General features: G+C 72.0%; 49 protein-coding genes and 1 pseudogene (2 of these 50 only partly in view). 26 read left to right on the plus strand and 24 right to left on the minus strand.

Features of this window, described 5'->3' with window-relative positions; translation table 11 throughout:
* The 6 genes in view from lhgD to FRAAL_RS13650 are tightly spaced (at most 8 nt apart) and all read right to left on the minus strand, a layout consistent with a single transcriptional unit that may run on beyond the window.
* A protein-coding gene (lhgD, locus tag FRAAL_RS13625) for an L-2-hydroxyglutarate dehydrogenase (protein ID WP_050997116.1) crosses the window boundary here: on the minus strand, positions 1 to 293 show its 5' portion. It extends 940 nt beyond the left edge of the window; 293 of the gene's 1,233 nt are visible here — the first part of the coding sequence; its start codon is at positions 291 to 293; its stop codon lies off the left edge, out of view.
* The gene (locus tag FRAAL_RS13630) at positions 290 to 1,042 is read right to left on the minus strand and encodes an SDR family NAD(P)-dependent oxidoreductase (RefSeq protein WP_041939286.1); all 753 of its coding nucleotides are present in this window, start codon (positions 1,040 to 1,042) and stop codon (positions 290 to 292) included. The genes lhgD and FRAAL_RS13630 overlap by 4 nt, the downstream gene beginning before the upstream one ends.
* A complete protein-coding gene (locus FRAAL_RS13635) occupies positions 1,039 to 2,499 on the minus strand; it encodes an aldehyde dehydrogenase family protein (protein WP_041939287.1) in 1,461 nt (486 codons plus the stop codon). Before FRAAL_RS13635 ends, FRAAL_RS13630 begins: the two co-directional genes overlap by 4 nt.
* Entirely contained in the window at positions 2,496 to 3,728 is a 1,233-nt protein-coding gene (locus FRAAL_RS13640) for an iron-containing alcohol dehydrogenase (RefSeq protein WP_011604271.1), read from the minus strand. The genes FRAAL_RS13635 and FRAAL_RS13640 overlap by 4 nt, the downstream gene beginning before the upstream one ends.
* Positions 3,719 to 4,657, minus strand: a complete 939-nt coding sequence (locus FRAAL_RS13645; RefSeq protein ID WP_231861637.1) for an LLM class F420-dependent oxidoreductase — start codon at positions 4,655 to 4,657, stop codon at positions 3,719 to 3,721. Before FRAAL_RS13645 ends, FRAAL_RS13640 begins: the two co-directional genes overlap by 10 nt.
* 8 nt (positions 4,658 to 4,665) lie before the next feature.
* Entirely contained in the window at positions 4,666 to 5,490 is an 825-nt protein-coding gene (locus tag FRAAL_RS13650; RefSeq protein ID WP_011604273.1) for a hypothetical protein, read from the minus strand.
* 595 nt (positions 5,491 to 6,085) lie between these two features.
* Here FRAAL_RS13650 and FRAAL_RS13655 point away from each other — a divergent pair.
* A complete protein-coding gene (locus FRAAL_RS13655) occupies positions 6,086 to 6,841 on the plus strand; it encodes a FadR/GntR family transcriptional regulator (RefSeq protein ID WP_011604275.1) in 756 nt (251 codons plus the stop codon).
* A 197-nt stretch (positions 6,842 to 7,038) separates the two neighbouring features.
* Here FRAAL_RS13655 and FRAAL_RS13660 read toward each other — a convergent pair whose 3' ends face one another.
* On the minus strand, positions 7,039 to 7,866 hold the full coding sequence (locus FRAAL_RS13660) for an ABC transporter ATP-binding protein (RefSeq protein WP_011604276.1): 828 nt from the start codon (positions 7,864 to 7,866) through the stop codon (positions 7,039 to 7,041).
* Complete coding sequence (locus FRAAL_RS13665) at positions 7,863 to 10,634, minus strand: branched-chain amino acid ABC transporter permease/ATP-binding protein (RefSeq protein WP_041939288.1); 2,772 nt, start codon at positions 10,632 to 10,634, stop codon at positions 7,863 to 7,865. The genes FRAAL_RS13660 and FRAAL_RS13665 overlap by 4 nt, the downstream gene beginning before the upstream one ends.
* A 650-nt stretch (positions 10,635 to 11,284) precedes the next feature.
* Between FRAAL_RS13665 and FRAAL_RS13670 the strand changes: the two genes are divergently transcribed.
* Together FRAAL_RS13670 and FRAAL_RS13675 are read left to right on the plus strand one after the other, a co-directional pair.
* Positions 11,285 to 12,496 carry a CaiB/BaiF CoA transferase family protein gene (locus FRAAL_RS13670; protein ID WP_011604278.1) on the plus strand — a complete coding sequence of 404 codons (1,212 nt, stop codon included), beginning with the start codon at positions 11,285 to 11,287 and terminating at the stop codon, positions 12,494 to 12,496.
* A gap of 36 nt (positions 12,497 to 12,532) precedes the next feature.
* Positions 12,533 to 13,306: an acetoacetate decarboxylase family protein gene (locus tag FRAAL_RS13675; protein WP_011604279.1), complete on the plus strand. Its 774-nt coding sequence runs from the start codon at positions 12,533 to 12,535 to the stop codon at positions 13,304 to 13,306.
* Between the two features lie 135 nt (positions 13,307 to 13,441).
* Here FRAAL_RS13675 and FRAAL_RS13680 read toward each other — a convergent pair whose 3' ends face one another.
* Entirely contained in the window at positions 13,442 to 14,614 is a 1,173-nt protein-coding gene (locus FRAAL_RS13680; protein WP_011604280.1) for an amidohydrolase family protein, read from the minus strand.
* A gap of 483 nt (positions 14,615 to 15,097) precedes the next feature.
* Between FRAAL_RS13680 and FRAAL_RS13685 the strand changes: the two genes are divergently transcribed.
* The 6 genes from FRAAL_RS13685 to FRAAL_RS13710 all read left to right on the plus strand — a co-directional run bounded on the left by FRAAL_RS13685 (position 15,098) and on the right by FRAAL_RS13710 (position 22,010).
* Positions 15,098 to 16,312 (plus strand): ABC transporter substrate-binding protein, encoded by a 1,215-nt coding sequence (locus FRAAL_RS13685; RefSeq protein ID WP_231861638.1) that lies wholly within the window; start codon positions 15,098 to 15,100, stop codon positions 16,310 to 16,312.
* Between the two features lie 239 nt (positions 16,313 to 16,551).
* On the plus strand, positions 16,552 to 17,721 hold the full coding sequence (locus FRAAL_RS13690) for an acyl-CoA dehydrogenase family protein (RefSeq protein ID WP_011604282.1): 1,170 nt from the start codon (positions 16,552 to 16,554) through the stop codon (positions 17,719 to 17,721).
* 21 nt (positions 17,722 to 17,742) lie between these two features.
* On the plus strand, positions 17,743 to 18,969 hold the full coding sequence (locus FRAAL_RS13695) for an acyl-CoA dehydrogenase family protein (protein ID WP_011604283.1): 1,227 nt from the start codon (positions 17,743 to 17,745) through the stop codon (positions 18,967 to 18,969).
* 130 nt (positions 18,970 to 19,099) lie between these two features.
* On the plus strand, positions 19,100 to 20,236 hold the full coding sequence (locus FRAAL_RS13700) for an ABC transporter substrate-binding protein (RefSeq protein WP_231861639.1): 1,137 nt from the start codon (positions 19,100 to 19,102) through the stop codon (positions 20,234 to 20,236).
* Between the two features lie 28 nt (positions 20,237 to 20,264).
* A complete protein-coding gene (locus tag FRAAL_RS13705) occupies positions 20,265 to 21,065 on the plus strand; it encodes an enoyl-CoA hydratase/isomerase family protein (protein ID WP_011604285.1) in 801 nt (266 codons plus the stop codon).
* Positions 21,066 to 21,161: 96 nt separating this feature from the next.
* The gene (locus FRAAL_RS13710; RefSeq protein WP_011604286.1) at positions 21,162 to 22,010 is read left to right on the plus strand and encodes an SDR family NAD(P)-dependent oxidoreductase; all 849 of its coding nucleotides are present in this window, start codon (positions 21,162 to 21,164) and stop codon (positions 22,008 to 22,010) included.
* A 510-nt stretch (positions 22,011 to 22,520) separates the two neighbouring features.
* On the opposite strand, the gene FRAAL_RS13715 is transcribed toward FRAAL_RS13710, so the two are convergent.
* Positions 22,521 to 23,252: a peptidase inhibitor family I36 protein gene (locus FRAAL_RS13715; RefSeq protein ID WP_041939289.1), complete on the minus strand. Its 732-nt coding sequence runs from the start codon at positions 23,250 to 23,252 to the stop codon at positions 22,521 to 22,523.
* Between the two features lie 974 nt (positions 23,253 to 24,226).
* Between FRAAL_RS13715 and FRAAL_RS13720 the strand changes: the two genes are divergently transcribed.
* Entirely contained in the window at positions 24,227 to 25,594 is a 1,368-nt protein-coding gene (locus FRAAL_RS13720; protein ID WP_231861640.1) for an HNH endonuclease signature motif containing protein, read from the plus strand.
* 43 nt (positions 25,595 to 25,637) lie between these two features.
* On the opposite strand, the gene FRAAL_RS13725 is transcribed toward FRAAL_RS13720, so the two are convergent.
* Entirely contained in the window at positions 25,638 to 26,285 is a 648-nt protein-coding gene (locus tag FRAAL_RS13725; protein ID WP_011604291.1) for a cysteine hydrolase family protein, read from the minus strand.
* A gap of 22 nt (positions 26,286 to 26,307) precedes the next feature.
* On the minus strand, positions 26,308 to 27,975 hold the full coding sequence (locus tag FRAAL_RS13730) for an AMP-binding protein (RefSeq protein WP_011604292.1): 1,668 nt from the start codon (positions 27,973 to 27,975) through the stop codon (positions 26,308 to 26,310).
* Positions 27,976 to 28,085: 110 nt separating this feature from the next.
* Between FRAAL_RS13730 and FRAAL_RS13735 the strand changes: the two genes are divergently transcribed.
* Entirely contained in the window at positions 28,086 to 29,231 is a 1,146-nt protein-coding gene (locus FRAAL_RS13735; RefSeq protein ID WP_041940517.1) for an acyl-CoA dehydrogenase family protein, read from the plus strand.
* Positions 29,232 to 29,293: 62 nt separating this feature from the next.
* Here the strand turns inward: FRAAL_RS13735 and FRAAL_RS13740 are convergent, their stop codons facing one another.
* Both FRAAL_RS13740 and FRAAL_RS13745 read right to left on the minus strand, forming a co-directional pair.
* The gene (locus FRAAL_RS13740; RefSeq protein ID WP_011604294.1) at positions 29,294 to 30,610 is read right to left on the minus strand and encodes an acyl-CoA dehydrogenase family protein; all 1,317 of its coding nucleotides are present in this window, start codon (positions 30,608 to 30,610) and stop codon (positions 29,294 to 29,296) included.
* A gap of 48 nt (positions 30,611 to 30,658) precedes the next feature.
* Positions 30,659 to 31,777 carry an acyl-CoA dehydrogenase family protein gene (locus FRAAL_RS13745; RefSeq protein ID WP_041939290.1) on the minus strand — a complete coding sequence of 373 codons (1,119 nt, stop codon included), beginning with the start codon at positions 31,775 to 31,777 and terminating at the stop codon, positions 30,659 to 30,661.
* A gap of 233 nt (positions 31,778 to 32,010) precedes the next feature.
* Here FRAAL_RS13745 and FRAAL_RS13750 point away from each other — a divergent pair, with 233 nt between their 5' ends.
* From FRAAL_RS13750 to FRAAL_RS13765, 4 genes are all read left to right on the plus strand, one after another.
* A complete protein-coding gene (locus tag FRAAL_RS13750) occupies positions 32,011 to 33,018 on the plus strand; it encodes an LLM class F420-dependent oxidoreductase (protein WP_041939291.1) in 1,008 nt (335 codons plus the stop codon).
* A 236-nt stretch (positions 33,019 to 33,254) separates the two neighbouring features.
* Complete coding sequence (locus FRAAL_RS13755) at positions 33,255 to 34,001, plus strand: CoA transferase subunit A (RefSeq protein WP_041940519.1); 747 nt, start codon at positions 33,255 to 33,257, stop codon at positions 33,999 to 34,001.
* A complete protein-coding gene (locus FRAAL_RS13760; protein ID WP_011604298.1) occupies positions 33,998 to 34,639 on the plus strand; it encodes a CoA transferase subunit B in 642 nt (213 codons plus the stop codon). Before FRAAL_RS13755 ends, FRAAL_RS13760 begins: the two co-directional genes overlap by 4 nt.
* A 115-nt stretch (positions 34,640 to 34,754) precedes the next feature.
* Entirely contained in the window at positions 34,755 to 35,747 is a 993-nt protein-coding gene (locus FRAAL_RS13765) for an SPFH domain-containing protein (RefSeq protein WP_041939292.1), read from the plus strand.
* 111 nt (positions 35,748 to 35,858) lie between these two features.
* On the opposite strand, the gene FRAAL_RS13770 is transcribed toward FRAAL_RS13765, so the two are convergent.
* Genes FRAAL_RS13770 through FRAAL_RS13775 form a run of 3 tightly spaced genes read right to left on the minus strand, consistent with a single transcriptional unit; the run spans position 35,859 to position 37,527 of the window.
* The gene (locus FRAAL_RS13770) at positions 35,859 to 36,767 is read right to left on the minus strand and encodes an NAD(P)-dependent oxidoreductase (RefSeq protein ID WP_011604300.1); all 909 of its coding nucleotides are present in this window, start codon (positions 36,765 to 36,767) and stop codon (positions 35,859 to 35,861) included.
* Positions 36,764 to 36,901, minus strand: coding sequence for an imine reductase family protein (locus FRAAL_RS36350; protein WP_231861641.1), 138 nt, complete (start codon positions 36,899 to 36,901; stop codon positions 36,764 to 36,766). The genes FRAAL_RS13770 and FRAAL_RS36350 overlap by 4 nt, the downstream gene beginning before the upstream one ends.
* Positions 36,898 to 37,527, minus strand: coding sequence for an NAD(P)-dependent oxidoreductase (locus FRAAL_RS13775; protein ID WP_231861642.1), 630 nt, complete (start codon positions 37,525 to 37,527; stop codon positions 36,898 to 36,900). Before FRAAL_RS13775 ends, FRAAL_RS36350 begins: the two co-directional genes overlap by 4 nt.
* Positions 37,528 to 37,758: 231 nt before the next feature.
* On the opposite strand from FRAAL_RS13775, the gene FRAAL_RS13780 reads away from it, so the two are divergent.
* Together FRAAL_RS13780 and FRAAL_RS13785 are read left to right on the plus strand one after the other, a co-directional pair.
* On the plus strand, positions 37,759 to 38,073 hold the full coding sequence (locus FRAAL_RS13780; protein WP_231861643.1) for a winged helix-turn-helix transcriptional regulator: 315 nt from the start codon (positions 37,759 to 37,761) through the stop codon (positions 38,071 to 38,073).
* 356 nt (positions 38,074 to 38,429) lie between these two features.
* Complete coding sequence (locus FRAAL_RS13785; protein WP_041939293.1) at positions 38,430 to 38,759, plus strand: hypothetical protein; 330 nt, start codon at positions 38,430 to 38,432, stop codon at positions 38,757 to 38,759.
* A 21-nt stretch (positions 38,760 to 38,780) separates the two neighbouring features.
* Here FRAAL_RS13785 and FRAAL_RS34915 read toward each other — a convergent pair whose 3' ends face one another.
* On the minus strand, positions 38,781 to 39,626 hold the full coding sequence (locus tag FRAAL_RS34915; protein ID WP_011604306.1) for an SACE_7040 family transcriptional regulator: 846 nt from the start codon (positions 39,624 to 39,626) through the stop codon (positions 38,781 to 38,783).
* Positions 39,627 to 39,762: 136 nt separating this feature from the next.
* On the opposite strand from FRAAL_RS34915, the gene FRAAL_RS13795 reads away from it, so the two are divergent.
* The 4 genes from FRAAL_RS13795 to FRAAL_RS13810 all read left to right on the plus strand — a co-directional run bounded on the left by FRAAL_RS13795 (position 39,763) and on the right by FRAAL_RS13810 (position 45,638).
* Entirely contained in the window at positions 39,763 to 41,445 is a 1,683-nt protein-coding gene (locus FRAAL_RS13795) for a carboxyl transferase domain-containing protein (RefSeq protein ID WP_011604307.1), read from the plus strand.
* A 47-nt stretch (positions 41,446 to 41,492) separates the two neighbouring features.
* On the plus strand, positions 41,493 to 43,538 hold the full coding sequence (locus tag FRAAL_RS13800; protein ID WP_041939294.1) for an acetyl/propionyl/methylcrotonyl-CoA carboxylase subunit alpha: 2,046 nt from the start codon (positions 41,493 to 41,495) through the stop codon (positions 43,536 to 43,538).
* A gap of 28 nt (positions 43,539 to 43,566) precedes the next feature.
* Complete coding sequence (locus FRAAL_RS13805; RefSeq protein WP_011604309.1) at positions 43,567 to 44,718, plus strand: acyl-CoA dehydrogenase family protein; 1,152 nt, start codon at positions 43,567 to 43,569, stop codon at positions 44,716 to 44,718.
* A 107-nt stretch (positions 44,719 to 44,825) separates the two neighbouring features.
* Positions 44,826 to 45,638, plus strand: a complete 813-nt coding sequence (locus tag FRAAL_RS13810; protein ID WP_050997117.1) for a COG4705 family protein — start codon at positions 44,826 to 44,828, stop codon at positions 45,636 to 45,638.
* Positions 45,639 to 45,683: 45 nt separating this feature from the next.
* Here FRAAL_RS13810 and FRAAL_RS13815 read toward each other — a convergent pair whose 3' ends face one another.
* Complete coding sequence (locus FRAAL_RS13815; protein WP_041939295.1) at positions 45,684 to 46,376, minus strand: response regulator transcription factor; 693 nt, start codon at positions 46,374 to 46,376, stop codon at positions 45,684 to 45,686.
* Positions 46,377 to 46,705: 329 nt separating this feature from the next.
* On the opposite strand from FRAAL_RS13815, the pseudogene FRAAL_RS36080 reads away from it, so the two are divergent.
* Both FRAAL_RS36080 and FRAAL_RS34195 read left to right on the plus strand, forming a co-directional pair.
* Positions 46,706 to 47,233 (plus strand): annotated as a pseudogene (locus FRAAL_RS36080) (AbrB family transcriptional regulator); the annotation flags it as partial.
* 97 nt (positions 47,234 to 47,330) lie between these two features.
* Positions 47,331 to 47,570 (plus strand): AbrB family transcriptional regulator, encoded by a 240-nt coding sequence (locus tag FRAAL_RS34195; RefSeq protein ID WP_011604313.1) that lies wholly within the window; start codon positions 47,331 to 47,333, stop codon positions 47,568 to 47,570.
* 32 nt (positions 47,571 to 47,602) lie between these two features.
* On the opposite strand, the gene FRAAL_RS13825 is transcribed toward FRAAL_RS34195, so the two are convergent.
* From FRAAL_RS13825 to FRAAL_RS13845, 5 genes are all read right to left on the minus strand, one after another.
* Positions 47,603 to 48,151, minus strand: a complete 549-nt coding sequence (locus FRAAL_RS13825; RefSeq protein WP_050997119.1) for a hypothetical protein — start codon at positions 48,149 to 48,151, stop codon at positions 47,603 to 47,605.
* A 104-nt stretch (positions 48,152 to 48,255) separates the two neighbouring features.
* Entirely contained in the window at positions 48,256 to 48,867 is a 612-nt protein-coding gene (locus FRAAL_RS13830; RefSeq protein ID WP_041940521.1) for a cysteine hydrolase family protein, read from the minus strand.
* Positions 48,868 to 48,921: 54 nt separating this feature from the next.
* The gene (locus FRAAL_RS13835) at positions 48,922 to 50,463 is read right to left on the minus strand and encodes a catalase (protein ID WP_011604316.1); all 1,542 of its coding nucleotides are present in this window, start codon (positions 50,461 to 50,463) and stop codon (positions 48,922 to 48,924) included.
* Between the two features lie 15 nt (positions 50,464 to 50,478).
* Complete coding sequence (locus tag FRAAL_RS13840; protein WP_011604317.1) at positions 50,479 to 50,925, minus strand: Fur family transcriptional regulator; 447 nt, start codon at positions 50,923 to 50,925, stop codon at positions 50,479 to 50,481.
* Positions 50,926 to 51,038: 113 nt separating this feature from the next.
* A complete protein-coding gene (locus FRAAL_RS13845; protein WP_157892091.1) occupies positions 51,039 to 52,193 on the minus strand; it encodes a phosphotransferase family protein in 1,155 nt (384 codons plus the stop codon).
* Between the two features lie 258 nt (positions 52,194 to 52,451).
* Here FRAAL_RS13845 and FRAAL_RS13850 point away from each other — a divergent pair, with 258 nt between their 5' ends.
* The 3 genes from FRAAL_RS13850 to FRAAL_RS13860 all read left to right on the plus strand — a co-directional run.
* Complete coding sequence (locus tag FRAAL_RS13850) at positions 52,452 to 53,660, plus strand: NAD(P)/FAD-dependent oxidoreductase (protein WP_041939296.1); 1,209 nt, start codon at positions 52,452 to 52,454, stop codon at positions 53,658 to 53,660.
* Between the two features lie 294 nt (positions 53,661 to 53,954).
* Positions 53,955 to 54,806, plus strand: coding sequence for an SAM-dependent methyltransferase (locus FRAAL_RS13855; protein WP_011604321.1), 852 nt, complete (start codon positions 53,955 to 53,957; stop codon positions 54,804 to 54,806).
* Positions 54,807 to 55,272: 466 nt separating this feature from the next.
* Positions 55,273 to 56,410 carry the 5' portion of a glycoside hydrolase family 26 protein gene (locus tag FRAAL_RS13860; RefSeq protein WP_011604323.1) on the plus strand. The gene runs 704 nt beyond the window's last position, so only the first 1,138 of its 1,842 coding nucleotides appear in the window; the start codon lies at positions 55,273 to 55,275; the stop codon falls past the right edge of the window.

Raw genomic sequence — 56,410 nt, forward strand, 5'->3', positions numbered from 1 at the left:
TTGCCGAGCTCCTGGAAGCCGATGCCGTGCTGCTGGCTGAACTCCCGCAGCAGCGCGCCGCCGCGCAGGCACAGCGTCGCCTTGAGGGAGCCGGGCTGGTAGTACAGCCCGGCGTGGATGACCCCGCTGTTGTGCCCGGTCTGGTGGGCCGCGAGGCGCGACTCCTTCTCGACGACGACGACCTCGGCGCCGGGGTGACGCAGCGCGAGCTCGCGGGCCACGGCCAGCCCGATGATGCCGCCCCCCACGACCCCGAACGTCGCCCGCCCGCCGCGATCCTCCGACACGCTCATCCGGCGAGCCACCCTCCGTCGACGTTGATCAGTTGTCCGGTGATGTACGCCGACGCCTCGGCGAGCAGGAACACGACGGCACCGGCGAGGTCCGCGGGTTCGCCGAGGCGGCCCATGGGGATGCGTCCGGCGACCCAGGCGGCGCGCTCGGCGTCGGCGAACAGGTCCTCGGTCAGCGCGGTGCGGATGTAGCCGGGGGCCACGCAGTTCACCCGGGCGCCGCTCGCCGCCCACTCCACCGCGAGCGTGCGCACGACGCCGAGGACGCCGGCCTTGCTGGCGGCGTAGGCGGCGACATTGCGCAGCCCGATCGAGCTCGCCAACGACCCGATGAACACGTGGCTGCCGGACTCGCCCCGGGCCGCCTGCGCCCGGTGCACCGCGGTGCTCAGGAAGAACGGTGCGCTCAGGTTGACCGTCAGGATGCGCGCCCAGGCGTCGGCGGGAAAGTCCGCCGCCGGCGCCCGGTGCTGGATCCCGGCGGCGTGCACGACGCCGTGCAGCGGTCCGGCCAGCCGTTGCGCGCCGGCGACGAGGTCGTCGGCGGTGTCGGGCGCGGCGAGGTCCCAGGGCAGCACGTGGACGCGGCCGGGCTCGGCCAACGCCGCCGTCTCGGCGAGTTCACCCGCCGTGCGGGCCACTGCGACGACCGTGGCACCGGCCTGCGCGACGCCCAGCGCCATGGCCCGCCCCAGGCCCCGCCCGGCGCCGGTGACCAGCACCGTGCGTCCCGCCAGCGCCCCCGTCACCGGAACCGGATGGCCGTGGTCTTGGCCCGGCGGTAGAAGTGCAGCGCCTCGAGGCCCTGCTCCTTGAACGGCGAGCCGGACTCGCGGAAGCCGCCGAAGGGATGGTGCACGTCCCAGCCGGAGGTGGGCAGGTTCACCGCGACCTGGCCGGCGTCGGCCCGGTCGAGGAACAGGTGGGCCGCGCCCAGGTCCCGGGTGAACAGCGACGCCGACAGGCCGTAGACCGAGTCGTTGACCGCGTCGACGGCCTCGTCGAAGCCGTCGACGGTGCGCACCGCGAGGACGGGGCCGAAGACCTCGTCGCGCCAGATCGACATCGCCGGCGTGACGTCGCCGAGGATCGTGGGTTCGACGAAGCAGCCGTGGCGCAGCCCGTCGTCCGCCGGGGTGCCGCCGCCGGCGAGCAGCGTCGCGCCCTCGGCGCGGGCCCGCGCGACGTGGTCGAGCACCGAGTCGCGCTGCGAGGTGTTCACCACCGGGCCCATGGTGGTGCCCGCGTCGAGGCCGGGGCCCAGCCGCAGCGCGGCGACGCGGCGGCCCAGCGCCGCTAGCAGGTCGTCGCGGACCGCGCCGTCGACGACGAGCCGGCTCGTCGCGGTGCAGCGCTGCCCGGCCTGGGCGAAGGCGGCGGCGGCGATCGTGTCGGCGGCGAGGTCGAGGTCGGCGTCGGCGAGCACCGCGGTGGCGTTCTTCCCGCCCATCTCGGTCTGGACCCGCAGGTTGCGCCCGGCGACGGTGCGCATGATGGCCAGCCCGACCTCGTTGCTGCCGGTGAAGGTGACCGCGGCGAGGCGGCGGTCGGCCAGCAGGGGGCCGGAGATGTCGCGGCCGCGGCCGGTCACCACGGACAGCACGTTCGCGGGCAGCCCGGCGTCGAGCAGCGCGTGGGCGAGGTGCAGGCTGACCAGCGGGGTGTCGGTGGCGGGCTTGAGCACCACCGCGTTGCCGGCGCCGAGCGCCGGGGCGAGCTTGCGGGCCGGGGTCAGCAGCGGGTCGTTCCACGGCGTGATGGCCAGCACGATCCCGACGGGTTCGTAGCGCACGGCGATGCTGGTGTTCGGCCGGCCGTCGGGCAACTCGTAGCCGTGGGGCGCGCGGGCCATACTGCCGTAGTACTCGAAGAAGTCGGCGGCCTTTCCCACCTCGCCGGTGGCCTCGGCGAGGGTCTTGCCCATCTCCAGGACGAGGTCGCGGGCGATGTCGGCGGCGCGTTCGCGCAGCAGGCCGGCGGCGCGCAGCAGCACCGCGCCGCGCTCGAGGGGCCCGGCGGCGCGCCAGGAGCGGGCGCCGGCCTCGGCGGCGTCGTAGGTGCGGGCGATGTCGGCGGCGTCCAGGGCGGGCACCCGGGCGACGACGCGGCGCAGGTCCGCGGGGTCGAGTACGGGGATCCAGGTGTCGTGCGCGCCGGCGTCCCAGGCGCCGGCGACGAGGACGGGACGATCGCTTGTGGTGGTCACGCGGCCACTCCATCCGAGGTGGGGTTCGGGTCCGGGTTCGGGGTGAGGTCGAGCTCCCACGCGTCGTCGACGCTGCCGCGGTGCATCGTGGTGAGCAGGCGGTGCACCGGCGCCGTCGCCATCGGGACCGGGTTCGTGGGGCGCGGGAAGTCGCGGACGGTCTCCGCGGCCATCTGGGCCAGCAGGTCGGCGGAGATGCCGACGGCGTCGAGCGAGCGGGGCAGGCCGAGCCGCTGGGCGAGGTCGTCGACCCGCTCCGCCGCCGCCCGCAGCCGCGTGCTCTCCCCGGCGGTGACGGTCCGCGCGATGTGCGCGGCCAGGGCCTCGGGCACGTCGCGGTCGTAGGCCAGGCAGTAGGGCAGGGCCAGCGCGCAGCTCGTCCCGTGCGGCATCGGCGCGTGCCGGGCGATGACGTAGGCCAGGCTGTGCCCGAGCACGACCCCCGCATTGAGCGCCAGCCCGGACAGGTGGGAGGCGTACAGCACGCGTCCCCGGGCGGCCCGGTCGCCGTCGAGGGCGGCCCGTTCGAGGCTGGCGGTGAGGATCGCCACCGCCTCGGTGGCCACCGCCAGGGTCAGCGCGGTGCGGGTGGTCGACAGCATCGACTCGACGCCGTGGGCGATCGCGTCCATGCCGGTCGAGGCCACCACGGCCGCGGGGAGGTCGGCCACCAGGTCGGCGTCGAGGACGGCGACGAGCGGGACGAACTGGGCGCAGCTCAGGATGCTCTTTGCGCCGCCGATCGTGATCATCGAGATGCGGGTCGCCTCGGAGCCGGTACCGGTGGTGGTCGGCACGAGCAGCAGCGGCGCGACCGGTACCGGCGGCTCGACCACGCCGACCCAGTCGGCGATCCCGCCGGTGTTCGTCGCGAGCAGGGCGACGGCCTTGGCGAGGTCGAGCGCGCTGCCGCCGCCGACGCCGGCGACGGCCGACACCGCGTGGGCGCGGGCGAGCTCGGCGGCCCGGGCGACCACGGTGTCGGTGGGCTCGCCGGCCACCTCGTCGAACACCGTCACCCCGAAGCCGGCGTCCGCCAGGCCGCCGACCACGGTGGCGAGCAGCCCCGCCTCGGACACCACCCGGTCGGCGACGACGAGCACCCGCCCCGGGGCCACCCCCCAGGAACGCAGGGCCGCCCCCGCCGTGGCGGCGGACCCCGCGCCGGTCAGCACCTGCCGGGGGGCGAGGAAGGCCGGCGCGCCGGTACCGGCGAGATCTAGCAGCACGTTGTCCTCCGATGGTCGTCAGATGGCGTCAGGGCGGGCACGACCTCGGCGCCGAAGCGGCGGACGCTGTCCATCGCGGCGGCGAACCCGCCGCCCGGCAGCACGACGCCGGCCCAGGTCACCCCGGCCTCGCGCAGGCGGGCCAGCTCGTCGAGGCGTTGCGCCGGCGACCACCCGTTCGCGAGCACGCCGGCGGGCGTGGGGGCGAGGACGTCGATCTCGGCCAGCGTGCGCCCGCGGGCGTGCAGGCGACGTTCGAGCTCCCGGATGCGGTCGGCGAGCTGCGCGGTGGAGGTGATCGACGTCGTGCGCGCGCTGCGGGCGAGCTGCGGGGAGCCGACGAGCGCGGCCCAGCCCTGGCCGAACCGGGCCACCCGGTCGAGTGCGAGCCCGCTGTTGCCGCCGAGCCACAGCGGGGGGTGCGGGCGCTGCACCGGTCGGGGCAGCATGGCCTGCCCGGTGGCGTGGAAGTGCCGGCCGGTGTGCTCGACGACGTCCTGCGTCCAGGCCTTGCGGATGACCTCCACGGCCTCGTCGAACAGCTCGTTGCGCTCGTGGGCGTCCACGCCGAGGGCGGCGAACTCGGAGCGCAGGTAGCCCGTGCCGAGCGCGAAGATCGCCCGCCCGCCGGAGAGCACGTCGACGGTGGTCATCGACCGGGCCTGGAGCAGGGGATTGCGGTACGGCACGACCGCCAGGTGCGTCATCAGCCGGATTCGCCGGGTGACGGCCGCGCAGTACGTGAGCGCCGCGAACGGGTCGAACGTCTCGTGTCCGCCCGCCGCCAGCCACTTCGCGCTGGGCGCCGGGTGGTCGGTGAACGCCAGCGCGCCGAAGCCGACCTCCTCCAGCGTCCGCGCGAAGGTGGCCACGTTGTCCGGGTCCAGCCAGCCGGCGTCCGGATCGCTGCGGACGTTGTACTCGGCCATGAAGCGCATCACGGCCGGCCCGCGGGCGTGGGCGTGGGTGCGGCGGGCTGGGCGGATGCGGTGGATGCGGCGGATTCGGCGGGCTCGCCCATGTCGAAGTCGTACTGGAGCGGGATGATCCGCTCGTAGGGCAGCAGCGCGAGCGTCTCGTGGGCGCCGCCGTGGGCGGGGAACCGGCCGGTGAGGCGTTGGCGGTTGCGGACGGCGGTGAGTCCGGCGAGGACCTCGGCCGCCGGCTGCGCGCACAGCAGGACGTGCAGCACCAGGTCCTGCTCGCCGGTCTCCACCGGTTCGAGCTGCAGGGTCCCCAGCAGGCCGGGCAGCTCGTACAGGTCGTCGCGCTGGGTACGCTCCCACCAGTCCAGCGCCGCCGGGCGTCCGCCGGGGCCGGCTCGGCCGATGCTGACGACGACCCCCTGGTGGGCCAGGTGAGGGACGGCGTCGGCCGAGACGTCGATCGACGGGCGGGTGTGCGCCGCCGTCAGCCGCCACCAGCTCGTGAAGACCGGCCGGCCCTGCCGCCAGAAGCGCCCCGCCCGGGTGATCGCGCGGTCGGTGTCGCGCCAGCCGGCGAACGCCTGCTCGGACATGAAGTCGAGCGGGCCGCCGAACAGGTACATGGTCGCGTAGGGCGGGTGGCCGCTGGTGAGCTCGCCCGCCAGTGTCCCGGGCGTGGCCCGGGTGGCCGGGGTCGCCACGTACCGCCGACCGGCGACGACGTCGGCCTTGGCCACGTGCTCGGGCAGGTGGTCGAGGTCGTACCAGCGGTTGTACTCCTGGGTGTACCGCGCCGGGATGTCCAGCAGCGCGAGTGCGAGACCCGTGATCTTCACATTGTCCCTCTGACCCGGCGTCCACCGGCTCGTTAAAGACCTACATCAGCTTACGGAGCACATTCATCTAACTTTATTGCTCCGATGCTGTCCACCGATGCCGCGCCGGTGGAGCCGCCGACGCGAGCGGGCCTGGCCGCGCGCCGCCGTCCCGCCGGGTGGCCCGCTGGTCCGCCCTGGCTCGGTCCTGTCCGGCTGGATCGACCGGACGGTGATGACGGAGAGTCGGCACGAGTACATAATTCTGTGATTCATATAACCGTTTGAGGGTGCTCCTCCGTCGCCGTCGGTCGGGCTGCAGGGCCTAGAATGGGCGGCGGATCGTGGGTCACCGGCGCGGCTCGGCAGACTGTGCGGCGCAGCGCGGGCCGTGGCCGTGGCCGTGGCCGTGCTGGGCTCGGGGCGGCCGGCCGTCGGGGGCCGGGAGTCGCAGCGCGGTGACGCGGGCCGGTGTGGGTGGTCGGCTGCGATCGGTGCTGACGTCAAAGATGTAGAGTCCACAATTCCGGTAGACAATTTCGGCCCAGGTCGGCTCTCGTACGCCGCGGCTCCGCCCCGTTTGCGGGCCCGCGCCGGGGAGCCGCAGAGACGAGGGATGACGGCTGTGACGACCGCCGGTATTCGGGTACCCAAGGCGGCTGAGCTCGTGGCCGCGACGATTCGTCGGCAGATCATCACCGGCGAGCTCCTCGAGGACCATCTCCTGCCCTCGGAGTCGGCCCTCATGGAGCAGTTCCACGTCAGCCGGCCGACGCTGCGCGAGGCGTTCCGCATCCTGGAGTCGGAGTCGCTGATCACCGTGCGGCGCGGCGTGCACGGCGGGGCCCGGGTGCAGATCCCCAACGGCGACGTCGCCGCCCGCTACGTCGGCTACGTGCTGGAATACCGCGGGACCACGATGGCCGACGTCTATCGGGCCCGGGCCGAGGTGGAGGCCCCGCTGGCGCGGCTGGTCGCGACCTCGGCGACGCCGGAGAACATCGCCCGGCTGGAGGAGTGCCTGGCCAGGGCCGAGGCGCACCTGGACGAGCCGTCGGCCTTCATCGTGCACGACGAGGAGTTCCATCGGCTGATGGCGGAGCTCGCCGACAACCAGACCCTCGCCGTGATGCTCGACATGATGTACCACATCGTCGGCACCGCCCGGCGGCGCTACGCGCTGAACGTCGACCAGGGGCAGACCCGCAAGGAGACCGTGGAGGTGCATCGCAGCCACGTGCGCCTGGTCGACCTGATCAAGCGGGGCCGCCCCGACCTCGTCCACCGGCTGTGGCTGCGCCACCTCGACGAGGCCACCCGCCACTACCTGGAAGGCCCGCTGGCCACCACCGTCGTCGAGATGATGAGCTGAGCGGCGCCGCCTCGGGGGCCACGCCCCGCGGCGGTCTAGGCTTCTTTGCGGCCGCGACCCTCTCTGCGGCCGGGCCCTCTCGGTGCCGGGACCTCTCTGCGGCCGGGACCTCTCTGCGGCCGGGCCCTCTCGGTGGCCGGGACCTCTCGGTGGCCGGGCCTGGTCCGCGTCCGGTGGCCCGGGCCCGGCCACCGAGGTCAGGCAGCCCCGGTGGCGGCGGACCCGGTGGCCGGTGAACCGGGTGCGGGGGCGGGTTCGACGGTGCCGAGGTAGGCGGCCTCGAGCTGCTGCGGGTCCCGGGCAAGTGCGGCCGCGTCGCCGCTGAGGGTGACGTCTCCGTGGACCAGCACGATCGCCCGGTCGGCGACCTCCAACGCCAGGTGCACGTGCTGCTCGACGAGCACGACGACGGCGCCGGTGTCGTCGGCGATGCGCCGCACGACCGGCAGCAGCTCCTCGACGATCACCGGCGCGAGGCCCATGCTCATCTCGTCGACGAGCAGAATGCGCGGGTTCTGCACCAGGGCGCGGGCCACGGCCAGCATCTGCTGCTCTCCGCCGGACAGGGCGCCGGCGTTGACCGACAGGCGCCGCTTCAGGGCCGGGAACACCTCCAGCGCCTCGCCGACGGTCGGGCCGCCCCGCCGGCGGGCGATCGTGAGGTTCTCCCGGACCGACAGCCCGGAGAACAGCGCCCGGTCGTCCGAGACCAGCACCATCCCCGCCCGGCTGGTCGCGGCCGGTCGGGCGTTGGGCAGCGGCTGCCCCTCGACGAGCACCTCGCCGCCCAGGCGCGGCAGCAGGCCGGCGAGGGTCGTCATCAGCGTCGTCTTGCCGGCCCCGTTCGGACCGAGGACGGCGAGCACCGAGCCCCGGTCGAGGTCGAGGTCGAGGCCGCGGACCACCGGTACCCGGCCGTGGCCGCACACCAGGTTGCGGGTGCGCAGGACCGCGGTCCCGGTGACCGCGCCAGGGCCGGCCGGATCGGGGCCGCCGGGACCGGGAGAGTCGAGAGTCGTCGTCATGCCGGCACCTCCGCCGCGTGGGTGCTGCCCAGGTAGGCCGCCGCGACGCGGCGGTCGGAGCGGATCTCCGCAGGTGGTCCCGACGCGATGACCGACCCGAAGTTGATCACCTCGATGTGGTCGCACAGACCGAGGACCAGGCTCATGTCGTGGTCGATGAGCAGGATGGTGACGCCGGAGTCGCGGATGTCGCGCAGCCGTTCGCCGAGCCACTGGCTCTCGGTCGTGTCCAGGCCGCCGGCGGGCTCGTCGAGCAGGAGGACCCGCGGGTTGCCGGCCAGGGCGCGCGCGATGGAGATGAGCTGGCGCTGCCCCTGGGACAGCTCGCCGGCGGGCCGGTCGCGCACCTCCGCCAGCCCCAGCAGCGCCAGGGTGGCCTCGACGTCGCGGTGCGCACCGTCGCGCCCGCCGCCGTCGCGCCCGCCGTCGCGCCCGCCACCGCCACGCCCGCGCAGCGCGGTGGTGCCGACGCTGACGTTCTCCGCGACGGACAGGTCCTCGTACAGCTCGATGGCCTGGAAGGTACGGCCGAGGCCGGCGCGGACGCGCTCGTGCGGGGCCAGGCGCTCGACGGGCGTCCCGGCCAGCTCCACCGTGCCGGCGCAGGAGACGAAGCCGCTGATCGCGTCCATCAGCGTGGTCTTGCCGGCGCCGTTCGGGCCGATCAGCCCGACGATCGCCCCCTCGGGCGCGGCGAACGAGACGTCGTCGACGGCGACCACGCCGCCGTAGCGGACGGTCAGCCCGCGCACGGTCAGCACGTCGGGCCCGAGGACCGGAGCCGGGCGCGTCTGCGCGGGCACCGGGGCGGCGTGCGAGCCCAGCACCGGCGCGCCGAGGCCGCGGCGCCGGCGGCGCTCGGCGTAGGAGTGCACCGGCCCGACGATGCCCTCCGGGTTGAGGACCACGGTGAGGACGACGCCGACCCCGCTGAGCACGTCGTACCACAGGCCGGTGGAGAAGATCTTGTCGATGATCAGGTAGGACAGGCCCTCGACGGCGAGGAAGCCCGCCAGCACGCCGCCGGACACCGACGTGATGCCCGCGATGTACACGGTGGTGAACAGGGCCAGGCCGGAGAACGCGCTGACCGGGTCGAAGGTGATGTTGCCCTGCTGGTAGCCGACCAGGCAGCCGCCGACGCCCGCGATGAACGAGGCGATCGCGAACGCGACGATCTTGATGTGGGTGACGTTGATGCCGGCCGCGGCGGCCGAGCGTTCGTTGGCCCGCACGGCGAGCATCTGCGAACCCAGCCGGCTGGTGCGCAGCCGGGCCACGGCGACCGCGGTCAGCGCGAGCACGACCAGGCAGAGCAGGCCGAAGCGCACCCGGGGATACGACGGCCCCGAGCCGATCCCCAGGTCCCAGCCGAACAGCGACGGGCTGGGCACGTCGACGCCGCTGCTCGGCACGATGTCGCTGTTGCGGAACCAGATCGCCTCCAGCGCGTAGGCGAGCGCGAACGTCACCACCGCGACCGTCAGGCCCCGCACCCGCAGCGCCGGCAGGCCGATGACCACGCCGAGCACCATCGCGAACAGGGCCGCGACCAGCGGCGCCACCGGGAACGGCAGGTGCCAGTCGTCGGTCAGCGGGCCGACGAGGAAGCCGGCGGCGCCGGCGAGGGGGAGCTGGGTGAGCGAGACCTGGCCGGCGTAGCCGGTGACCACGACCATGGACAGCGCGATCACCCCGAAGACCAGGCTGGTGATGAGCGCGGTCAGCCACTGCCCCTGCAGCACGAACAACCCGATGACGGCGAGGGCGCCGAAGACCAGCAGGTTCAGCCGGATGTGCGCGGGTCGAGGGGCGCGGCCGAGCGAACTGAGGATGACCGCCCCGCGTTCCGGCAGCGCGCGGGCCCGGACGACCAGCACGATCAGGATCAGCACGAGGGGGATCAGTTCGGGCAGCCCCGAGGAGGGCAGCCAGTGGTGCAGGCTCTCCAGGTGCTGCGTCTCGGACTGCAGCATGCCGATGGCCAGCCCGCCCACGACCGCCGGGACCAGGTACTGGAACCGGCCGAGGATGGCGGCGGCGAGCGCCGGCACGATGAACAGCGTGTAGGCCACCGGCACCAGCGGCACGATCGGGGCGATGAGGATGCCGGCGAGCCCGGCGACCAGCGCGCCGATGATCCAGTTCAGGGCGGCGATGCGGTCGGGGGAGATGCCGCTGAGGTAGGCGCCCTTCTCCGTCTCCGCCGCGGCGCGCGTCGCCAGGCCGAACCGGGTGAACCGGTACAGCGCGCCGAGCGCCAGCGCGACCGCCAGGATCGTCAGCGCGAAGTAGACGCGGTCGGAGGCGACCCGGAACGAGCCGTGCGTCCAGAGCCTGGACGGGTAGATGGGCTCCACGGACAGCGGGGTCGTGCCGAGCCGGGCGGCGGTGAGCCCGGTGAAGACCACCGACACGCCGATCGAGGCGACGGCCCGCGCAACCGGCGGGGCGGTCCGCAGCGGCCGGAACACGACCAGGTACAGCAGGAGCCCGAGCACGCCGGTGATCGCCAGGGAGAGCGCCATCGCCGCGGCCAGGCCGAGCTGCGAACCCAGGTCGACGGTCTTCGGCAGCCCGGGAATGAGGATCATGAACTTGCCCTGGCGTAGCAGGGCATAGGTGTAGGCCGCGTAGAGCGCGAGCCCGCTGGTCGCGAAGTTGACGACCCCCGAGCTGCGGTAGGTCACCACCAGCGCGAGGGCGAGGGCGGCGAACACCGAGCCGTTCCCGATGCCCAGGCACAGGAAGACCAGATGCTGAACCATGTCCGTCCTTTCGACGCGCACCCCGGATCGGCCGGGGCGCACCGGCTGCGGGCAGCGGGCTGCTGGCAGCGGTCAGCGGGCTGCGGGAGTCGGCGCGGGCAGGCGGGGCAGGCGGGGGCGATCGGGCCGCTGGATCCGGTACTGGCCGGCGCCGCCCGCAGATAGGTCTGACTGAGTTAGAGGAATTTACCGCAACTTGTGGGATGAGTCACGAAGATCCTCCGTGGGCTCGGCGGAGGTCCACACGTCTGACCAGCGGGTAAGCCCGCGCATCCAGGTGCCCGACCGGTGAGGATTCAAATCATCTGACTGAAGCGTAGGATCATCCCGGTTCGTGACCCCGATGCCCTTGGGGCTGAGGCCCCCGTGGGCCGCGGCGAGCCCGACTCCGGGGTGGTGTCCGTTCCTGCTCGCGATGCCCGGCGGGCGTAGGGCGGTGCGGAGGGGTGCGCGGGCTGCACGGGGCGGTGTGGAGAGGGTGCGCAGGGTGAGCGCACGACCGGGGATGCCGGGCGGCGGGCGCTTGTCTTCGGCTTCCGAACTAATTAGTCTAATTATCCAACGGAAATCCGGGGTGACCGGAACCGCGGCGTGGGGGTCTGGCCACGGCGACGGACGCCGGGCGGCCCGCGAGCCGGGGAAGAGGAGACATGACAGGCATCATGGAGGGCATCCAGGTCGTCGAGCTGGCGGCGTGGACCTTCGTCCCCGCCGCCGGCGCCGTGCTCGCGGACTGGGGTGCCGACGTGATCAAGATCGAGCATCCCGAGACGGGCGACCCTCAGCGCGGCCTGATCGCCTCCGGGATGCTCGCCGGCCTCGACGGGGTCAACCACCTCATCGAGCAGTGCAACCGCGGCAAGCGCAGCATCGGGCTCAACGTCGCGACCCCGGACGGGCTCGCGCTGCTCTACAAGCTGGTCGAGGGTGCCGACGTCTTCCTCACCAACCTGCTGCCGGACTCCTGCGAGCGCCTCGGCGTCGGGGTGGAGAAGATCCGGGAGGCCAACCCGGACATCATCTACGCCCGCGGCCACGGGCAGGGCGCGCACGGCCCCGACGCCAACCTGGGCGGCTACGACGTCGCCTCCTACTGGGCCCGCGGCGGGATCGCCTACGCGCTGGCGTCACCGGAGTCCTACCCGCCGTTCATGCGCCCCGCGTTCGGCGACTACACCTCCGGGTTCAACCTGGCCGCCGGGGTGGTCGGCGCGCTGTTCCACCGCGAGCGCACCGGCACCGCCAGCACCGTCGACGTCTCCCTGCTCGCCTCGGCGATGTGGGGCATGTCCCTCGACGTCGTCGGCTCCAAGATCCTGAACCAGCCGACGATGCAACGCTTCGACATCGCCGAGATGCCGAACCCGCTGACGAACGTCTACCGGACCGGCGACGACCGCTTCCTGTGGTTCTCCCTGTTGCAGGCCGACCGGCACTGGCCGGAGTTCTGCGCGGCGCTCGAGCGCCCGGACCTGCTCGACGACCCCCGCTACGTCGACGCGAAGGCGCGCTTCGACAACCGGCGGGAGTGCATCGCGACGATCCGGGAGGCGTTCGCGGCCCACCCGTTGACCTACTGGCAGGAGCGGTTCGGCAAGATCGAGGGGGTCTGGTCGGTGGTGAAGTCACCGCTGGAGCTGCACGACGACCCGCAGGTGCAGGCCAACGGCTACGTCACCGAGGTGACCAACGCCGCCGGCACCAGCTACGCCCTGGCCTCGAACCCGGTGCAGTACGACGACCGGGTGCCGCCGCTGAGCCCCGCCCCGGAGCACGGCGAGCACACCGAGGAGATCCTGCTCGAGCTCGGCCTCGACTGGGACCAGATCATTGCCCTGAAGGAGAAGTCGGCCGTCCTCTAACCGTCCCCCCTGGGGCTGTCGTACAAGGAGAACAGCGTGCCCACGCAGATCGGTGACCGGCTCCGGTTCGGGCCGACGACCCTGCCCCCCGTGACCGAGGTCGAACGGCAGTCGACGGTGGTGGTCTCCTTCGTCACCACGCCGCAGGCGGCGGCGCACCTGCTGCCGCCCTGCTTCGAACCGGCCGAACGCCCGGTGCTCAGCGTCACCTACCAGCAGCTCGAGAACGTCGACTACATGCGGGGGCGGGGCTACAACCTCGTCAACGTGGCGGTGACGGCCGTGCTGGCCACCGCCGGCGGGCCGCTGACCCGGACCTGCCCGGTGGTCATCTGGGAGAACAACACGATGCCGATCATCGCGGGCCGGGAGCTGCACGGCAACCCGAAGATCTACGGCGACGTCTCCGGCCTCACCCGCGACGGTGACACGGCCGGGTGGGACTGCCGCGAGTACGGCACGCTGCTGCTGCGCGGCGAGGTCGGCGAGCTGCGCCCGCTGCCGGCCGACCGGCTCGCCCGGGTCAACCGGGCGTCGGTGGACTCGGAGATCTTCGGCTGGAAGTCGATCCCCGGCCGCGACGCCCCGGACGCCGACTACCCGACGCTCATCCACGGCTCGACGTCGTTCGAGCAGGGGTGGAGCGGGGTGGGGCGGGTCGAGTTCGCCACGCCCACCGACGACGAGGCCCCCTACTCCGCGGTGGTGCTGCGGGCGCTGGCCGCGGTCCCGCAGGTGCAGCCGCGCCCGGCCTTCGTCGGCGTCGGCTCCGCGAAGCTGTTCCGCAACCGGACCGAGCGGCTGGCCTGACCGGCCGGCCGGCCTGCCCGAGTGGCTGGCCTGACCGGCCGGCCTGCCCGAACGGCGGTCACCCGACGCACCACGGCCCCCGTCCCCACCCCTGGAATCCAGGGGCGGGCGCGGGGGCCGCCGGCGTGCGTGCCGTCAGGAGCGCGGGAAGCGGTACAGGGTGCGCGCGTTGTCCTCGACGATCTTGGCGACCTCGTCGTCGGGGATGTCCTTCATGAGGTCGGCGGCGATCTTACGGCTGTTGGGCCAGGTCGAGTCGGAGTGCGGGTAGTCGATCTCCAGCATGATCCGGTCGATGCCGATCTCGTGCCGGTTGCGCAGGCCGCTCTTGTCCTCGATGAAGCAGCCCCAGAAGTGCTTGCGGAACAGGTCGGACGGCCGGGTGTCGAAGTCGATGTCCTTCTGGTACCAGCGGTGCTTCTCCCAGGTCTGGTCGGTGCGCTCCAGGATGTAGGGCAGCCAGCCGATGCCGCCCTCGGACAGCGCGAACTGCAGCTTGGGGTGGCGCTGCAGGACGCCGGAGAACAGCAGGTCGATGGTGGTCCACATCAGGTTGGTGGCGAACGAGGCGATCGCCACCGCGAACGGCGCGTCCGGCGCGGTCAACCCGCCGGGGACGGGCTTGGCCGCCGCGAAGGAGAAACCGGGCACGAAGGACCCGGACCCGAAGTGCAGCGAGACCGAGACCTCGGTCGCCTCGCAGACGTCCCACAGCGGTTCCCAGTGGTTGCTGTGGAAGGAGGGCAGGCCCAGCGGGACGGGGCTGTCGGGGAAGGACACCGTGCGCGCGCCCTTGGCGGCCGTCCGCTCGACCTCGGCGACGCAGGCCGCGACGTCCCACACCGGCAGCAGCGCCAGCGGGATGTAGCGGTCGGGGGCGGCGGCGCACCACTCGTCGACCATGAAGTCGTTCCAGGCCTGGATGCAGGCGAGCGCCAGCTCCTTGTCCTGCGCCCGGTGGAACACCCCGCCGGCGAAGCCGGGGAACGACGGGAAGCACAGGGCGGCGTGGACGCCGTCGACGTCCATGTCCTTCAGTCGCGCCACCGGGTCGTAGCAGCCGGGGATCATCTCCTCGAAGCGCATGGGGTCCACCCCCCAGTCCCGCGGCTCGCGCCCGGCGACGGCGTTGAGGCCGATCGTGGGGAACACGACGCCGTCGTAGACCCAGACGTGCTTGCCGCCCTGCTCCTCGATCCGCGGTGTGCGACCGTCGAACTTCGAGGGGAGTCTGTCCAGCCAGACCCTGGGATGTTCCACGAGGTGGTCGTCGACGGACACGATCTGGTGACTGTCCCGCAGCGGCATGGCTTCTCCTCCTATACGGCTGTAACCGACGTTACATGAGTTCGTGAACTCGGTGTCAGATTTCCGTCGCCGGGCCGCTGACCTGCGGGTTTTGTGCGACGTCCGGCGGCGACCTCGCTCCTCCGTCGCGTGCCGTGACTGATTTGTCGCTGGGTGACCGGGTCGTCGCCGGGTGGCCGAGGCGTCGCCGGGTGGCCGAGGCGTTGGCGGTTGGCCGAAGCGTTGGCGGCTGGCCGAGGCGTCACCGCGTGTGTCGGCGGGGTCGAGTCCGACGGCAGGCGGAGTCGACACGCGCATCTCTCGCTGGCTGATTTACCTCAGTCGTATCCTTAAGCTATATTCCGCTGGCGCGCCGGACCTGTGTGCTGCCCGGTGCGTGGGGCCATCCGCGCAGCACGCACAGGTGGGGAGGACGTTCGGATGCGACCGCGCACTCGATGGCGACAGCGGGGCGTTTGCGCGCTCGGGATGTCGGCGGCACTGATGGTCGGCGTGGCAGCCTGCGGCTCGAGCGGCGGCCCGGGCGGTGGGTCCGGCTCGGGCTCGACCGACTCGGCCGCCGCGCAGTCGCTGGGGCCGGCGAAACCCGCCACCGGCGACGAGTTAAAGATCGGCTTCATCACCGACGGGTCGGGCACGACGCTGGACAACTCGACCGAGGTGGCCGCGGCGCAGGCCGCGACCTCCTACCTCAACGACTACCAGGGCGGGGTCGCCGGCCACCGCCTGGCGCTGACGGTCTGCGACACCAAGCAGACGCCCGCCGGCGCCACCGACTGCGCCAACCAGATGACCGCGGCCAAGGTCCCGGTCGTGCTGATGAACAACTCCGGCAACGTCACGCCGGTGTTCAAGGTGCTCAGCGCGGCCAAGGTCCCGCTGGTGCTCGACATCAACGGTGACGAGTCCACGCTGGGCGCCAAGTCCGGCGCCTACATCCTGGTCAGCCCGCTGACCGCGGCCCTGGCGGGGCCCGCGCAGGTGGCGAAGGACGCCGGGGTGAAGAAGGCCGCGATCTTCGTGCTCGACGTGCCGGGCGCGACCGGGCCGGTGAACTCCCTGGACAAGATCTTCTACGCCAAGGCGAACATCGGCCTGACGATCCAGCCGATCCCGCCGGGCACCGCGGACGCGACCCCGCAGGTGCAGACCGTGCTCGGCGGCAACCCGGAGCAGGTGAACCTCGTCGGCGACCCGACGTTCTGCACCGGCGTGCTCAAGGCCCTCAAGACGCTGGGCTACTCGGGCAGCATCGTCCTGCAGTCGCAGTGCGTCAGCCCGGGGGCGGCCGCCGGCATCCCCGGTGGCTACGACGGGATGAAGGTCGTCAGCGGTCAGACGACGAACGTCGCCGACCCGGAGTACAAGCTGTACCTGGCGGCGATGAAGAAGTACCAGCCCGGTACCGACCCGACCGCCAAGAGCCTCACCGCCGGCGGCTGGGTGGTCACGCTCGGCTTCAGCCGGGCGATGGCCGGCCTCACCGCGCCGGTCACCTCCGCCGGGATCGAGAAGACGCTCGCGGCGATGCCGAAGACCAAACTGCCCCTCGGCGGCACCGCGACGTTCCAGTGCGACGGCAAGCAGGTCTCCATCACCCCCGCGGTCTGCTCCACCGGCGGGCTCGTGCAGACCCTCGACAGCAAGGGCAAGCCGACGTCGGAGCAGCCGCTCGACGTCTCCAGCGTCCTGCCGTAGCGGGCCGGCCGACCCGCGCCGAGCGCTGACGCCGAGGCCGGTCGGGGTGTGACGATGAGCCCCGACCGGCGCGGCAGGTGGCCGAGGGACCGCGGGGCGACCGAGGAACCGAGGGCCGGCAACGGACTGCGGGGCGGCCGAGGGACCGCGGGGCGATCGAGGAACCGAGGGCCGGCAACGGACTGCGGGGCAGCCGAGGGACCGCGGGGCGATCGAGGGACATGGAGGGATCGAGGGACATGGATTTCGCGTTCACCGAGGACGATCGCGCGTTCGGCCGGCGGTTCGCCGAGCTGCTCGACGAGAAGCTGCCCGCGGACTGGCAGGGCTTCTTCGCCGAGGATCGCGAGGCCCTGGCCTTCACCCGCGAGTTCTGCCGCGACCTCGGCCGCGCCGGCCTGCTCACGGTGAGCTGGCCGGCGGAGTACGGCGGCCAGGGGGCCGGGGTCTGGAAGCAGACGCTGCTGCGCGAGCTGATGACCGCCAGCGGCGAGCCGCGCGGACCGCAGTACATGAACCTCAACTACATCGGCCCGCTCATCATGAAGTTCGGCACCGCGGAGCAGAAGGACCGGTTCCTGCCGCCGATGGCCCGCGGCGAGGTCATCTGGACCCAGGGGTTCTCCGAGCCGGACGCCGGCTCCGACCTCGCCGCGCTGCGCACCCGCGCCGTCGACCACGGCGACCACTTCGTCGTCACCGGGCAGAAGATCTGGTCCAGCTACGCCGACTCGCCGGCGGACTGGAACCTGCTGCTCGTGCGCACGAATCCGGACGCCGGCCGGCGCCGGGGGATGTCGGTCCTGCTCGTCGACATGACCTCGCCGGGAATCACGGTGCGCCCGATCGAGAGCATGGGCGGCTGGCACGAGATCAACGAGGTCTTCTACGACGAGGTCCGGGTGCCGCGTGACTGCCTGCTCGGCCCCCTCGACGAGGGCTGGGGGGTGATCGGTTCGGGGCTGACGCTCGAACGCATCGGCATCCCCCGCTACGCCCGCGCCCAGCGTGTCGTCGAGCGGCTGTGCGACCACGTCCGCGCGACCGGCCGCGCGGACGAACCCGACGTCCGCCAGAAGCTCGCGGACCTGCGGGTGCGCTGCGAGGCGGCGAAGCTGCTCGCCTACCGGGCGATCTCGCTGGTCGCCGCCGGGGCCAACCCGGCCGCCGAGGCCTCGACCGCCCGCATCCACGCCACGCTGCTCGAACAGGCCGTCGGGCACGTGGGCCTGGAGATCCTCGGCGCGAGCGGGCGGCTCGGTTCTCCCGCCGACCAGCACGCCCCGCTGCACGGGCTGGTCAAGCAGCAGTGGGTGCACAACATCCCGGCGACGATCGGCGCCGGAACCCTGGAGATCCAGAAGAACATCGTCGCCCAGACCGCCCTGGGTCTGCCGCGGTCGCGCTAGTCGCAGAAGTGAGGTGCGGGGATGGATCTGACGTTGACCGCGGAGCAGCGCCTGCTCGCGGACACGGTGCGGGACCTGGTCGAGCGCGAGTGCCCGCCGGAGGTCGTCCGCGAGATCGAGAAGTCGGAGCGGGGTTACGGCGACGGGCACTGGAAGACGCTGGCCGGCCTCGGTCTGACCGGCCTGCTGCTGCCCGAGGAGCACGGCGGCGCCGGACAGGGCGTGCTGGACCTGGCGGTGGTCGCCGAGCAGCTCGGCTGGGGCGCGATGCCCACCCCGCTGCTGACCTCGGCCGTGTTCGCCGCCGGCCTCATCGACCTCGCCGGCAGCGCGGCGCAGCGGGCCCGCTGGCTGCCGGCGATCGGCGCCGGCACGGCCATCGCCACCGTGGCCGTGCTGGAGCCGGGTGCCCGCGACGAGTGGGGTGCACCGGACGCCGCCCTGACCCCGCACGGCGCCGGCCACCGGCTGACCGGCACGAAGATCCTCGTCCCCTACGCGCACGTCGCGGACGTCCTCGTCGTCGTGGTGAATGTCGTCGGCGCGCAGGTCGCCGGCTCCGCCCCGGGCGCCGACGCAGTCACCCCGGGCACGGATGACGGCGCCGGTGCGGGCAGCGGACGCGGCCTCGTGCTCGTCGACCCCGGCGCGCCCGGGGTGACCCTGCGCCGCCAGCACGACGGCGGCGGCGAGCCGGTGTTCGAGGTCGTCCTGCGCGACGTCGAGGTGACCGCCGCGGACCTGCTCGGCGCGTCGGCCGCCGCGGACCTGCTCGCCGCGTCGGCGGCGGCCGGGGCCGCCCTGGCCACGGCGCTGGACCGGATGACCGTGGCGAGCCTGGCCTACGCGATCGGCGGGGCCCAGCGCGCCCTGGACCTCAGCGTCGAGCATGCCCGCAGTCGCCGCCAGTTCGGCCAGCCGATCGGCGCGTTCCAGTCGGTGGCGCACCGCTGCGTCGACATGCTCACCGACCTGGAGGCCTGCCGCTACCTGTGCTACCAGGCCGCCTGGAAGCTGGACACGCCGGGCGGGCCGGGCGCGGCCGACTTCGAGGTCGCGGCGGCGAAGTCGTTCGCCAACGACGCGATCCGCCGGGTGTTCGTCCACGCCCACCAGGTGCACGGCGCCATCGGCTTCTCCATGGAACACGACCTGCAGCTGCACTCCCGGCGGGGCAAGACCTTCGAGCTGAGCTACGGCGGGTCGACGTGGCACCGGGAACGCGTCGCCCGCGCCCTGCACCTGTAACTGCCGCACCTTTGACTGCCGCACCTGTGACTGCCGCACCTGTAGTCGCCGCGTCCGTGATCGCCCCCGGCCGCCATCGGCTCGGGGCCAGGCAGGCAGAACCATCGAGAGAGGGGTCACCGTGTCGTCGATGAAGGTGGGAGTCCTGCAGGACTTCCTGATGCCGCCGGCGTCGCAGCAGGTCATGCTCGACGCGCTGCGGCTGGCGTTCGACGAGTCCTACGCCGACGGCGAGATCGACCGTCCCGTCGAGCTGGTGCTGCGGGCCGTCGACGGCCTGCCCCGCGGGACGAGCTTCGACGTGCTCAACGCCTGGAAGGAACTCGAGGCCGAGGGCGTCCTGGTGATCTTCGGTCCGTGGGCGTCGGACAACGTGCTGGCGATCCGCCCCTACGTCGAGGACGTCGGCCACATCCCCACCCTGTCGATGAGCGGCACCGACCGCTGGTACGGCGAATGGTGCTTCTGCATCAACAACGGCTCGTTACCGGAGGAGCCGTACCTGCTGTCGAACTACCTCGGGGTGCGCGGCGTCGAGTCCGTCGCCGTCGTCTACGACAAGTGCGTGCCGGGGGAGGAGTACACCCGGTTCTTCCGCGACGCCTGTGCCTTCGACGGCGTGAAGATCGCCATCGAGGAACCGATCAACATGCTCGACACCGACCTGAGCCCGGCGCTGGCCCGGCTGCAGGCCTCCGGCGCCGACGCGATCGCCTACCTCGGCTGGGGGCTGACCGCGACCCACCTCAACACGGCCTTGGACGGTACCGGCTGGGACCCGGTGAAGGTGATGAGCTCGGGGTTCATGGCGGCGCCGTTCCTGCCCGGCGGCCTGAAGAGCATCGCCGGCTGGGTCGGCGTCGACCAGTACGACGAGGACAACGTCGTCGGCCAGGACTTCCTGGACCGGTTCGAGGCGCGGTTCGGCTACCGGCCGGCGAACTTCTTCTCCGTGCTGTGCTACGACTTCGGCGTCGTCATCGCCCGTGGCCTGTCGAAGGCCACGCCGCTGTCGCCGGACGGCGTGAAGGAGGGCCTGGAGAAGGTGAAGATGGTCCCCGCGGCCACCGGCGGCCCCGGCGGGGTGTTCAGCTTCGGCCCGCACGCCCGGCGCGCCTGGCTGACGCCGCACTTCATCGTCCTGCGCGAACCGGACCCCACCGCCGAGGTCGCCGACCTCACCAGCGGACCGGGCAGCATCCTGCGCCACCGCTACACCGCCCGCTCCCGCAGCGAGCGGCTCGGCACAGCGGGGCGAACCCAGTGATCCGGCGGCGAAGCGGGGCGTCGGTCGGATGAGCGAGCACTTCCGGCGCGAGCTCGACGACGGCGTCCTGACGATCACCTTCACCCGCGACGACAAGCTCAACGCCGTCAGCGCCCCGATGCTGGCGGCGCTGCGCGGCGCCGTCGCCGACCTCGGCGACGACGATGCCGTCCGGGTGCTGGTGATCACCGCCGAGGGGCGGCACTTCACCGCCGGCATGGACATCACCACGATCGACACCGGGATGGGCGTCGAGCCCGACGGCAGCGTCAACGGCCGGTCGGTGCGACGCACCTACCGGGCGCTGCACCTGCTCATGGACGAGATCGAGGCGATCGAGAAGCCGGTGATCCTCGCCGCGCAGGGGCCCTGCCGCGGCTTCGGGGTCGAGCTCGCCGTGTCGTGCGACTTCCGCTTCGCCGCGCCGCGGACCACCTTCGCCCTGCCGGAGGTGCCCAACCTGGCGGTGCTGCCCGGCTCCGGCGGCATCAGCCGGCTGACCCGGCTCGTCGGCCCGCACTGGGCGCGGTGGCTGGCGATGGCCGCTCGGCCGGTCGACGCCGAGCGGGCGCTGACGATCGGTCTGGTCCACGACGTGTTCGCGGACGAGCAGTTCGCGGCGGGCGTGCGGGAGTTCGCCCGCTCGCTGGTCGCGCTGTCCCCGCAGGCCCTCGGCCTGGCCAAGCTCGCCATCGACGCGGCCGCCAGCGTCGACCGCACGACCGCCCGCGACTTCGACCGGGTCGCGAACACCCTGCTGCTGACCTCCGAGGAGCACCTGGCCAAGGTGCGTGCCTTCCAGCAGCGGGCCGCCGCCCCGCGCGAGTAGCCCGTCGCGCCCGGCCGGCCGTCGCGCCCGGCCGTCGCGCCCGGCCGCCCGTCGCACCCGATCGCCCACCGAACCTGATCGAGGGGGAACGACCAGATGGATCTCGGTTTACGCGGGAAGGTCGCGGTCGTCACCGGCGCGTCGAAAGGAATGGGCCGGTGGACGGCGCTGGAGTTCGCCCGTGAGGGCGCGGACGTGGTCGTCGTCGCCCGCGGCGCCGCGGCCCTCGCGCGCGTCGCCGCGCAGATCGAGGCGCTCGGCGTGCGCGCGCTGGCGGTGCCGGCCGACCTCGCGACCGCGGCCGGCACCGAGGAACTGTTCGACCGGGTGCGCGGCGTCTTCGGCGGCTGCGACGTGCTGGTCAACACCCTGGGCAGCGACGAGTACGACTACCTGCCCCTGACGGAGACCTCCGACGAGCTGTTCCAGGCGCATCTGGAGATCGGCCTGATGGCCGGGGTGCGGACCTGCCGGGCGGCGATCCCGCTGATGCGGGCCCGCGGCGGCGGCGCCATCGTCAACCTGGCCGCCATGTCGATCCGCAAGCAGTACCCGACGATGGTCGCCTACACGGCGGCGAAGGCGGCGCTGGCCAGCGTGTCGAAGAACCTCGCCCGCGCCGTCGGGCCGGACGGCATCCGGGTGAACACGGTCTGCCCCGGCGCGATCCTCACCGAGGGCGTCCGCGAGAAGATCGAGCAGTTCGGGCCGCAGCGCTGGGTCGCGCCCGACGCCCTGGCCGCCTCGGTGGGAGCGCCGAGCACCGAGGAGGTCTTTCTCGCCATCTCCCGGGACATGGGCGGCGCCGGCCGCGGCCTCGTGCCCGACCTCGGCCGCCCCGGGCGCCCCGAGGAGATCGCCGCCGCCATCGTCTTCCTGTGCAGCGCACGCGCCGGCTACATCACCGGGGCCCTGCTCAACGTCGACGGCGGCTCCGACTTCTAGCCCGTGTATCCCGCTGAGCCCAAGGGAGATGGTTCGCGCGCGCCCGAGCCCGGTGTGCAGAGCCCGCGCCCAGGTCATCCCGGCGGGCAGCCCGGACCGCCGCAGACGAAGCCCGCGGAGGACATCGCGCAGCCCCGGCCGGACGAGGACCCACCCGACGCCTACTGGATGAACACCGAAATGATCGCCTGTCATGCCGGCGTGTCCCTGATCGTCGGCGGCGATTCCGCCGGCTGGCGGCCCCGTAGGGCCCGCTCCACATCCGCGCCCGCCCGGACGACCACAGCGTCGCCGGCGAGGGTCAGGAGCCCGAACTGGACAGAAGGGTCGAGCCGCCGGCATCGGCCGGCCCCACAGCAGCCCCGCGGCGACCCGCGGTCCGACGTCGGCGATGACCTTCGTCAGCGATGACCTTTCCTGCTGTCTCCTCAACCAGATGCAGGGTGACCGCCGGTCCGGGACCCCTGCCTTTGTGGCAGCGGTCCCGTCCTCGGTCCACCTTTCGGTAGGTCAGGCCAGTTGCTGGGCGTTGAGGCTCGTGAGGTGTTCCTGAGCGGGGTTCTCGGTCGGGTAGAGAACCTGGATGTCGATGAGGAGATCCGCCTCGGGGTCGACGGTGTGATCGCCGCCCGGGGGGGAGGCGAGCAGGACGCTGCCCTCGGTACCGTCGCGGAGGATCTGGCCCCAGAAAACGTCGCTGAAGCCCTTGAACAGCGAGGTTCCCTCCGGTAGATCACCAAAGCCGAGGGCCCATTTCACCACCCGCGTCGTCGAGGCCCTCACGGTGATCCGGTAGGAGTAGACCACCTTTCCCGCGTCCTGCCATTTTCCCCGGAACTCCTGCCTGACGACCAGGTTCCCCACGAAGGGGGCGGCCCGCGCGGACCGGGCCTGGTCGTTCCAGGTACCGTTCGGGCTTTCGGCCATGGCGACGCGGATCAGGTTCGCGATCGAGGAGTTCCGGTCCACCGGCAGAGCGTGCCCCTGCTGGCTGGCCGCGGAGAACAGCGTGTTGTCCTCGTCCGTGTTGTTGACGACGGCGCTGACCCCGTCACCGCTGTGGTCGAATCCGTACTCGGCGAAGTCGTCGACATAGACGCCCGAAGGAATGACCAGGATCTTGTCGCCGACACCCGACTGCTGACCGGCGTTGAACTCGACGGCGCGGTAGAGGCAGAAGCTTCCTTCGGGACATGCCTCCCGCCCTTTCCCGTAAATCAACTGGGCACGCTTCTCGCTCATCGTATCCGGCTTTCTGTCGAATGGAATGCTCTCGATTCTGCCGATACTCGATTGTCCCGGGCGATTATTCAATCATCGTGGCTTCGTCTGGTCCCATCTCCGGGCGTGTCCAGTTTTGGGTGATGACAGACTTGGACCGAGGACCCGCTGTGGGCGGTTCTGGCACCACCACCCCACCGGCCGAAACACCACCCCAGGGCGGGCACATGCACGGCCGGTCGCCCTCTTCCCGTCACGGTGCCCCATGCTCTTCCCGCCGTCATCCCACCCGACGTAGCGAACGGGGCATGCCGTCTCCCGCTGGCTGTCGTCCCCGACGTGCCCCGCATGCCCAGTGTCTCCGGGATGGGATGCCCAGCGTCCCCGGGGTGGGATGCCCAGCGTCTCCGGACCGGCCCAGGAGGCGTCGGCCGCCTCGTTGTCACCATCGGGCTCCGGCCGGCGGGTGAAGGGCTGTGCCTGGTGTGCTCCCCGGATGAACCTGGCTCCCGGGCTGAGGCTGGTCCACGGCCTGCGAGCTTCGGCTCGGCCTCCAGTCCGGCTCGCGACGTGCGCCCGGTCTCTCGCTGACCGGGCGCCACCCCTGCTGACAGTCACGGCCTCGACGATGTTCACGCGTCGGTGGATCCTTCTCCCACACCGGTCACCAATCCGAACATACGTTCGACATCGGGGGCTGGTTGACCTAGTGTTGATCCGTGACGCCCTTCACTTTCGGCCCCAGCCCTGGCCCTGACCCATGCCCTTCACCTGGTCCTGACTCCGATCTCGACCCCGACCGTGGTTCTGGCCCCGACCCGAACCCTGGCCCTGGCCCTGGCCCTGGCCAGGGTTCACGCTCAGCCGCTGGCATCGCCCCCGGCGTCGCTCCTGATCCGGGTCCGCGCTCAACCTCCCGCACCGGCAGCGATTCTGACGGTGCTGGCCTGGCGGGCTGTCCGCGGCTGCTGGCCGCCCTGTCGGAGCTCGACGCGATGGTCGGGCAGGCGGTGCACATGCCCGGTTGGGGGCTGTCCGACCCCGAGCTCGACGGCGCCGTCCTGGACTGCTCGGCGTTGCTGGCCCGTCTCGCCGCGGTCCGGGTCGGTCTGGTGCGGGAGATGCGTGGCCGAGGCAGCGCGCTGCGGGAAGGCGCGACCAGTACCGCCGCCCTGGTCCGTGCCCGGCTACGCATCCGCCCCGTCGACGCCCAGCGGCTGGTGGACCTGGCCTTGGCCGTGGACGACGACCTGGCCGCAACCGGTGCCGCCCTGATCGCCGGCACGATCAGCGTCGAACAGGCCCAGACGATCCACCTCGCGCTTCGTTCCCTGCCCCGCGGTGTGGACGTCGCCACCCGACGTTCCGCCGAACAGTTCCTGCTCACCTCTGCCGCCAGGTTCGACCCCGCGGAACTCGCCCGGCTCGGCCGTCACCTCCGTGAACGCCTCACCGACGTCGATACCAGCCCCGGCGGCGACAACCCCGACCCCGAGGACAACGGCGCCGGCAACAACGACGGCGCTGGCAACGCAGACGCCGACAGCGACAGCCCTCCGGACGGCGGTGAGGGCGCCGGTAGGAGCGCTACCTCCGGCGCCGCCGACGGCGACGGCGATCCAGCGGACCGCCGTCGACTATGGATCACCGATCTCTCTGACGGCATGACCCGGATCAGCGGCGAACTCGACGCGGAAGCCGCCGCTCTGCTTCGCACCGCGCTCGACAGCCTCGCCGCACCCATGCCCGCCATCGACGGCACTCCCGACCCGCGCAGCCCGGCCCGCCGCCGCGCCGACGCCCTCGTCGACTTTGTGCACCGCGCGCTCGATGCCTCCGCCGTTCCCATCTCCGGCGGAGTGCGCCCGCACCTCACCGTCACGATCCCCTGGACCACCCTGGTCGGTCGCGGCGGGCCGGCCGCATCCACCAGTTGGGGTCAGCCCCTGTCACGCGCCACCGTGCGGCGCCTCGCCTGCGACGCCGCGGTCAGCCGCATCATCCTCGATCCCGCCAGCGTCCCCCTCGACGTCGGCCGCACACAGCGCACCGTCCCGGGCGACCTCCGCCGTGCGCTGGTCGCCCGGGACCAGGGCTGCGTCTTCCCAGGTTGCAGCAGGCCACCCAGCTGGTGCCAGGCCCACCACATCATCTCGTGGATCGACGAGGGTCCTACCTGCCTCGACAATCTCGTGCTGCTTTGCCCCTGGCATCACCGCCACGTGCACCATCACCACTGGACCATCCGACTCGGCGCCGACCGCCGACCCGAACTCATCCCACCCCCCTGGGTCGACCACACCCAGACCCCCCGCCGAAACCCCTACAGCCAACCCGTCGACATCCTCCTCAACTCAGCATGATCGTCACCTCGGTCGGGGAGCCGTCCTCAGGGCGGGTGTTGGGTCAGTGGCGCGGGGGCGTGGTCGTCGCGGCGTCGCGGCGGGTGAGGTCGGCGTGGATCTCGTCGGCGCGGGCGATCGTCGAGAGCATGCGTAGCTGGTTGGCGACGATCCACGCGTGCGACTCGGCGCTCGCCCCGGCGGTCGCGTCCTCGACGAGGACGCTGCGGTAGCCGCGGTCGGTCGCGCCCAGCGCGCCGGCGAGCAGCGCCATGTTCGTCGACACGCCGGTCAGGACGACCGTGTCGACGCGCAGGTTGCGCAGGGTGGAGTCGAGGTCGGTGCCGTACCACATCGCCAGGCCCGAGCGGCGCGTACTGACGTAGTCGCCGGGCTGCGGCGCGACCTGGGGCATCGGTTCGGCCTGCGGGGTGCCGGCGAGCACTCGCCGTTCGCGGCGGACCTTCGCCGAGACCGGGTTGGTGTCGCTGAACGCGCCGAAGTCCGGCCGGTGCGCGACGTGGATGTGCACGACCGGCAGCTCGAGGGTGCGGAAGTCCGCGGCGAGCGCGGCGATGCGCGCGAGGATGCCGCGGGCGGCGGCCTGTTCGGCGAGCCCGGCGAAGATCGCCAGTTCGGGGTCGAGGGTGCCCCGCAGGCACTCGCTGACGACCAGCGCGGCGCGCTCGCCGCGGTCGAGTCCGTGGACCATGGCGCAGATCCGTCCGCGTCGCTCAGTGGCCGGCGCGCTGGGAGTCCCGGCTGCCCCGACCGGCGTCGGCGGGAACAGGGCCGGGGGCGGGGGCGCGTAGGCGGGCGCGCAGGTCGGCCTTGCGTACCTTGCCGGCCGCGGTGCGGGGCAGGTCGGCGACGATCTCGAGGCGTTCGGGGGTCTTGTGCTTGGCCACGCCGACGGCGACGAAGTGCTCGACGAGGTCGCGGAGGGAGAGTTCGCGGCCGGGCTCGACGATGACGAACGCGCAGACCCGCTCGCCGTAGAGCGGGTCGGGCATCGCGGTCACCGCCGCCTCGACGATCGCCGGGTGGCGCAGCAGGACGCCCTCGACCTCGGTGGAGGAGATGTTCTCCCCGCCGCGGATGATGATGTCCTTCTTGCGGTCGACGATGGTGAGGTGGCCGGCCTCGTCGAGGGTGCCGATGTCGCCGGTGCGAAACCAGCCGCCGTCGAGGAAGGCCTCGGCGTTGAGCGTGGGGTCGGTGTAGCCGACGAACAGCTCCGGGCCGAGGGTGACGACCTCGCCGGGGGTGCCGGGCGGCAGGTCGAGGCCGTCGTCGTCGACGATCCGCAGGCGGTTGGCGCCGAAGGCGACGCCGTCGGTGTAGGCGCGCACCTCGACCGGGTCCGACACGGCGGACACCGTGACCGTCGGGTGCTCGGTGGAGCCGTAGGAGCGAAACGCCCGCCAGCCGGCCGCCTCGGCGGCCAGGACGAGCTCCGGCGGCACGCCCGCGCCGCCGAGGTGGATCTCGTCGAGCGACGGCATCGGCGCGCCGGTGTCGCGGACGTCGGCGAGCAGGCTGCTGAGGAAGAACGGGGTCGCCCCGAGCCAGCTCACCCCGCGTTCGCGGATCACCCGCGCGACGCGTGCGGTGTTCCACGAGTCGACGAGGATGCTGGTGCGGCCCGACAGGAACGCCCGGCCGAGCAGCAGGACGCCGCCCATGTGCCCGGCGGGGAACGGCGAGAGGTGCACCGCGTCCGGGGTGCCGGCGTCGGCGTCGGCCAGCGCCCGCATCTCGGCCAGCAGGGTGTTGTGGGTGTGCTGCACGCCCTTGGGGGCGCTGGTGGTGCCCGAGGTGTAGATGACCATGCAGACGTCGTCGGCGTGCAGCGCCGGGGGCGCCGGCGGGTCGGCGTCGAGGGCCTCCAGCGCAGCCAGGGTGACCCCGCCCGGCGCCGTCCGCTCGCCGATGGTGATCACATGTTCCAGGTCGGGGCAGTCGCCGACCGTGGCGAACCGCTCGAGGTAGTCGATGGTGCGCCAGCGGTCGGGCATGACCAGTGCCCGCGCCCCCGACTGCCGCAGGATGTAGCCGACCTCGACCGGCCCGTAGATGTGCACGACGGGCACCAGGACCAGGCCCAGCGAGATCGCCGCGTGGTAGACGACCGCGCCCTCCAGCCAGTTGGGAACCTGGCAGGCGATCACGTCGCCGGGCCGCAGCCCGAGCCGGGCGAACGCGCCGGCCAGGCGGGCGCCGCGGCGGTGGATGTCGATGAGCCGGGCCGACGCCGGATGCGTCTCCGAGTCGAAGATCATCAACGACTGGGGGTGCCGCGCGGCGCCGTCCTGTAACGCGTCGACCAGGGTCTGGGTGGTGTGCAGCCCGGCGGCGTACCAGTGGTCGTTCGCCGGCGCGCGGCGCAGGAGACCGGTCATGGCAGCACTGTAGCCCTCATCACCTGTACAAGCTATATCCTTAAGATGATTAGATTCTCTTTACCGTCTGCCCTGTGATGCTGCCAGACGATCCCCGCGGAGGTCACGAGATGCAGCGTTCCGTCTTCACCCCCGACCACGAGGAGTACCGCCAGCTGGCCCGTACCTTCGTCGAGAAGGAGTGCCTGCCGCACAACGACCGGTGGGAGGCCGAGGGCATCGTCGACCGGACCGCCTGGCTGCGGGCCGGCGAGGTGGGCCTGCTCGGCCCGGCCGTGCCCGAGCAGTACGGCGGTGCGGGCGTCGACGACCCCCGCTACGGCGCCGTCGTCGCCGAGGAGTTCGCCTCCGCCGGCATCGGCGGCTTCGCCATCCAGCTGCACAACGACCTCATCGGCCCCTACCTGCTGGAGCTGACGACCGACGAGCAGAAGGCGCGCTGGCTGCCCGGCTACGTCCGCGGCGAGCTGATCACGGCCATCGCGATGACCGAGCCCGTCGCCGGCAGCGACCTGCGGGGCATGCGCACCACGGCGGTGCGCGACGGCGACCACTACGTCGTCAACGGGTCCAAGACGTTCATCAGCAACGGCATCCTCGCCGACCTGGTGGTGCTGTGCGCGAAGACGACCCGCGCGGACGGCGAGCAGGGGATCAGCCTCATCGTCGTCGAGCGCGACACCCCCGGCTTCGAGCGCGGCCGTCGCCTGGACAAGGTCGGCGCCCGCTCGCAGGACACCGCCGAGCTGTTCTTCACCGACGCCCGCGTCCCGGTCGCCAACCTGCTCGGCGAGGAGAACGAGGGCCTGCACTACCTGATGCGCAACCTGGCGAAGGAACGTCTGTCGATCGCGATCTCCTCGATCCAGAACGTCTTCCGGGCGCTGGAGCTCACCACCGCCTACGTCCGCGAGCGCAGGGCGTTCGGCAAGCCGATCGGCAGCTTCCAGAACACCCGCTTCGTCCTCGCCGACCTGCAGGCCCGGGCGTGGATGGCCCGGTCCTTCGTCGACGCCTGCCTGGCAGCCCTGGTCGTCGGCGAGCTGACGGGGGTCGAGGCGGCGGCGGCGAAGCTCTGTGCCACCGAGCTGGAGGACGCCGCGGTGGACGCCGGGGTGCAGCTGCACGGCGGCTACGGCTGGATGAACGAGTATCCGATCGCCCGGATGTATCGCGACAGCCGGATCAGCCGCATCCTCGGCGGTTCCAACGAGATCATGAAGGAGATCATCGGCCGCTCGATGCAGTTGGGCTGAGCGGCCGACGACCTGCTTCGGGCGGCCGGATCCGGCCCGGCGGTGATCAGGTGATCAGGTGATCAGTTGTGGCGCAGCTCGTTGAAGGGTCGGTCGAGGTCGTGGGCGGGTTCCCGGGGCAGCCCGAGGATCCGTTCGCTGATCCCGTTGCGCTGCATCTCGTTGGTGCCGCCGGCGATGGCCAGGATCCGGCCGTTGAGGTAGTTCAGCGCCGTCGTCGACGCCTCGGTGTCCTGCGGATGCCAGACGACGCCGGCCGCGGCGGCGATCTCCAGGCCGATCGACGCCCGGACCGGGTTGAGCGTGCCGGCGGCGAGCTTCGAGTACGAGCCCAGGTTCGGGTTGGCCGCCCCCGACTCCGTCAGGGCGGCGACGTAGGCGTCGAGCTGCTCCTTGACGAGGTCGATGACATGGGCGCGGGCGATGAGCTGGCGGGTCACCGGATCGCCCTGGCGGCCCACCCGGCGGGCCAGGGCGACGAGGTCGGGGGCGAGCTCGCGGGCGCCGGTGTGGCGGGGCGCCTCGTCGGGGTCGCCGCCGAGCCGCTCGAAGACCATCATCGTGCGGGCCACCGTCCAGCCGTCCCCGACGGCGCCGATCCGGTTGGCGTCGGAGACGACCACGTCGTCGAAGAACTCCTCGCAGAACTCCGAGCTGCCGTTGATCTCCCGGATCGGCCGGATCGTCACGCCGTCGCTGGTCAGCGGCACACCGAACCACGTCAGCCCGCGGTGCTTCGGGACGGTCGGGTCGGTGCGGGCCAGGCACAGGCCGTAGTCGGCGTAGTAGGCGCCGCTGGTCCACACCTTCGACCCGTTGAGCACCCAGTCGCCGGTGTCGGTGCGGGTCGCCCGGGTCGACACCCCGGCGAGGTCGGACCCCGCGCCCGGCTCGGAGAACAGCTGCACCCAGATCTCCTCGCCGGAGAGCATCCGCGGGATGTGGGTGCGGCGGAACTCGTCGGTGCCGTGGGCGAGGATCGTCGGCCCGCAGACCCGGGTGGTCGTCAGGCCCGCGATGCCCAGGTCCGCCACGACGTAGCCGCGGCTCTCCTGCTCGAAGATCTCCTCGTGGGCGGGGGTGAGGCCCTGCCCGCCGAACTCGGCGGGCCAGGTGATACCCGCGTACCCGCCCTCGTAGACGCGGCGCTGCAGGGCACGCTGCTCGGCGACCCGCTCGGGGGAGAGGTTGGCGGCATCGCCGCCGCGCAGCCGGGCCGGGGCGTCGTCGTCCCGGCGATCCAGGTTCGCCGCGAGCCACGCCCGCACCTGCCGCCGGTAGTCGTCGAGGTCGGGCACCGCGCCCGCCGCCGTCCGGCCCGCCGTCCCGCCCGCCGCCTGCCCGCCCGCCGCCTGGCCCTCGGCCGTCTGTCCGCTCATCGCCTGCCCTCCGGTCGTCGCGGTGTGCTCATCGGTCGTCGCCCCTTCTCACAGGCCGTGCAGCCGGCAGATGCGTTCGCGGTGCCAGCCGGGGTCGCCGAACACGACCCGGTCGGTCGCCAGCCGGCGCAGGTAGAGGTGCAGGTCGTGCTCCCACGTGTAGCCGATGCCGCCGTGCAGCTGCAGGCAGCCCTGGGAGACGTCGATCGCGGCGTCGCCGACGAACGCCTTGGCCGCGCTGGCCAGCTCCGCGGCGTCCGGCGCCTGCTCCTGCACGGCCGTGAGGGCTCCCGTGGCGATGGCGTGGCTGCACTCGACCGCGAGGCTGAGGTCGGCGAGCTGGTGTTTCACCGCCTGGAACGAGCCGATCACCCGACCGAACGCGGCCCGGGTGCGGGCGTGCTCCAGCGTCATCGCGAACAGCTCGCCGATCGCGCCCACCATCTCGGCCACCGTCAGCACCGTGGCGACCTGCAGCAGCCGCTCGCCGAGATCGTCGTCGCCGATCTGCCCGACCACGGCGGAGGCCGGCACGCCGACGTCGCGCAGGACCAGTTCGGCGTAGCGGTGGGTCAGGTCGAGCCCGGCCAGCGGCTCGACGGTGAGCCCGGGGGTGCTGCCGGGCACCAGGAACAGCGCCGGGCGGCCGTCCACCGCGGCGCTGACGAGAAACCAGTCGGCCAGGTGGGCGTCCTGGACGAGGCTCTTGGTGCCGGACAGGACGAAGCCGGTGCCGTCACGGCGGACCTCGACGCCGGCCGACGCCTCCCAGCCACCCACCGGGTCGCCGAGCGCCCAGGCCGCGAGGGCCTTGCCGCCGGCGAGGTCGTCGAGCAGGGCACGCTGCTCGCCGTTACCGCCGAGCGTGATCGCCAGCGCCGCGACGTTGGCCCCGACGACGCCCCCGGGCTGCAGGTAGCGGCCCCGCTGCTCGGCGATGAGGCCGGCGTCGAGGACCGGCTGACCGGACGGGCTGCCGCCGCCGTGCTCCTCGGGCACGAACAGCGCCAGCCAGCCCAGCTCGCCGATCTCGGTGAAGTAGCCGCCGTCGAGCTCCTCCTCGCGCTGCGCCACCCGGCGCACGGTGGAGACGGGGCAGGTCGACCTGATGAAGCGCTCGGCCGTCTCGGCGAACAGTTTCTGGTCCGCTGTCACACCCGGAAGCACGGGCGGTCTCCTCTCGATCCTGGGCGCCGGTCGATCCCTGGGCGCCGGCGGCACCCTCGACCAGCAAACGCCGTTCGGCCCGATGGCGCTCGCGGCACGGGACCCTCCGGCGGACCGCGGCGGCGCCGTCGGGCCGGCCCGTGACGCAGCCGACCGTCGGCGCCGCTGCCACGATAGCGACTATTAAGGTAGCTTACTCAAATCATCTATCTGATCCAACTTAAGGAGTGGACGTGAAGGTCGACGTTGGTCTGTGGGCTGATCTTGACGACATCGCCAGCCGATCACGCGAACTCGAGTCCCTGGGCTACGACGCGCTGTACGTTCCGGAGACCGCGCACGACCCGTTCCTGCCCGTGGTCCTCGCGGCGCAGGCGACCGAACGCGTCATGATCCGAACCGGCGTCGCCGTGGCCTTCCCGCGCAGCCCCATGCACCTGGCGATGGTCGCCAACGACCTGCACACCATCAGCCGGGGCCGGTTCGTCCTCGGGCTCGGATCGCAGGTCAAGCCGCACATCGAGAAGCGCTTCAGCGCCGTGTGGTCCGAGCCGGCCAAGCGCATGCGGGAGATCGTCCTGGCCATCCAGGCGATCTGGCGGTGCTGGAACGACGGCGAGCGCCTGGACTTCCAGGGCGAGTTCTACCAGCACACGCTGATGACGCCGTTCTTCAACCCCGGGCCCAACCCGTACGGGACACCGCGCATCCAGCTCGCCGCCCTCGGGCCGCGCATGACCGAGGTCGCCGGCGAGGTCTCCGACGGGATCCTGCTGCACGGCCTGTCGTCGGAGCGGTTCGTGCGCGAGGTGACCCTGCCGGCGCTGGAACGGGGCCTGGCGCGGGCCGGGCGCAAGCGCTCGGACGTCGAACTGACCTTCCCCACCCTCATCGCCACCGGCGACACCGACGAGGAGCTGGCCGAGTCGGAGAAGAAGCTGCGCCAGCACTTCGCCTTCTACGCCTCCACCCCCGCCTACAGCGCGGTCCTGGAACTACACGGCTGGGGCGGCCTGCAGCGTGACCTCTACGAGCTGACCCGGGACGGCCGCTGGCAGGATCTCGGCTCGCTCGTCACCGAGGAGGTGCTGGAGGTCTTCACGGCGCGGGGCACCCCGGAGGACATCCCGAAGCAGATCCGGGCGCGTGTCGGCGACATCGCCGACCGGGTGAGCTTCTACTCGCCCGCCCCCATCACCCCCGAGGTGATCTCCCGCATCCTCGCCGGCCTGAAGGGCTAGCGACGGCGCCGCGCGGCGGGTCACGGTGCGCCGGCCGGGCTACGGGAGCGGCCGGCCCGGCTCGGCCCGACTCGGCTGTCGCCGTCGCCGTCGCCGTCGCCGTCGCCCGAGCCTGATCGGGCGGTGGGGCTGGACGGGAATGTTAGTTGTGGCTAACTTCGTCTGGGTTAGCGGACGCTAACGTGCAGGCGGTTCCGGTGTGGTGCCGCCGACTGGTGCGGGAGGCGGGTGCGCGGGTGGACAAGGTGGTCGCGAGTGCGGCCCTGGCGGTGGCCGACATCCCCGACGGGGCGTCGCTGGCGGTCGGGGGGTTCGGGCTGTGCGGCATCCCGAGCGTCCTGATCGACGCGTTGCTGGCCGCCGGGGTCCGCGAGTTGGAGACCGTCAGCAACAACTGCGGGGTCGACGACTGGGGGCTCGGCCTGCTGCTGCGGGCGGGGCGGATCCGGCGGACGACGGGCTCGTACGTGGGGGAGAACAAGGAGTTCGAGCGGCAGTTCCTGGCCGGTGAGCTGGAGGTTGAACTGGTGCCGCAGGGCACGCTCGCCGAACGGCTGCGCGCGGGCGGGGCGGGCATCCCGGCGTTCTACACCCCGGCCGGGGTGGGCACGCAGGTCGCCGAGGGTGGTGTTCCGCTGCGCCACGACGCCTCCGGCCGGGTGGCACTCGCGTCGCCGCCGAAGGAGACCCGGGTGTTCGACGGCACCGAGTACGTCCTGGAGCGGGGGATCGTCTGCGACTACGGGTTGGTGCACGCCTGGCGCGGCGACCGGCACGGCAACCTGATCTATCGGGCGAGCGCGGCGAACTTCAACCCGCTGTGCGCGGCGGCGGGCCGGGTGACGATCGCCGAGGTCGAGGAGCTCGTGGAGCCCGGCGAGCTCGACCCGGATCAGATTCACACCCCGGGCATCCTCGTCCAGCGCGTCGTGCACGCGCCAGACCCGGAGAAGCGGATCGAACGCAGGACGGTGACGGCATGACGCTGACGCGGGAGGCGCTGGCCGCGCGGGTGGCGCGGGAGCTGGTCGACGGCCAGTACGTCAATCTCGGGATCGGGCTGCCGACGCTGGTGCCGGGCTACCTGCCGGCCGATGTGACGGTGGTGCTGCACAGCGAGAACGGCATCCTCGGCGTCGGGCCCTACCCGGCCCCGGACCGGGTCGACGCGGACCTGGTCAACGCCGGGAAGGAGACGGTGACCGTGCTGCCCGGGGCGTCGTACTTCGATTCGGCGACGTCGTTCGGGATGATCCGCGGCGGGCATGTCGACGTCGCGGTGCTCGGCGCGATGCAGGTGTCCGCACAGGGCGATCTCGCGAACTGGATGATTCCCGGGAAGATGGTCAAGGGGATGGGCGGCGCGATGGACCTCGTGCACGGCGCGCGCCGCGTCATCGTGATGATGGAGCACGTCGCCCGCGACGGGACCCACAAGCTGGTGCGGGAGTGCTCCCTGCCGCTGACGGGCCGGGCCTGCGTGCACCGGGTCATCACCGATCTCGCCGTCCTCGACGTGGACCCCGGCCGCGGCCTGGTGCTGCGCGAACTCGCCCCCGGCGTCACCGTTGACGACGTCCGCGCCGCCACCGAACCCGACCTCACCCTCCAGCTCGACTGACCCGACCGTCTCCGGGTGGAACGGGATCCGGGACGGCTATCCGACACGTCCGTCGACCGGCCACGGATACGGGACATACTGACCACGGGTCGCATCGTCGGTCAGGGGAGCGTGCGTGGCGTCAGGTAGGCGTGTCGGGCTCGTAGCCGGTGCCGTCGTCGGGGTGGTGGCGGTGATCTTCGGGCTGGTCGTGGGGGCGAGTGCGCTCGGTTCGTTCGCGTCGACGTCGGGCGGGCAGATCGCGGTGGTCCGCAACGGGGGCCCGTTCGACAATCACCGGATCCGCCAGATCGTCAATCCCGCCTCGTCGAGGACCTACGTCGGCCTGTATTCCTCGATGCACAACTATCCGGCGCAGCAGCGTTACTACACGATCACGTCCGTCGCCGGTGAGGGCGACCGCGGCAAGGTCGACGTCGTGACGACACCGTCGAAGGACGGCGTGAGCATGGGGATCGAGGGCACGTTCTACTTCACCCTCAACCTCGACCACGACGTCCTACGCCGGTTCGACGACAAGTTCGGCACCAGGAAGTTCCCGCTGGCGAGCAAGGGTGGGAAGCTTTACTACGCCTGGTCCGGTGACGACGGCTGGTCGGCGTTCCTGGGCGCGATCATCCGGCCGGTCATCGACAACGACCTGCGCGAGCAGATCAACAACTTCACCTGCGCCGACCTCGTCTCCTCCTGCGCCCTGGTCCAGATGGGCGCCAACCAGCAGGCCGGGGCGCAGACGACCCTCAACGCGGCGTCGAGCAACGGCAACATCCAGGCCGTCCAGAACGCGATCAACAAGTCGCTGGCCACCGACCTCAACGACAATCTCGGTGGCCCGTTCCTGGAGAACCTGCGTTTCACCCTGGCTCGGGTCACGCTGCCGGAGAACGTCCAGGGAGCAGTGAACAGCGCCCAGGCGGCGTTTGCCCGGATCACCGAGGCGCAGGCCCGGGTCGCCGAGGCGAAGGCTGAGGCGGAGGCGAACCGCCAGCGTCAGTCGGGCTACGCACAGTGCCCGGCCTGCGCCAAGATCGATGAGCTCAAGGCAATCCCGTCGAACGTGACGACCTACGCGCCCGGCGCGGAAGTCGCCGTCACCGCGGGCAAGTAGCAGCTGCGGTTCCGCGGAACCGCACACCCCAGCACGGCCCTACCATCCCCGGCATCCCCGGATAAGCAGTGTGCATGGCCCGGTGGTAGCACCGGCCGTCCTGGGTTGTCGTCAGCCGCCGGCTCTGAGGAACTCGTAGAGAACGGTCCAGTTCTCGCTGGCGCGGCCTGCGAGGACGGCCTGGTCGTAGTGCGCCTTGACGGCTTTCGGTAGCCGCGTGTCGATGCCGGCCTTCTCACTCGTCCAGACGATGTGGTTCGCTGTGGCGCCCATCATCCGCGCCGTACTGAGGTCGCCGGGGTGTTCGCCGGCCTCCAGGCGCCGGGCCAGGTCCCGTCCGTCTCCGATCATCGTCGGTATGCCGGTGAGGAGTTCCATCGCGCCGGGTAGGAAGTCGGCGGCCGGGACACCGGCGACGGCGACGAGCGCGGTGGCGTGCAGCAGGCTCGACAGCGCGGTGAGGAAGACGTCGAGGTGCGCCTGGTAGAAGAGCTGGGCCAGGCCTGGGTCCGCTCCGAGGTACCTGGGCTCGCCGATCTGTCTGAGGGCGGGCTCGTGCGCGTCGAACACCGCACGCGGCCCGCTGTAGAACACGTGTGCCCCTGGACCGCCCACGGCGGGAGCGGGCACCATCACGCCTCCAGTCACGAAGCTCGCTCCGTGTACGGCCGCCCATCGCGCCGCGTCCCGGGAGGCATCAGGCGTGTCCGAACTGAGATTGACCAGGACCTTGCCGGCCAGAACGCTCGAGGCTCGTGAGGTCGCGCCGCCCAGGCCGAGGATGTCGTACATCGCCTGGTAGTCGGTGAGGCTGAGAATCGTCAGCTCACTGGCGGCGACCGCGGCCGTCGGTGTGGGCGCCAGCGTGGCGCCCCCGGCGACGAGGTCGTCGGCGCGCCCCGGGGTGCGGTTCCACACCGTCACCGGATGGCCGGACCGCAGCAGGGACGCGGCCATCGCTCGACCCATCGGGCCAAGGCCGATGACCGTCACGGAGGACAGTCCGCCCTCGCCGCTCACCGGGTGCTCCTGAGCGCCTCGACGATGCGGGCGGTGCCCTGCCTGCCGTACCCGGCGGCGACCTGCCGGTGCACGATGTCGTGGACGGGCCGTAGCACCTCGATGCTCACGCCCTGATCCAGGCTGGCCGTCACCAGCAAGTCCAGCGCGGCTTCGGTGAACTCAAGGCTCTGCTGGCCCGAGGCCCCTGCCGACGGGCGAAGTCGGTTGCCGACACTCCTTCGGCACCGACCATCGCCGCGCCGTGGAGAAAACCGGCGAACATCGTGTACATCCCGACGAGCATCGCCATGTCGCGGAGCGAGGCAAAGCCGGGGTCAGTCCCGAAGTAGTCGCTTCGCCCCCACAGATCGAGCAGGTCCCGGTTCTCCCCGAAGGCGGCCTCGGGGCCGCTGTAGAAGATCGCCGCATCCGGATGGCCGATCATCCTGGGTACGGCCATGATCGCGCCATCGAGGTAGGTGATGCCGTGCTCTGCCGCCCACGTCGCGAGCCCGCGAGCCTGGTTCGGTGTCGTCGTCGTCAGATTGATCACGGTACGTCCGGCCAGACGTGCGGCGACAGGATCGACCACAGCGTGCACCGATTGATGATCGAGCAGGCACACGACGACCACCCCGTCGCCGGTGATCGCCTCCTCGACGGTCTCGGTGACGGTGGCGCCACGCTCGCCCAGGGCCCGTGCTTTGTCTGGAGTGCGGTTCCACACCACGGATGGTCGGCCGGTGTCGAGAGCCGCGGCGGCGAGCGCGCTGCCCATCGCGCCCAGGCCCAGAAAGGTCGTACGGGTCGTCATGAACTGTCCCTTGCTCCGTTTGGTGGTCTGACTGTCGTGCTGTCCCGACCCTCCGCCCGGACCTTCCCCTTCGACAAGTACCTACAATTTTGTTCAATACTTACCGGGAAGTATGTGTCCAGCTGAGGTGAGGTGGAGGGTCTGATGGCGACGAGCGCGAGGCGCGGTCCCTACGTCTGCGGCATAGACGCCGGTATGGACGTGGTGTCAGGGAAGTGGAAGTCGCTGGTCCTCTGGGAGCTGAACAACCATGGAACCCGGCGGTTCGGAGAGCTGCGGCGCGGCCTTCCCGGCGTCAGCGAGAAGATGCTCATCCAGCACCTGCGCGAGATGGAGGCAGACGGCCTGATCCATCGCGAGGTGTATCGGGAGGTCCCACCCCGGGTCGAGTACTCTCTCACCGAGCACGGTACGTCACTCAACGAGGCTCTCCGCTCGCTGGGTGAGTGGGGGAAGCGACGCTGCGAGCGCCTCGCCGCCGAGGACGCGCCCGCGCCCGCACCCGCGTAACCATCCGCGTCGCGCGCGGCCGAATCAGTCCCACATATGTCCGAGCAGGTCCTCGACGCGCTCGGCGCAGCACGCCGACCTACCTTTGGCCAGTGGCTCACCCAGCCCGCGGAGATGTGTACCGCCGACGTGATGGTGGTGAGGCCCGATGTCCCATGGCTATGTGTGGCAGCCCGTCGCCCGGCTGCCGCTCCCAGCCTGATTCCTACCGCTCGAAGCCCGCTGCCGGCCGGGCCGCAATGCCTCGGTCTGCGCTTCGTGGCGGGGCGGGGACTGAGCCCACGGAAGGCCCAGGCGCCGTTCGCGTCTGGGTTGAGGCCATGCACACTGCGCGGGAGTAGTCAAGGTCGACCGTCATGACGGACCATCCGCAGGTCGCCTTGCTGTTCAATGGTCGCCCGGTGCAGGTCGACGTCGGCATGGCCGAGTTGGTGCACGCCCTGTGGGCTTACGGGATCGAGACCGCTTACTCGTGCCAGGGTGATCCCGACGGCGACTCCGAAGACCCGGCGGCCCTCGCCTACGTCGCGTTTGCCTCGCCTGCGGATACCGCGCGCTTTGCCGCCCGCGTGGCACGGGGCCGTCCTGGCTGGCTCTGGGTGACCGAGCACGAGGTCGCCGGCGGGCGTGACTCGGTGCATCTCCCACCCGCTGATCTGCTGTGGCTGTGCACCCAGTTCACATAGATGACGGAACCCGGCGGAGGCTCATGCCGTGGCTGCGGCGGTCGCCATGGCGTGCAGCGTGGTGGCCCTGACGGCGGGGTCGAGGGCGCCGGAGCTGTGCGGGGTGGAGTTGATCAGGCCGAAGATCGCGTGGGCGCGGACGCGGGCGGCGGGCGCGGTCAGCTCCGGGCGCAGGCGGCGCAGCACGCCGACCCACAGCTCGACGTAGGCGCGTTGGAGCCGGCGGACCTCGTGCTCGTCCGGCGCCGGCAGGCTGTGCAGGTCACGGTCGTGGATGACGATCAGGTCGGGGTTGCCGACGGCGAACTCGACGTGTCGGCGGACGAGGCGGTCGAGGGCGTCGGCCGCGCTCGGGTCCGCGCTCAGCACGGTCTGGGCGCCGTGGAGCAGATGCTGGCTGATGCCCACGAGCAGTTCCGTGAGCATCGCGTCCTTGCTGGCGAAGTGCCGGTAGATCCCGGGACCGCGGATGCCGACGGCGGCGCCGATCTGCTCGATGCCGACCCCGCGGAACCCTCGCTCGGCGAACAGCCGGGCCGCCGCCTGCAGCAGGTCGTCCCGGCGCCCGCTGCGAGCCCGCCGAACCGGCGCAGCCGCGGTCGGGTCCGCGTTGGTCTGATCTGGGCGGGCCGGGTCCGGGCGGGCCGGGGGCGCCGCGGGCTGATCGGCGTCGGGCTCCGGGGTGGACGGCGGGACGGTGACGGGCGAGGTGGGTGCCGGGCGGGTCGCGTCGAGGGCGACCGCGGCCGGGGTGGTATGGGGTTCCGGCGCCGGGGCCGGCGGTGTCGCGGCGGTGGAGGTGGCGGCGTCGGAGAAGGTGGGGGCCAGACCCGCCGGGGGCGTCACCCGGGTGGCACGCGACGGCACGATGTGGTCCTCCTTCGGGCAGAGGCTACCAAGCGCGGCCCACCGGTCGGTGGCCGGAAGTACCCGGTCGGTGGCGGACGTCCCAGCCGGGCCGGACAGTCGACGGAGGTGTTAGCGCGCGCTAACATCTGGACTCATGTTAGCGACTGTTAACGTCGGCGACGGTCCGGCCGCCGCGCGCGCACGGGCCGCGGCGGCGGAGGACCTCACCGGGCCGCCGCTGCGCAGCGCCGTCGACGCCGCCTCGCCCGCGGCGCGCGGGTACTCCGAGACCCACACCGCGCTCGTCGCCGAGCTGCGCGAGCGGCTCGCCGCGGCGGCCCTGGGCGGCCCCGAGCCCGTCCGGCGCCGGCACGTCGAGCGCGGCAAGCTGCTGGCGCGTGAGCGCATCGAGGTGCTGCTCGACCCGGGCAGCCCCTTCCTGGAGCTGTCCCCGCTGGCCGCCGACGGGATGTACGACGGCGACGCGCCGGGTGCGGGCATCGTCACCGGAATAGGTCGGATCGCGGGACGGGAATGCGTCGTCGTCGCGAACGACGCGACCGTCAAGGGCGGGACGTACTACCCGTTGACGGTGAAGAAGCACCTGCGGGCGCAGGAGGTGGCGCTGCACAACCGGCTGCCCTGCGTCTACCTCGTCGACTCCGGCGGGGCGTTCCTGCCGATGCAGGACGACGTGTTTCCCGACCGGGAGCATTTCGGCCGGATCTTCTACAACCAGGCCACGATGTCGAAGGCCGGCATCGCGCAGATCGCGGCGGTGCTCGGTTCGTCGACGGCGGGCGGCGCCTACGTCCCGGCGATGAGCGACGAGACGGTCATCGTCCGCAACCAGGGAACGATCTTCCTGGGTGGGCCGCCGCTGGTCAAGGCGGCCACGGGAGAGGTCGTCGCCGCCGAGGACCTCGGCGGCGGTCTGCTGCACGCGAAGACCTCCGGGGTCGTCGACCACCTGGCCGACGACGACGCCGACGCCCTGCAGACGGTGCGCCGGATCGTCGCGAACCTGGCCCCGCGGGCGGCGCGGCCCTGGCCGGTCGCGGCGGTGGAGGAGCCCGCGGTCGACCCGGCCGGCCTTTATGCGGCGGTGCCGACGGACTCGCGGACGCCGTATGACGTGCGGGAGGTGATCGCGCGGATCGTGGACGGGAGTCGGTTCGCGGAGTTCAAGCGGGAGTACGGGTCGACGTTGGTGACCGGCACGGCGCGGTTGCATGGTCATCCGGTGGGGATCGTGGCGAACAACGGGGTGTTGTTCGGGGAGTCGGCGTTGAAGGGGGCGCATTTCATCGAGTTGTGTGACCAGCGGGGGATTCCGTTGGTGTTCCTGCAGAACATCTCGGGGTTCATGGTGGGGCGGGAGTACGAGGCGGGTGGTATTGCGAAGCACGGGGCGAAGATGGTGACGGCGGTGGCGTGTGCGCGGGTGCCGAAGTTCACGGTGGTGATCGGGGGTAGTTTCGGTGCGGGGAACTACTCGATGTGTGGGCGGGCGTATTCGCCGCGGTTTCTGTGGATGTGGCCGAACGCGCGGATCTCGGTGATGGGTGGGGAGCAGGCCGCGGCGGTGCTCGCCACCGTCCGCCGCGAGCAGTACGCCGCCCGTGGGCAGGACTGGCCGGCCGAGGCGGAGGAGGACTTCCGCGCCCCGATCCGCGAACGCTACGAGGTGCAGGGCAGCCCCTACTACTCGACGGCCCGGCTGTGGGACGACGGGGTGATCGACCCGCGCGACACCCGCACGGTGCTCGGGCTCGCGCTGTCGGTGGCGGCCAACGCGCCGATGGACCCGCCCGGCTACGGCATCTTCCGGATGTGAGGGCGACGGGGGTGATCGCGACGGAGGTGACGACAGGAAGGGCGAGCATGTTCTCGACAGTGCTGGTGGCCAACCGCGGGGAGATCGCCGTACGGGTGATCCGGACCCTGCGCGAGCTGGGCATCGAGTCGGTGGCGGTCTACTCCGACGCCGACGCGGGCGCCCGCCACGTGCGGGAGGCCGACGTCGCCGTGCGGATCGGGCCGGCGCCCGCCCGCGAGTCCTACCTGAACATCCCCGCGGTCCTGGCCGCGGCGACCTCCACCGGGGCGCAGGCCATCCATCCCGGGTACGGATTCCTGTCGGAGAACGCGGAGTTCGCGGCCGCCTGCACCGAGGCGGGGATCGTCTTCATCGGGCCGCCCACGCGGGCCGTGGAGGTGATGGGAGACAAGATCACCGCCCGGCGGGCGGTCGCCGCGGCGGGGGTACCCGTCGTCCCGGGCCGTGACGACCCGGCGATGACCGACGCCGACCTGCTCGCCGCGGCCGACCAGGTCGGCTATCCGGTGCTGCTCAAGCCGTCCGCCGGCGGTGGCGGCAAGGGCATGCGGGTGGTCACCGACGCCTCCCGGCTGGCCGCGGAGGTCGTCGGCGCGCGCCGGGAGGCCGCCGCGGCGTTCGGCGACGACACCCTGTTCGTCGAGCGGTACGTGCAGACGCCCCGCCACATCGAGGTGCAGGTTCTCGCCGACGCGCACGGCACCGTCGTGCACCTCGGCGAGCGGGAGTGCAGCCTGCAGCGGCGTCACCAGAAGGTGATCGAGGAGGCGCCGTCGGTCCTGCTCACCCCGCAGGCCCGGGAGCGGATGGGTGCGGCGGCCGTCGCCACGGCCGCCTCGGTCGGCTATGTCGGGGCGGGCACGGTCGAGTTCCTCGTCGCTGCAGCGAACCCGGAGGAGTTCTTCTTCCTGGAGATGAACACCCGCCTACAGGTCGAACATCCGGTCACCGAGCTGGTGACCGGGCTCGACCTCGTCGCCGAACAGCTCCGGATCGCCGCCGGGGAACCACTCGGCTACACCCAGGCCGACATCCGGCTGACCGGTCACGCGGTGGAGGCCCGGGTGTACGCGGAGGACGCCGCGCGCGGTTTCCTGCCGACGGGCGGGCAGGTCCTGCGGCTGGACGAGCCGTCGGGGCCCGCCGTGCGGGTCGACTCGGGGTTGCGCCTCGGCACCACCGTCGGCTCCACCTACGACCCGATGCTCGCGAAGATCATCGCCCACGGGCCGGACCGGGACACCGCGCTGGACCGCCTCGACCGGGCACTGGCCCGCACCTGCGTGCTCGGCGTGACCACCAACGTCGGCTTCCTGCGGGCCCTGCTCGAGCATCCGGACACCCGGGCCGGGCGGCTCGACACCGGGCTGATCGAACGGGACCTCGACGCCCTGGTCGCCGCGGCCCCGGGCGCGGCCGACGTCCCGGCCGTGTACGCGCTGGTCCGCCTGCTGGAGCTGACGCCGGACACACCGTTCGTCGATCCCTGGGACGTCCCCAGCGGCTGGCGGCCCGGCGAGCACTCGTCGCTGCACTGGACGATCACGGCCGCCGGCCTCGCCGGACCGGTCGAGGTCGGTGTCCGCGGCACCCCCGCGGACGCGCTGGTCGCCGTCGACGGCGGCGAGCCGATCCCGGCCGCGGTGGAGTGGGCCGACGCTCCCGCGGGCGAGCGGGCCAGCCGCCTGGCGGCCGGGGGTGAGCTGGTGGTGACGCTGGCCGGTCGTACCCGCCGGTGGCGGGTCGTCGCCGACGGTGCCACGCTCTGGCTGGGCGCCGACGGCGCCGCGTGGCCCGTCTCCGAACACCGCCGCCGCTCGGCCGCGGCCGCCGTCGAGGCCGGCGGCGAGGCCCGCAGCCCCATGCCCGGCACCGTCATCGCCGTGCACGCCGCCGCCGGCGACGAGGTGGCCGCCGGCACGCCGCTGGTCGTCGTGGAGGCGATGAAGATGGAGCACACCGTCGGCGCCCCGGTCGCAGGCAGGGTCAAGGACGTCCTCGTCGGCGTCGGCGAGCAGGTGACCCTCGACGCGGTGCTCGCCGTCGTCGACCCGGCCCCGGTCGCACTCTCCACCCCGGTCGCACCCTGAACCCGGTCGAATCCAGAAGGAGTCACCCATGCCCGACACCCGGTTGAGCGAGGATCAGGAGTCGCTGCGCAAGCTCGTCGAGGAGTTCGCCCGCGAGGTCGTGGCGCCGGCGGCGGCGGTACACGACGAGGCGAAGACCTTCCCCTACGAGGTCGTCGCGCAGATGGCGGAGATGGGGCTGTTCGGCCTGCCGTTCCCGGAGTCCGTCGGCGGGCAGGGCGCGGACTACTTCACCCTGTGCCTGGCGATCGAGGAGCTGGCACGGGCGGACTCGTCGGTGGCGATCACCCTGGAGGCCGGCGTCGGGCTGGGTGCGATGCCGGTGTACCGGTTCGGCTCCGACGCGCAGAAGGAGCAGTGGCTGCCGCTGCTGACGTCGGGACGGGCGCTGGGCGCGTTCGGCCTGACCGAACCCGGCGCCGGCAGCGACGCGGGCGGCACCCGCACGACCGCTCGCCTTGACGGCGACGAGTGGGTCGTCAACGGGTCGAAGGCGTTCATCACCAACTCGGGCACCGACATCACCCGGCTGGTGACAGTGACCGCGGTGACCGGGCAGACCGCCGCCGGGCGCAAGGAGATCTCGACGATCCTGGTGCCGGTGCCGACCCCGGGCTTCACCGCGCAACCCGCCTACTCGAAGGTCGGCTGGCACGCCTCCGACACCCACCCGTTGACGTTCGACGACGTGCGGGTGCCGGCGGAGAACCTGCTCGGCGCGCGGGGCCGCGGGTACGCGAACTTCCTGAGCATCCTCGACGAGGGGCGCATCGCCATCTCGGCGCTGGCGGTGGGGCTCGCCCAGGCCTGCGTCGACGAGAGCGCGCGCTACGCCAAGGAGCGGGAGGCGTTCGGCGCGCCGATCGGGCGTAACCAGGCCATCGCCTTCAAGATCGCGGAGATGGAGACCCGGACGTACGTCGCGCGGGCGGCCTACTACGACGCCGCCTCCCGGATGCTCGCCGGCCAGCCGTTCAAGAAGCAGGCCGCGATGGCGAAGCTGTTCTCCTCGGAGGCGGCCGTCACCAACGCCCGGGAGGCGACCCAGATCTTCGGCGGGTACGGCTTCATGAACGAGTACCCGGTCGCCCGGCACTGGCGGGACTCCAAGATTCTGGAGATCGGCGAGGGGACCAGCGAGGTACAGAAGATGCTCATCGCCCGCGACCTCGGCCTGTAGGGTCGCCGCCGCGGGCCGGACCTGCCGGGAATCCCGCCCACACACGCAGTCGGGTCCCCGCAGACGCAGTCAGGTTATTGTCAGGTCCGGGCTGCGAGCCTCGCGACATGACTGCTGTGACTGGCCGGGCGCAACCCTGGGGCCGGACGACGCTGAACAAGGTCCCCCAGGTCACGATCTTCTTCTGGATCATCAAGGTCCTCTGCACCACCATCGGTGAGACCGCGGCGGACTTCCTCAACTCGAATCTCGGCCTGGGCCTGACGAACACGACCTACGTGATGGGCGCCCTGCTGGTCGTCGCGCTGTTCTTCCAGTTTCGGCAGGAGCGCTACGTTCCCTGGGTCTACTGGCTCGCGGTCGTGCTGATCAGCGTGGTCGGCACGCTCATCACCGACAACCTGACCGACAACGCCGGCGTGCCGCTGGAGGTCACCACCGCCGTGTTCGCCGTCGCGCTGGCCGCGACGTTCGCGGCGTGGTTCGCGGTCGAGCGGACGTTGTCGATCCACACCATCCTCACCACGCGCCGGGAGGGCTTCTACTGGCTGGCGATCCTGTTCACGTTCGCGCTTGGCACCGCCGCGGGTGACCTGGTCGCGGAGAAGCTGAACCTGGGCTACGGAGTCTCCGTGCTTGTCTTCGCCGCAGCCATCGCCGCCGTGGCGGCGGCCCGCTTCGCGCTCGCCGCGAACGCCGTGGCCACCTTCTGGGTCGCCTACGTGCTGACCCGGCCGCTCGGAGCCTCCGCCGGTGACCTGCTGTCCCAGCCGCGGGACGAGGGCGGCCTCGGTCTGGGCACGGTCGGGACGACGGTGATCTTCCTCGTCGCGATCGTCGGACTCGTCGCCTACCTCACGGTCCGGCGCCGGGACGAGATCGCCCCCGAGGGCCTGCCGGGGAGGACGACGCAGGCCTGAGGCGCGCGGCGCGCGGCGGGCGGCCGGCGGCCGGCGGCCGGCGAGTCAGTGCAGCCGGTAGCCGATCCCGCGGACGGTGTCGAGCCGGGCGTCGACCGCCGCCACCCGCAGCGCGCGCCGCAGCCTCGTCACGTACGAGTCCAGCGTGTTCTCCCGCACGATTGCGCCGGCCGGCCAGGCCGAACAGACCAGCGTCTCCCGGCGGACGACCTCCCCGCGGCGCACCAGCAGGGTCGCCAGCAGGCGGTATTCGGTCGGGCTCAGGGGCACGGCCGTGCCGCCGCTGCCCAGGCGGAACCGCAGCGGATCCAGGGCGATCGCGATCGCGCCCGTGTCCGTGTCCGTGTCCGTGCCCGCATCCGATCGGCGGCGGCGGACCAGCACGTCCAGTCGGGCGGCGAGTTCGGCGAACGCGAACGGCTTGGTCAGGTAGTCGTCGGCCCCGCGGGCGAAGCAGCGCAGCCGGTCGGGCAGCGCGTCCCGTGCTGTCAGCACCAGCACTGGCGCCCCGACACCGCGGTCGCGCAGGGCACTGACGACGTCCATCCCGTCCATGTCCGGCAGGCCCAGATCCAGCACGAGGGCGTCGGGCCTGGCCGCGACGGCGGCGACCCGGCCCAGGGCGGAGGCGCCGTCGTGGACCGCCCACACGATCTGGAAGTCCGCCGCCTCGAGTCCGCGGACGAGGACGCGCCGCAGCGCCGGATCATCCTCGATCACCGCGATGGCTCCGGGCACCGCTCCCGCACCTCTCCTTCGACGCGAGCTCGACGGATGGAACGAGATGCAGAACATCACGCCGGGGGTGTGAAGACCGTGTGAGGGGAACGCCGCAGCCTCGGACCAGCATCGGAATCCGCCCGCTCCGACCTTGGGGCCAGGTATTCTGGCCCCAAGGTGGCGGGGTGCGATGGTCTGTCCGGGTGGCCCCCTTTTCTGCATTCATCGATTTCACATCCGACGCCCGTACCCTCGGTCGGGTGCAAGGAGATCTCTTTTCACCACGGCGCCACGGAAATGGCGGCGCCTGGATTCTTCTCGTGGTGGGCTGCTATCTCCTCGGCGAGATGGGCGAAATCGTGGGGGTGCCCGCGCCACAGCTCGTCGTCCCGCTGCTGGTGGGGGCCTTTCTTGCGCTCGGTGGGATGGTCCGGCGGAATCTCCCGGCCCCGACCATCCGCGGATCGCAGGCCGTCCTCGGCGTCCTGATGGGAAGCTATCTGAACATCTCGGAGCTGCGTTCGGTCCTGGGTACGGCGCTTCCTCTGACGGCGGTCACGCTGGCCACCATCGCGCTGTGCCTGCTGGCGGCCCTGCTGTTCACCCGGACGAGCCGGGGCAGTGTCACCGACGCGGCGCTCGGCATGATGCCGGGTGGTTCGGCCGCGATCGTCGCCTGCGCCGAGGAGCTGCGGGCGGACAGCCGCCTGGTGGCCCTGAGCCAGTACCTGCGGGTGGGGCTCGTCGCGGTGACGGCACCTGCCGTCGTCGCCGTCTCCCACGGGACGGTGGGACGCCCGCGCCCGGGATCCTTCCCGGCCTACGCGCACCTGGTCGACGGATCCAGCCAACTGCTTGGCCTGGCGTTCCTCCCCGGAGTCTGCCTGCTCGGAGCCCGCGCGGGGCGCCGCCTCGGGCTGCCGGCGCCGGCGCTGCCTGGGCTGTGCGGGCCTGGCCTGGGCGCTGGCCAGGATGATCGGCATCGCGTTCCTGGAGTCCTACCTGGCGACCACTCCGGGCGGCATCAACGCGGTGCTCGCCACCGCCACTGTGGCCCACGTCGACGTCGGTGTGGTCTCCACCGTTCAGAGCTTCCGTCTCGTCCTCGTGGTGCTGCTGACCCCGCCGCTGGTCCGCTGGCTCCTCCGCCGGGCGCTGCCGGCCAGCCCCGCCCCAACCCCCGCCCCCGAAGAACGCGGGGTCTTGCCCTGACGCCCGTCCGGCGGGCCGGCCGCACCTGCGGGTCAGGTCCGGTCGGCGCCGCCGAACACGGCCCGGGCGGCGGTGATCCGCAGGTCGTCGAGTGCGTCGGCCTGCCTGCGGGCCCGCTCGAGCAGCACGTCGAGACGGTCCTGGTCGAGCGGGTCGTAACGGTCGGCGACGGCACTCAGGGTGCGCCAGGCGGCCGCCTTGCCCGCGATCCCGATCCGCAGTGTCTCCAACTCGACCACCGTGCTCAGCGCGGAGCGGCGCACGACCCGGCCGTTGGACTTCAACCGGCCCGCCGCCTCGGCGAGCCAGCCGGCCGCGATCTTGTACTTCCGTTCGGGGACGCCGAGGGCGCGCATCAGCTCGAGCAGCGCCTCGCGGTCCTCGGCGATCTCCGAGGCCACCCGGGCCAGCGCGTCGCCGGAGGGTGTTCCGCGATGGGCCGTCGCCGTGCGGCGGGCGAGCCGCAGCCCGGCGGTGGAGCCGGCCAGGTGGTCGTTCAGGTAGATGCCGAGTGGATCCGGGCCGGCCTGCGCCCCGGCCACCCGACCGCCGGTGATGGTCTCGGTCCTGGCGTCACTCATGCCACGCCTCCCTCACTCGGGGCACCGCCGCGGGTCGGTCCTGCGGTAGGTGTCTCCGGCCGGGCCCGGACCAACCCTTGCCGCAGGCTCCTCGGCTGGGCGGCTCAGCGCCAGGCGGCGGTGATGGTGGGGGAGGGCACGACGAAGGCGATGTTGCGCATGGTGTAGCGCACGACGTGTTCGGCGTATTCGTACGGGTCGCCCGCGATGCAGTCCGGCGGGACGACGACCGTGTAGCCGAGGTTCATCGCCTCGATGGCGGTGCCCAGGACCGCGATGTTCAACGAGACGCCGGTGACGATCAGGGTGGAGACCTTCGTGTTGCGCAGGTACTGGTCGAGGCCGGTGGCGAAGAAGCCGGTGAGGCCCTGTTCCCGGCGGAACACGACATCCTCCGGGCGCGGCGCGATCTGGGGCATCACCGGACCCTGGCCCCCGGTGGTTCCGGCGGCCGACGACGACCGCAGATTCACGAACGTGTTGTGCGCGAAGCCGAAGCCGTCGGGGCGCCGTTCGTCGGTGCAGTAGTAGATCCGCACGCCCACCTTGCGGCCCGCGTCGAACAGCGCGGACAGGTTGTCGAGCAGGCCGGTGCGCCGGGCGGACTCGGCGAGGCCGGGCAGTAAGGGCCGGTCGCCCAGGAGGTTCTCCTGGCATTCCATGTTCACGATGGCGGTGGTGGCCGGGTCCAGGTGCGGCGTCACGTCGAGAGGCATGGTCGGCACGCTACCCGGCACCGCCCGGGTAGCGTGCCCTCTCTCAGGCCCTCGTCAGGCCTTGGCCTGCGCGTCGGACCGGGCGGGGTTGGCCTGCTGCGCGGCCTTCGGGTCGGTCAGGTGCTGCTTGGCCCGCACGCCCGCCTCGATCCGGCCGCCGAGGTCCTTGTCGACGTTGCGCCAGTACTCGAAGGCGCGCTCGAGAACCGGCTCGCTGACCCCGTTGAGCAGGTGGCCGACGATGTTGTCGACCAGCCGGGCCCGGGCGGCGTCGTCGAGGACCTCGCGGACCATCGTGCCGGCCTGGCCCCAGTCGTCGTCGTCGGGACGCAGGGTGTAGGCGGTGCGCACCATCTCGCCGTCGGCGTGCCAGCGGCCGCCGTCGTCGGTCAGCTCCGGCCGGGCCGCCGGGCCGCCGTAGGAGTTCGGCGCGTACACCGGGTCGCTGACGTTCTGCACCCGCATCGCGCCGTCCTTGGAATAGCTGTGGACGGGGACCTTCGGCGAGTTCACCGGGATCTGCTTGTAGTTCACCCCGAGGCGGGCGCGGTGGGCGTCGGCGTAGCTGAACCCGCGGGCCAGCAGCATCTTGTCGGGAGACAGCCCGGTGCCGGCGACGAGATTGTTCGGCTCGAAGGCGGCCTGCTCCATCTCGGTGTGGTAGTCGCTGACGTTGCGGTTGAGGGTGAGGCGGCCGACCTCGTGCAGCGGGTAGTCGGCGTGCGGCCACACCTTCGTCAGGTCGAACGGGTTGAACCGGTAGGTCTTCGCGTCCTCGAACGGCATGATCTGCATCTTCAGCGTCCAGCTCGGGAACTCCCCGTCCCGGATGTGCTCGTACAGGTCACGCTGGTGGTAGTCGGTGTCGATCGCCGCCATCTGGTCGGCCTCGTCCTGGGTGAAGAACTCGATGCCCTGGTCGGTCTTGAAGTGGTACTTCACCCAGAACTGCTCGCCGGCCGCATTGATCCACATATAGGTGTGGCTCGAGTAGCCGTTCATGTGCCGCCACGTGCGCGGGATGCCGCGGTCGCCCATCAGCCAGGTGACCTGGTGGGCGGATTCCGGCGACAGCGTCCAGAAGTCCCACTGCATGTCGTGGTCGCGCAGGTTGTTGTCGGCGCGCCGCTTCTGCGAGCGGATGAAGTGCTGGAACTTCAGCGGGTCCCGGATGAAGAACACCGGCGTGTTGTTGCCGACGATGTCGAGGTTCCCCGCGCTGGTGTAGAACTTCACCGCGAAGCCGCGCGGGTCGCGCCAGGTGTCGGGGGAGCCCCGCTCGCCCGCCACGGTCGAGAACCGGATGAGTACGTCCGTCCTGGCGCCCGGCTGGAACACCGCCGCCCGGGTGAAGGCGCTGACGTCGTTGGTCACCTCGAAGGCGCCGAACGCGCCGCCGCCCTTGGCGTGCGGCTGGCGCTCCGGGATGCGCTCCCGGTTGAAGTTCGCCATCTGCTCCAGCAGATAGTGGTCTTGCAGCAGCAGTGGGCCGTCCGGCCCGACGGTCAACGAGTGTTCGTCGCTGGCGACGGGCACTCCGGCGTCGGTCGTCGTCGGACGGGTCTCAGTCGTCGGACGGGTCTCGTATGTGGTCACAACGTCCTCCTCGCCTTACCGTGCAGGGACACCATCCGATCCGCTGTCACCTGGTCTGCAGTCGCGGCACACGCCCCAGAACACGACCTCGGCCTCCTCGATCACGAACCCGGCGTCGTCGGCCGGCTCCAGGCAGGGGCGAGCGCCGGTCACGCAGTCCACATCGGCTACCCGCCCGCAGACGCGACAAACCAGATGGTGATGGTTGTCGGCCGTGCGGGTCTCGAAGCGGGCCGGCGAGCCCGCGGGCTCGATGCGGCGGACGAGACCGGCGGTCACGAACACCGTCAGCACGTCGTAGATGGCCTGCTTCGAGACCGTGCCCAGCCGGGCGCGAACCCGCTCGGCCACCGCGTCGGCCGTCGCGTGCGGATGCTCGGCGAGCACGTCCAGCACCGCGAGACGCGGCCCCGTCACGCGCAGGCCGGCCCCCCGCAACGTCGTTGCCCGGTCGGTGGCCATGGACCGATCGTGTCACCTTTTCTGGAAGGAGTCAATTTAACGACCAGGTCGTCTTGCCGGGCCCCGTCTTACCGGGCCCCGCGTTACCGAGTCCCGCGTGACCGGGCTCCGCGCTACTGGGCCTCGAGCAGGGCCAGGGTGTCGAGGTCGGCGGTCGCGATGGAGAAACGTCCGATCATCGTGTGGTTGTCCTGCCCCCAGTGGTCCTTGGTACCCATCCAGGCCTGCAGCCCGTACATCGCCCACCGGCGGTACTGCTCCCAGATCGCGTCCGCGGACGGGACGTCGCGCGCGCCCGTGGCCAGCAGCGCCTCCCGGTAGCGGACCAGCAGCTCGCGCTCGTGGGCGCGGCGTTCGTCGACGGTGAGCGCGCCGACCATGAAGTAGCTGACGTCGCGCCAGGCGTGGCCCTTGCGGACCATCTGCCAGTCCAGCCAGATGCGGTGGCCGTCCGGGCGCAGGTAGGTGTTGCCCAGGTAGGCGTCGCCGTGCACGATCGTGCGCGGCCCGGTCTGCTCGCGGGCGTACTGGTTGAGCAGGTCGTAGGCGCGCAGGAAGCGCTGCGGGTCGGCGACCATCCAGGCCGGCAGCCGTTCGATGTAGACGTCGCGGCCGAGGTTCTCCTCGACCAGCCACCACATGATCCGGGCCTGGTCGCAGTCGCCGCGGGTGTCCATCGAGGTGGGCAGCCAGCTCGCCGCGTCGAGCCGGGGGCTCGCCCAGTAGCTGCCGTGCAGGACGGCCATGTCGTCGAGCGCCCGGCCGACCGCGTCGACGCCGATGTGCTGGTAGCTGTTGCCGAACTCGCCGCCGAGCTCGATGAGGTCCTCCAGCACCGCCAGCCCCTGGCCGCTGCCGTCGGGATCCCAGTCGGCGTAGTAGAACCGCGGCGCCGGGATGGCGCTGCCCTCGACCAGCTCGTGGTAGAAGCGAGCCTCCACCTGGCAGATGTCCATGGGGTTCGCGCGGCCGGTGAAGTTCGCCTTGAGGCACAGGTGCTCGGGCAGGCCCGCCCGCCGGCCGACCTCGTTGTAGGTGACGGCGACCCGCCCCTTCGTGGTGTGGGTGTTGCGCAGCTCCACGGTCCGCAGGTCGGTCACCTCGATGCCCGGGTAGCGGTTGGCCAGCATCGCACCTAACCAGGGGGCGGTGATCTCCTCCCAGCGCATCGGCATCGGCGCCGGCCGGGCGTACGGACCGTAGCTGTCCAACTCCGTGACATCGGGCCGCCAGGGCTGGGCGGAGGGCAGGCTCGGGCTGTTCGACACGCGGCGACTCCCGTCGTTCACACTCGGCTACGACACCCGCCCTGTGCAGGCACTGGCGCCGGTGGCAGATTGTGTCAGCCTTGCCCGTCACACGCCTGTTCACGTGGGACGCTCGGTTCGGCCGGAGATCATCCTTTTCTCTGGCACCGGGTGCCACTAGAGTGCTGGGCGTCCGGCGGCTGGCGCAGAGGTGTGCCGGTGCAGGCGTGTCGTGTCGGTGGGCGCTGGCCCGCCCCGGTCGTGGAGGGCTCTGGCTGCATGGACAGGATCGTCATCGTGGGGGCGGGGCTCGCCGGCGGGCGGGCGGCGGTGGAACTGCGCGCGCAGGGGTTCACCGGGAGCATCGTGCTGCTGGGCGCGGAGGAGCACCCGCCCTACGACCGGCCACCGCTGTCCAAGGGTGTGCTGTCGGGTCGGCTCGAGGAGACCACCCTGCCGCTCGACCTCGGCGGCGTGGAGGTCCGGCTCGGCCAGCGGGCCACCGGGCTGCGCCCCGGGACCGTGGAGACGGACGCGGGCCCGCTCGCCTACGACGGGCTGGTGCTCGCCACCGGGGCCGCGCCGGTGACCCTGCCGGGTGACGGGCCGCAGCGGGTGCTGCGCACCATCGACGACGCGCGGGGGCTGCGCGACGCGCTCAAGCCCGGCGTCCGCCTGGTCGTCGTCGGCGCGGGGTGGATCGGCGCGGAGGTCGCGACGATCGCGGCGAAGATCGGCGCCGAGGTGACGGTGATCGAGGCGGCCGCGTCGCCGCTGCAGGTGGCGCTCGGCGGCGAGGTCGGCGGGCAGACCGTGCCCTGGTACGCCGAGGCGGGCGTGGACCTGCGCCTCGGGGTGTCGGTGCGCGAGATCGGCCCGCAGGCGCTGGTGCTCGGCGACGGTGAGGTGCTGGCGGCCGACGAGGTCGTCGTCGGGGTGGGCGTGCGCCCGGACACCGCCTGGCTCGCCGAGTCCGGCCTCGTCCTGGACCGGGGGGTCGTCGCCGACGAGCATCTCGCCGCCTCCTGGAGCGCGGACGGGCCGCCGGTGGTGGTGGTCGGGGACTGCGCGGCGTGGTGGTCGCGGCGCTACGACCGGCGGCTGCGGGTGGAGCACTGGGACTGCGCGCAGGGCAGCCCCGCGGTCGCCGCGGCCACGCTGCTCGGCGGCGAGGCGGTCTACGACCCGGTGCCCTACTTCTGGTCGGAGCAGTTCGGCCGGATGGTGCAGGTCGTCGGGCTGGCGGGGGCGGGGGACACGCGGGTGTGGCGGGGGGACCCCGGCGCCGTCACGGCGCCGGAGGCCAGGCGGGCGCCCGGCTGGTCCGTCGGCTGGTTCGCGCCCGACGGCCGCCTGTCCGCGATCGCGACCGTGAACCGCCCCATGGACGCCGTCGCCGCCCGTCGCCTGATCGCCGCCGACGCGGTTGTGGACGCCGAGCGATTCACCGACCTCGCGATCCCCCTGAAGGACCTCGCCACCGCGTGACCTAACCACCGCGTGACCTCGCCACCGCGTGACCTCGCCACCGCGTGACCTCGCCACCGCGTGACCTCGCCACCGCGTGACCTCGCCACCGCGTGACCTCGCCACCGCAAGACGCGGACCTCCCCACACTCGCGCCCGATTCGTCGGGAATAATGCGCAGTGCGACCTGTTCGCTCCACTGTGGCAGCTCTGCCGCTACAGACCTGCCGCTACAGCTCTGCCGCGGCAGCTCGGAGCGGGTCGGCGGGGACCGAGGACTCGGCGGACGAGAGGCATGGGGCTGGCGTGGGAGACGTGCAGGATCGTGAGGAGCCCAGGCCGTGGTGGAACAGCGCGGTCGAGGGCGACCTGGCGTCGGTGGATCTGAAGACCGATCAGCCGCATTCGGCCCGTATCTATGACTACTTCCTGGGCGGGAAGGACAACTTCCCGGCGGACCGCGCCGCCGCCGAGCAGGCACTGATCGGTTTCCCGACGGCCCGGACCGGCGCCCGGGAGAACCGGGCCTTTCTGCGGCGGGTGACCCGCTTCCTCGCGGCGCAGCGGGGGATCAGGCAGTTCCTCGACATCGGCACCGGCATCCCCACGTCCCCGAACCTGCACGAGATCGCGCAGGCGGCGGTCCCGGACGCGCGGGTGGTCTACGCGGACAACGACCCGATCGTGCTGGCACACGCCCGCGCCCTGCTCGCCAGCACCCCGCAGGGTCGGACCGCCTACATCGACGCGGACCTGCGGGATCCGGCTGCGATTCTCGCCTCCACCGAGCTGCGGGACACCCTCGACCTGGCCCGCCCGGTGGCGCTGTCGCTGATCGCGGTCTTCCACTTCATCCCCGACGAGGCCGACCCGTACGGGATCGCCGCCAGGCTGCTCGACGCGCTGCCCTCGGGCAGCTACCTGGCGCTCTCGCACGCCACCGCAGACCTCGATCCCGGCGCCGAAGAGCTGGCCGCGACCTACCGGGCGCGCGGCGTGTCGATGACCATGCGCGGCCGGGCGGCGGTGGAACGGTTCTTCGCCGGGCTGGAGCTCGTCGAGCCGGGCGTGGTGGCCGCCCAGCGCTGGCGCCCGGACGACCCGACGCTCGCAGGAGTGGCCGACGCCGAGGTCAGTGGATACGGCGGTCTCGCCCGCAAGCCCTGATGTGACAGCGTCATCTGGGTGCATTCCGTCCGGTCCAGTGGACCAACCCAGGGGTTGCCTGCCTTCACCCGTGCGGAGAAGTGCGCGTCGAATCTCCGTAGAATAATGCATAACCATGTTGAACTGACCCTTGGATCTAACGTCTGTCCCGGTCGATGGAAATGACAGTTCATCGACGACCGCAAGGTCACATATCCGCGACCCAGGACGGGACGAGAAAATGCAGGCGGAAGACATGCCGGACGGGACTGGTTCCCGACCGCAGGAGAATCCCGGCGGCGGTGATGGACGGGTCCACCCACGCCGCCGGCGCGGTGCGCGCGGGGGCGCAACGGCCCGCCGCCGGCACGGGCGGCCACCCGGACCCAGCCGCGTGCGGATCGAGCTGCCGCGGCACCGTTCAGTGCGATCCCCACGCCGGCGCCGGAGCACCACCAGGCTCCGCGGCCGGCTCGGTTGGGCGGCCGTGGCGCTGGCCAGCGTCACGGCGAGCACGTGGGCGCTGGCGACGCCCGCGAGCGCCGCCACGGTCACGATCGAGGACACCGCCGTCGGCACCGGGAACAACCAGGTCTCCTACACGGGAACCTGGACCCAGTGCAGCGGATGCGCGCCCAGTACCCTCAACGGCAGCTATCGGTCTTCCACGAACTACGGCTCGATCGCCACGGTCCGGTTCACCGGAACCCAGGCCAACATCTTCGGCGTCAAGGGGCCTGACGGCGGGCACGCCGCCTTCAGCGTCGACGGCAGGACGCCGACGGTCGTGGACACCTTCGCGACGACCCTCGCCGCCAGCCTGGTGTTCAGCACGGGCCCACTCTCGGCGGGCGCCCACACCGTGCAGATCACGAACATCCACGAGCGGAACCCGGCGTCCAACGGTTACTACGTCGCCTTCGACCGCGCCGAGGTCACCACCGACCCGGCGCCGCCCCCACCACCGCCACCGGCCCCGACGGCGACCGTCGTCGAGGACACCGCCATCGGCACCGGGAACAACCAGGTCTCCTACTCCACCGGCTGGGTGCCCTGCGTCGGCTGTGTGACCTCACCCAACAACAGCCTGTACTACACCGGCGTCGCCAATGCGGTCGCCACGGTCCGGTTCACCGGCACCCAGATCAACGTCTACGGGGTCAAGGGTTCGGCCAACGGGTTCGGGACGTTCCGGATCGACGGCGCCCAACCGGTCGTCGTCGACACGTACGCCCCGGTTTCCTCCGTGACCCTGCTGTACACCTCGAACCTGCTGACGGCCGGCGCGCACACCCTGACGTTCACGAACGACGGCCATCGCAGCACCGCGTCCAGCGGGAACAACATCGGGTTCGACCGGGCCGAGATCACCACCACGTCCGTGCCGAGCACGCCCCCGATCTACGCCGGTCCCCGCTCGGGCAAGCCGTGGCTGTCCGGCACCTTTCCCGACCCGGTCATGAACCAGTCGAACCTCGAGGCGTTCTGCACCTGGCGCGGCACCCCCTGCGACTTCGTCCTGCTCTATGTGACGCGGAACAACTGGACGAACGTCACCCAGCCGGCGGATCTGTTGCGTACGTTCGCCACCTGGCCGGGAAGACTGATCATCTCCATTCCGCCGT

The organism is Frankia alni ACN14a (assembly GCF_000058485.1).
In the GTDB taxonomy this organism is placed as follows: Bacteria; Actinomycetota; Actinomycetes; order Frankiales; family Frankiaceae; genus Frankia; species Frankia alni.

Excerpts from the sequence above, each read along its gene's own strand:
- FRAAL_RS13805 (WP_011604309.1), top strand. The coding sequence starts at position 43,567 with ATGCCCGACACCCGGTTGAGCGAGGATCAGGAGTCGCTGCGCAAGCTC.
- FRAAL_RS13685 (WP_231861638.1), top strand. The coding sequence starts at position 15,098 with ATGGTCGGCGTGGCAGCCTGCGGCTCGAGCGGCGGCCCGGGCGGTGGG.
- FRAAL_RS13840 (WP_011604317.1), bottom strand. The coding sequence starts at position 50,925 with ATGGCCACCGACCGGGCAACGACGTTGCGGGGGGCCGGCCTGCGCGTG.
- FRAAL_RS13760 (WP_011604298.1), top strand. The coding sequence starts at position 33,998 with ATGACGCTGACGCGGGAGGCGCTGGCCGCGCGGGTGGCGCGGGAGCTG.
- FRAAL_RS13665 (WP_041939288.1), bottom strand. The coding sequence starts at position 10,634 with ATGGTTCAGCATCTGGTCTTCCTGTGCCTGGGCATCGGGAACGGCTCG.
- FRAAL_RS13710 (WP_011604286.1), top strand. The coding sequence starts at position 21,162 with ATGGATCTCGGTTTACGCGGGAAGGTCGCGGTCGTCACCGGCGCGTCG.
- FRAAL_RS13775 (WP_231861642.1), bottom strand. The coding sequence starts at position 37,527 with ATGGGCAGCGCGCTCGCCGCCGCGGCTCTCGACACCGGCCGACCATCC.
- FRAAL_RS13720 (WP_231861640.1), top strand. The coding sequence starts at position 24,227 with ATGGTCGGGCAGGCGGTGCACATGCCCGGTTGGGGGCTGTCCGACCCC.
- FRAAL_RS13705 (WP_011604285.1), top strand. The coding sequence starts at position 20,265 with ATGAGCGAGCACTTCCGGCGCGAGCTCGACGACGGCGTCCTGACGATC.
- FRAAL_RS13730 (WP_011604292.1), bottom strand. The coding sequence starts at position 27,975 with ATGACCGGTCTCCTGCGCCGCGCGCCGGCGAACGACCACTGGTACGCC.
- FRAAL_RS13800 (WP_041939294.1), top strand. The coding sequence starts at position 41,493 with ATGTTCTCGACAGTGCTGGTGGCCAACCGCGGGGAGATCGCCGTACGG.
- FRAAL_RS13695 (WP_011604283.1), top strand. The coding sequence starts at position 17,743 with ATGGATCTGACGTTGACCGCGGAGCAGCGCCTGCTCGCGGACACGGTG.
- FRAAL_RS13780 (WP_231861643.1), top strand. The coding sequence starts at position 37,759 with ATGGACGTGGTGTCAGGGAAGTGGAAGTCGCTGGTCCTCTGGGAGCTG.
- FRAAL_RS13690 (WP_011604282.1), top strand. The coding sequence starts at position 16,552 with ATGGATTTCGCGTTCACCGAGGACGATCGCGCGTTCGGCCGGCGGTTC.
- FRAAL_RS13670 (WP_011604278.1), top strand. The coding sequence starts at position 11,285 with ATGACAGGCATCATGGAGGGCATCCAGGTCGTCGAGCTGGCGGCGTGG.
- FRAAL_RS13830 (WP_041940521.1), bottom strand. The coding sequence starts at position 48,867 with ATGCCTCTCGACGTGACGCCGCACCTGGACCCGGCCACCACCGCCATC.
- FRAAL_RS13850 (WP_041939296.1), top strand. The coding sequence starts at position 52,452 with ATGGACAGGATCGTCATCGTGGGGGCGGGGCTCGCCGGCGGGCGGGCG.
- FRAAL_RS13725 (WP_011604291.1), bottom strand. The coding sequence starts at position 26,285 with ATGGTCCACGGACTCGACCGCGGCGAGCGCGCCGCGCTGGTCGTCAGC.
- FRAAL_RS13795 (WP_011604307.1), top strand. The coding sequence starts at position 39,763 with ATGTTAGCGACTGTTAACGTCGGCGACGGTCCGGCCGCCGCGCGCGCA.
- FRAAL_RS13715 (WP_041939289.1), bottom strand. The coding sequence starts at position 23,252 with ATGAGCGAGAAGCGTGCCCAGTTGATTTACGGGAAAGGGCGGGAGGCA.
- FRAAL_RS13680 (WP_011604280.1), bottom strand. The coding sequence starts at position 14,614 with ATGCCGCTGCGGGACAGTCACCAGATCGTGTCCGTCGACGACCACCTC.
- FRAAL_RS34195 (WP_011604313.1), top strand. The coding sequence starts at position 47,331 with ATGATCGGCATCGCGTTCCTGGAGTCCTACCTGGCGACCACTCCGGGC.
- FRAAL_RS13655 (WP_011604275.1), top strand. The coding sequence starts at position 6,086 with ATGACGGCTGTGACGACCGCCGGTATTCGGGTACCCAAGGCGGCTGAG.
- FRAAL_RS13700 (WP_231861639.1), top strand. The coding sequence starts at position 19,100 with ATGAAGGTGGGAGTCCTGCAGGACTTCCTGATGCCGCCGGCGTCGCAG.
- FRAAL_RS13660 (WP_011604276.1), bottom strand. The coding sequence starts at position 7,866 with ATGACGACGACTCTCGACTCTCCCGGTCCCGGCGGCCCCGATCCGGCC.
- FRAAL_RS13785 (WP_041939293.1), top strand. The coding sequence starts at position 38,430 with ATGACGGACCATCCGCAGGTCGCCTTGCTGTTCAATGGTCGCCCGGTG.
- FRAAL_RS13645 (WP_231861637.1), bottom strand. The coding sequence starts at position 4,657 with ATGGCCGAGTACAACGTCCGCAGCGATCCGGACGCCGGCTGGCTGGAC.
- FRAAL_RS13740 (WP_011604294.1), bottom strand. The coding sequence starts at position 30,610 with ATGAGCGGACAGACGGCCGAGGGCCAGGCGGCGGGCGGGCAGGCGGCG.
- FRAAL_RS13735 (WP_041940517.1), top strand. The coding sequence starts at position 28,086 with ATGCAGCGTTCCGTCTTCACCCCCGACCACGAGGAGTACCGCCAGCTG.
- FRAAL_RS13810 (WP_050997117.1), top strand. The coding sequence starts at position 44,826 with ATGACTGCTGTGACTGGCCGGGCGCAACCCTGGGGCCGGACGACGCTG.
- FRAAL_RS13825 (WP_050997119.1), bottom strand. The coding sequence starts at position 48,151 with ATGAGTGACGCCAGGACCGAGACCATCACCGGCGGTCGGGTGGCCGGG.